Here is a 57,671-nt window from a genome sequence, read left to right as displayed (position 1 = left end):
GTCGTGCCGATGGCGATCATGACGATGAGCATCGGGGTGAACATCCGCCGGCCGTTCTCCCGCACGGTCAGCCGGGCACCGTCGTAGCTCCGGGAGATCGGCAGCGCCCGCCGGCTCCAGCGGACGAGGACGTTCTCGGTGAACTCCTCCTCGGTCGACTCACCGTGCCGGGCCAGGTTGATCGCGGTGTAGATCAGGAAGGCGCCGAAGAGGTAGAAGACCCAGGTGAACTGCGAGATCAACGCCGCGCCTGCGGCGATGAACCCGCCCCGCATGACGAGCGCGAGGACGATGCCGATGAGCAGCACCTTCTGCTGGTACTGCCGCGGCACCCCGAACCGGGCCATGATGATCACGAAGACGAAGAGGTTGTCCACGGAGAGGCTGTACTCGGTCAGCCAGCCGGTGTAGAACTGCCCCGCCACGCTCGCACCCGCGGTGAGCCCGAGCCCGCCGCCGAAGAGCAGCGCCAACCCGACGTAGAACGCGACCCAGAGACTCGACTCCCGCACGCTCGGCTCATGCGGCCGGCGGCCGATGATGAGCAGGTCCACCACGAGGACCGCGGTCAGGGCGACGAGGGTACCCGCCCACACCAGTCCGGACACGTTCACAGTCTCAATCCTCCGGCAGCCACCCAGCAACCGGCACACCGTACGCCCTTGCGCGCGCGCATGGTGACGTGCGGTGGGGCCGCCGCCGAGCCGCGCGACCGATGTGGCAGGCTGCCGGCATGGTGCTTGAGGTCGCGCTCATCGATGTGACTCCCGGCAGCGAGGATGCCTTCGCCGCCGCGTACGCCCAGGGACACGAGCTGCTCGCCGGTGCCCCCGGCTGCCGGTCGGTGCGCATGACCCGGGGCATCGAGTCCCCCTCCCGCTTCGTCCTGCTGGTCGAATGGGACTCGGTCGAGGCACACGAGCAGAACTTCCGGGCCACGGAACGCTTCGTCGGGTGGCGTGAGCTGATCGGCCCGCACTTCGCCGCCCCGCCACGGGTCGAGCACTTCGTCGACGTCCCCGCCTGACGGGCGTCGCGGCCCGGCGCCGCTCGACGGGCGTCGCGGCCCGGCGCCGCTCGACGGGCGTCGCGGCCCGACGCACCGACCGGAGAAACTGTCACACCATCGACCTATCCTGCGCCTCGCGTCGGCACCGGTCCCGACGGTAACGGGGGCGCCGGGCCCGGTGTCGGCGCGTGGGCGCTCACCCGTCGAGCCGACGGGTCAGCGCCCACACCGTCTCCTCCTCCGGCAGTGCCGCCTCCAGCAGGCAACCGGTCATCTGCTCGTACCGGTCGACATCGGTGGCGGTGGTCAGCCGCACATCCGTGGTCAGCGCCTCCAGCATCACCGTGCGCGGGTCCGCCGGGTCGGGAAAGGAGTAGCAGGAGAACGGGGTGAGCGGCAACGGGACCCGGGCCGCCGCGACCGGCAGCAGCCGGATCGTCACGTGCGGCAGGGCCGCCAGGTCGAGCAGGTGCCGCAGCTGCTCGCGCCAGACCTCCACCGGGTCGCCGGCCCGCTCGCAGGCCAACTCGGTGATCAGTGCCGTGTAGCGGGGCGGCTCGACGCGGCGCAGCACCGCGTGCCGGGCGGCCCGGGCCCGCAGGTCGGCCTCCACGTCCACCGTCGGGTCGATCAGCTGGCCGGCGACGATGCGCAGCCGGGCGTACGCCGAGGTCTGCAGCAGGCCGGGCACGATCGCCGGCTGGTACTCCACGATGCCCGCCGCGCCGGCTTCGAGTTCGGCGTACGTGCGCTGCCGCTCGCCCATCTCCCCCAGCGACTTCCACCAGCCCCGGCTGGTCGCGGCGTCCCGGGCGATGACGATCAGCGCGTCGCGCTGCAGCGCCGACACCTCGTAGACGTCGAGCAGGTCGAGCACGTCGGCCAGATCCGGACGGCTCTGCCCCAGCTCGATGCGGGACAGCTTGGAGGTGGAGGCCCACCCGAGCCGCTCACACACCTGTTCCAGCGTTAGCGCCTCCCGCCGGCGGAGCTGACGCAACTCGGCGCCCAGTCGCGCACGTCGAATGACCGGACTCGTTGGCAACGGCATCCCTGCCTCCCCACCGAGGGAGAGTACGCAGGGCGATCACTTAGCGCAATAGGATGCTCGCATTCCGCTATTCCCTGCGGTCGCACGTGGCCGCCGGCGGATGATTCCGGCCGCCCCGCCTCACGCCACGCCGGCCGCGTCCATCCCCCGTAGCTCCTTCTTCAGCTCGGCGACCTCGTCACGGATCCGGGCGGCCAGCTCGAACTGCAGTTCCCGCGCGGCCGCCAGCATCTGATCGTTGAGCTCCTGGATGAGCTGCGCCAACTCGGCGCGCGCCATCCCCTCCCGCGCCGGCGTGCCGGAACCGGCGCGGACCCGACTGCGCGTCTCCTTCACCGGCGCCTTGCCCCGGGACAACTGCCGCACCGCACCGCCGACCCGCGTCGCCTCGGTGTCCTCCGCCTCGCGGTAGATGTCGTCGAGGATGTCGTGGATCTTCTTGCGCAGCGGCTCGGGACTGACGCCGTGCGCCTCGTTGTGCGCGATCTGCTTGGCCCGCCGCCGGTTCGTCTCCTCGATCGCGTCCGCCATCGATGGCGTGATCTTGTCGGCGTACATGTGCACCTGACCGGAGACGTTACGGGCCGCCCGGCCGATGGTCTGGATCAGCGACCGGCCGCTGCGCAGGAAGCCCTCCTTGTCCGCGTCCAGGATCGCCACCAGCGACACCTCGGGCAGGTCGAGCCCCTCCCGCAGCAGGTTGATGCCGACCAGCACGTCGTAGTCGCCCCGGCGCAGCTCGCGGAGCAGCTCCACCCGGCGCAGCGTGTCGACCTCGGAGTGCAGATAGCGCACCCGGATGCCGTTCTCCAGGAGGTAGTCGGACAGATCCTCGGCCATCTTCTTGGTCAGCGTGGTGACCAGCACGCGCTCGTCGCGCTCGGTGCGCAGCTTGATCTCGTGCATCAGGTCGTCGATCTGGCCCTTGGTGGGCTTGACCACCACCTCCGGGTCGACCAGGCCGGTCGGGCGGATCACCTGCTCCACGAACTCGCCCTGGGCGTGCTCCATCTCCCACGAGCCGGGCGTCGCCGACAGGAAGACCATCTGGCCGACCCGCTCAAGGAACTCGTCGAACCGCAGCGGCCGGTTGTCGGCGGCGCTGGGCAGCCGGAACCCGTGGTCGATCAGCATCCGCTTGCGGGAGGCGTCGCCCTCGTACATGCCGCCGATCTGCGGGATGGTCACGTGCGACTCGTCGACCACGGTGAGGAAGTCGTCGGGGAAGTAGTCGAGCAGGCAGTGCGGCGGGCTGCCGGGGAGCCGGCCGTCGATGTGCATCGAGTAGTTCTCGATGCCGGAGCAGAAGCCGACCTGCCGCATCATCTCGATGTCGTACGTGGTGCGCATCCGCAGCCGCTGCGCCTCCAGCAGCTTGCCCTGCCGTTCCAGCTCGGCCAGCCGCTCGCCCAGCTCGGTCTCGATGTCGCGGACGGCCCGCTCCATCCGCTCCGGCCCGGCGGCGTAGTGCGTCGCGGGGAAGATCAGCAGGTGATCCACCTCGCGCACCACGTCCCCGGTCAACGGGTTGAGGTAGTAGAGCTTCTCCACCTCGTCGCCGAAGAGCTCGATGCGCACGGCGAGCTCTTCGTACGCCGGGATGATCTCCAGCGTGTCGCCGCGGACCCGGAAGGTGCCGCGCTGGAAGGCCATGTCGTTGCGGGTGTACTGGATGTCGACCAGCCGGCGCAGCAGCTGGTCGCGGTCCAGCTCCTGGCCGACGGCGACCCGCACCGCGCGGTCGAGGTATTCCTCCGGGGTGCCCAGGCCGTAGATCGCCGAGACGGTCGCGACGACCACCACGTCCCGGCGGGTGAGCAGCGACATGGTCGCCGAGTGCCGCAGCCGCTCGACCTCCTCGTTGATCGAGGAATCCTTCTCGATGTAGGTGTCGGTCTGCGGGATGTATGCCTCGGGCTGGTAGTAGTCGTAGTAGGAGACGAAGTATTCCACCGCGTTGTCCGGCAGCAGCTCGCTGAACTCCTTCGCCAGCTGCGCGCAGAGCGTCTTGTTCGGCGCCAGCACCAGCGTGGGGCGCTGGAGGCGCTCGACGAGCCAGGCGGTGGTGGCGCTCTTGCCCGTGCCGGTGGCACCGAGCAGCACCGTGTGCCGATCACCACGACGGACCCGCCGCTCCAGGTCGTCGATCGCCGCCGGCTGGTCGCCGGCCGGCTGGAAGTCGCTGACGACCTGGAAACGACCGTCGAGCCGGGGTATGTCGAGCGCCATGAGACCCACCGTACGCCGGGCCTCCGACACTCCGCGGCGACTACGTGCGGCATGCGATCGGCTTCGATATTCGCATTGTGTGGTTCTTCTCACCGGGCTACGCTTTTTCCGTAGGCCGCTCGCGGCGGCCGACCGGGCCGGTGGCGGGCCGCACAGGCCACGCCGCCCCCGGCACCGAGGGTCGCAGCACCCGGCATGCCTGGCGTGCGCACCCGACGTGGTCGCGCTGGAAGCGCAGACCGGCCGCCGCGAGCGCCGCTATTCGTCACCCCAGCGCGGTCCCGCCCGTTCATCCTCCGTGGAGGACACCTCACGACCGGCATCCGGCACGGACCCTTCGGCTCCGGGCGACCCGGCCCCCAGCGCCCGTGACACCGCCCGATCGGGCCGCCCGGCCAGCGCTGCCGCAAACCCGACGGGCTCGCCGGGGCCCCGGAGCGACGCGGCCGACGCTGCCCGCAGCAGGCCGCCCGGCCCGGCCGGGCGGAACACCCGCCGACACCGCGCGGTCCCCCGGCGTCACCGGGCCGGCATCGTACCGCCCGACGTGCTCGGCCTGGCCGCGGCCGAGTCGGCACCGCCGCGGCCGGGATCCCGGCCGGGCATCCGCCGGGCCGTGGTCCCCGGCGGCCTGCTCGACCTGGCCACCAGCGACCCCGCGGCAGACGAGGACCTCGCCGGGGCCGCCACGGAGGCCGACGGGGAGCGGCGCGGTGCCGCCCGCCGCCGGCGGCTCATCCTCACCGGGCTCGCCCTGACCGCCGCGGTCTCCGCGGTGATGCTGGTGGCGACGCTGGTCAACTGGGCGCCCCCCGGGCCCGCGCCACGGGAGATGACGGCGGCCGAGCGGGAACGGCTGGCCGCCATGCGGGTCACCAACTATCGCGACCTGCGGGCCGGACTGCACGTGACCGTCGGCGAGGGCGCGGCCCGCATCGACCTCCTCGGCTGGGTCGACTGGGCCCGCCGGCTGGTCTACGTGGACGTCGGTGGGCGCGGCGCGGGCCCGCTGCGAGGTCTCGCCCAGGCCACCCCCACCGTGCTGGTGGTACGGCCGGACCCGGCGGCGGTGCCGACGCCCGCCATGCCGCCGCTGGTGCCGCCGACCGACGGCTGGCGGCTGCCCGCCGACCGGGGCCTGGATCAGCTGCTTGGCCTGATCTTCGCGCTCGCCACCGACCGGTCCGAGCCGGTGGACGGATGGGCCGGCCGCTGGGTGGGCCGCGAGCAGGTCAACGGTGAGACGGTCGACATCCTGGCGGCCTCACCGCCGGGCACCGCCCCGCCGGCCAGCCGCGACCCCGCCGCCACCGCCGCAACGACCGGCGCGGACCCGGCCCGCTACTGGCTCGACCCGGCGGGCCGGCTGCACCGGATGCAGGCCAGCCTGCCCGGGGTCGGGCCGGTGACCGTGGCGCTGAACCGGGCCGACCGGCCCACCCTGCGGCCGGTCGAGGCGCTGGGCGGCCGGCCCGGACTGCCCCGCGCCCTGACCGCCGCCGAACGGGACCGCTGGCGCCGGCTGCCGGCCCGGTTGCGGGCCGCTGGCGGGGCCACCGTCACGGTGACCGGTCCCGTCTCGGCCGCCACCAACCTGCGCGGCAGCGGCTGGCTGAACTGGACGTCGGGTACCGCGTACCTCGGCGTCGCCGACCTCGACGCGGCCGGCCGGCAGACCCTGGTCCGCCAGCACGGTGGCAAGATCACTCGGATCGACGGCCACCCGGCGGGCGGCGCGACCGGTCGCCCGCCGCTGCCGCCGCCGGCCACCGGTTGGCGGGCCGGCCCGCACCGCGTCGAGGCCCTGGACCCGCTGGTGGACGCCGCGCTGCGGGCCGCGCAGCGGACCGGGCCCCAGGGCAGCGCCCGACGGGTACGCGGCGACAGCCTCGCCGGCACCACGGTCGACGTGGTGCAGGTCGCCACCGCCCGGGGGCCGGTGCGCTACTGGGTCGATCGGGCCGGGCTGCTGCGCCGACTGGAGTTGCGCACCCGGGCGGGCGCCTGGGCGCAGCTCGACCTCGACCCGGGCCGGGTACCCCGGCTCACCCCGCCGGCCACCACACGCTGACGCCCGCCCGATGCGGGCGGGCTCAGGGGCGCCAACCGGTGCGCGCGGCCCACTCCTCCGCCCGCAGGTGCTCCTCGTCGAACCACGGATCCTTCGCCGTGGCGTACGTGCCGATGTCCGGCGCCGACGCCGCCAGCTCCCGCTTGAGCATCAGGTACGCGGCCCGGCGGTCGGGGTCTGCCCGCAGGTGGTCGCGCATCAGCAGGGCGTACCGCCAGCCGGGCGAGCCGGTCACCCGCAGGTGCAGGTGAACCGGGCGGGCCGGGTCGGCGCTGCCGTGCAGCCGCTTCTCCCACCGGCCGCTGCCGGGCGGTCGCGGGCTGTCCCACCAGTCCCCCGGCAGGCGGGGGAAGCCGGCCTCGGCGAGCCGCTCGGCCAACGGCCCGTCGGCCTCGGCGAGGGACGGCACACTGAGCTGGATGTCGATCACGTCCTTGGCGGCCAACCCGGCCATCGCGGTCGAGCCGATGTGGTCGATCCGCAGGTCGACGGGGGCGAGCGCGTGCCGGATCCGGGCGGCCAGCCGGGCGTACTGTCGCGGCCAGGTCGGATCCGGCTCGGACAGCGTCACCCGATCCAGCCGGACCGCCCGCCGGTGTCGCAGGTTGGCCTCGAAGGGCACCAGCCGGTCGTGCCAGAGCGCGTCCACCGCCGCGTGCAGCTGGTCGAGGGTGCCGTCGTTGGCCAGCAGCACGTCCGCCGCCTCCGCGCGGCGGGCATCATCGGCCTGGGCGGCGATCCGCCGCTCGGCCTCCGCCCGGCTCATCCCCCGGTCGCGGGCCAGCCGCGCCAACCGGGTCGCGACCTCCGTGTGCACCACGACCACCAGGTGGTACGCGGGCGCCAGCCCCACCTCGACCAGCAGCGGTACGTCGTTGACCACCGCCGCGTCCGGCGGCGCGGCGGCGAACAGTTCGGCGGTACGGACTCGGACCCGGGCGTGCACGATCGCCTCCAGCCGGCGCCGGGCCGCCTCGTCGGCGAAGACGATCTCACCGAGGGCGGCCCGGTCGAGCGTGCCATCGGCGTCGAGCACCCGGTCGGAGAAGGCGGCGACGACCTCGGCCAGCCCGTCGGTGCCGGGGGCGACCACCTCCCGGGCGATCCGGTCGGCGTCGAGAAGCACCGCGCCCCGCTCGACCAGCCGCCGCGCCACGGCGCTCTTTCCCGACCCGATCCCGCCGGTCAACCCCACCCTCAGCACGGCCCCAGTCAACCCGATCACCGCGGCCCCGCCAAACAGGGCCCCGCCCGCTGCGTGAGGATCACGCTCGATCAGGGATCGAGCGGCCTCACGGCGAGGCGGGGGCGGAACGGCGAGGGCCCCGCCGCGACCCGGTGGTCCGGGTCGGGGCGGGGCCCGTCGTCGTCAGCCGAACAGCTCCACGTCGCGGCACGCCGTCAGGCGCGCCGAACCGGAGTCCGTCGCGGGGTCACTTGCCGCCGGCGAGCTTCTCCCGCAGCGCGGCGAGCGCCTCGTCGGTGGCCAGCGTGCCGGCCGGCTCCTCGGCCTGCCGAGTCGGCGCCGCGCTGGTCGAGGTGGTGGTGCCGGTGGCGGCGGGCTGCGGGTTGGCGGCAGCCTCGGCCTCGGCGGCCCGGGAGGTCTGCACCTGCTTCTGGTGCGCCTCCCAGCGCTGCCGCGCCTCGGCGTACTGGTTCTCCCAGGTCTCCCGCTGCTTGTCGTACCCCTCGAGCCACTCGCCCGTCTCCGGGTCGAAGCCCTCCGGGTAGATGTAGTTGCCCTCGGTGTCGTAGGTCGCGGCCATGCCGTAGAGGGTCGGGTCGAAGTGCTCCTCGCCCTCGACGAAGCCCTCGTTGGCCTGCTTGAGCGACAGCGAGATCCGGCGACGCTCCAGGTCGATGTCGATGACCTTGACCATGACCTCGGAGCCGACCTGGACGACCTGCTCGGGGATCTCCACGTGGCGCTCGGCCAGCTCGGAGATGTGGACCAGGCCCTCGATGCCGTCGTCCACCCGGACGAAGGCGCCGAACGGCACGAGCTTGGTGACCTTACCCGGCACGATCTGCTGGATCGCGTGGGTGCGGGCGAACTGACGCCACGGGTCCTCCTGGGTCGCCTTCAGCGACAGCGAGACCCGCTCGCGGTCCAGGTCGACGTCCAGGACCTCGACCTCGACCTCCTGGCCCACCTCGACGACCTCGGACGGGTGGTCGATGTGCTTCCAGGACAGCTCGGAGACGTGCACCAGGCCGTCCACGCCGCCCAGGTCGACGAAGGCGCCGAAGTTGACGATCGAGGAGACGACGCCCTTGCGGACCTGCCCCTTCTGGAGCTTGTTGAGGAACTCGGTGCGCACCTCGGACTGCGTCTGCTCCAGCCAGGCCCGGCGGGACAGCACCACGTTGTTGCGGTTCTTGTCCAGCTCGATGATCTTGGCTTCGAGCTCGCGGCCGACGTACGGCTGCAGGTCGCGCACCCGCCGCATCTCGACCAGGGAGGCGGGCAGGAAGCCGCGCAGCCCGATGTCGAGGATGAGGCCACCCTTGACCACCTCGATGACCGAACCGCGGACGACGCCGTCCTCGTCCTTGATCTTCTCGATCGTGCCCCAGGCCCGCTCGTACTGCGCCCGCTTCTTGGAGAGGATCAGCCGACCCTCCTTGTCCTCCTTCTGGAGGACGAGGGCCTCGATGTGGTCACCCACCGAGACGACCTCTGCCGGGTCCACGTCGTGCTTGATCGACAACTCACGAGAGGGGATGACACCCTCGGTCTTGTAGCCGATGTCGAGCAGGACCTCGTCCCGATCGACCTTGACGACGGTGCCTTCGACAATGTCGCCGTCGTTGAAGTACTTGATGGTCTCGTCGATCGCGGCGAGGAAAGCCTCCTCAGAGCCGAGGTCGTCGACGGTGACCTTGGTGGCGCTCGAGGGGGCCTCGATGCTGCTCGTCATGTGGGCGGTTGCTCCGGTCGGATGGTGTGTCACAGCAGGCTGGTGTCGCAGTGACCTGTGCGCGCCAACGGATCCGCCGGCGGGCCCACCCGGAAATCGCTGAACGAGATCTTGATGTGACTCCGTCGACCGCGCACCTGCTCCCTGCCGAGGCACACGATCCGCGAGCGCATCGTCTACCCTACCCGCTGCATTACCACAGCGTGCAAGCCCTCCCGTCTCCTCATCGGCGCACCAGCCGCGAAAGCGGAGATTTCGGCCAGACGACACCACGCACACCCGCCCCACCGCTGCTCCGACCGGCACCAACCCCTAGCGTGGGGCCGGTGGACGACGACAACCGGGTGACCCGGCGCCGGGTCGGCGACGCCGAGGCGCGCCGCGCCAACCGCCGCTGGTGGGACGCCGACGCCGACGCGTACCAGGCCGAGCACGGGGCCTTCCTGGGCGACGTGGACTTCGTCTGGTGCCCGGAGGGGCTGCGCGAGGCCGACGCCCGGCTGCTCGGCGACGTGACCGGGCGGCGGGTGCTGGAGGTCGGTTGCGGGGCCGCGTCCTGCTCCCGCTGGCTGGCCACCCAGGGTGCCTGGCCGGTCGCCCTGGACCTGGCCGCCGGGATGTTGCGGCACGCCGCCGAGGCCGCCGAGCGCTGCGGGGTACGCGTACCGCTGGTGCAGGCCGACGCGCTGGTGTTGCCCTTCGCGGACGAGAGCTTCGACATCGCCTGCACGGCGTTCGGCGCGGTGCCCTTCGTCGAGGACTCGGCGGCGCTGATGCGACAGGTGCACCGGGTGCTGCGCCCCGGCGCGCGCTGGGTCTTCTCGGTCACCCACCCGATCAAGTGGATATGATCTTACACGTTCAAGAATCCTTGATCACGATTGCGTTACCCCCGCGACAGGTTCCGTCGCTCTTCGCACCAGGGGGTCACACAGCGGCTGGACGACGGGCTACGAAAATGGCAGTACCAGGGAACAGTCGACCGCGAAGTGGGCTCCACTGGCCCCAGACTTCCTCGTGTCCCGGCGGCCACTCCGGTTCGACTACGTCACAAAGAAGGAAGCCGGCGGCCGCAAGTTCTCGGACGCGATCGCCGAAGGTGCGGTGCGCCTCGACGTAGGTGGGCACTCCTGCCGAGTCCTGTTCAACGTATGGACGGCGGTCGAAGTATGAGTGGACAGCCTTTAGGCCGGCCTCGCCGGGATCGTCTAGAAAAATCCAGCGCATCGGGTGAGTAACGGCAAAAATCCATGTCCCACCAGGGCGCAGCACCCGGAACACTTCGCGCATGAGCGCTTCGGAGTCTGCGACAAACGGGACAGCGCCAAACGCGGTATGCACGGTGTCGAACGTGCCTGCCCGGAACGGCATCACCAGAGCGTCAGCTTGCACGAGCGGGACGTGCACGCCCGAGCGTTCGGCGGCCAGCTTGGCGTGCCGCAACATGCCGGCGGACAGGTCCAGTGCCGTAACGTCGGCCCCTTGGCCGAGTAGCCAGCGTGACCCCGCAGCCGCGCCGCAGCCAATCTCCAGGACTCGTGTCCCCTTGACGTCGCCGAGCAGCCTGGCGTCTGCTTCGCGTAGGCCCTCGGGGCACCACACGAGGTCAACGTCTCCGAGGAAAGCGCCGTGCTCTTCCTGGTAGCTGTCAGCGTCCTCGTCCCACCAATGCCGGCTCGCCGTCCTGCCTTCTGCGTATGTAACAGTGCGGCGGGTGACACGGGCTTCGGAAGGGGCTGGAGGCTCGGTCATCCTGGCAACGTTACGCGATGGCAGTCGGCATGGCGGCCGGTGCCAAGATTAACCAGGGCGTGTCTTTCGAGCCGCCGCGTTCGGCTTCAAAGCAGGCTCCGCAGGAACTCCATCACCTCGTTGAACAGGCTCCTGTCGCCAATGTCGGTCACCACGACGGTTACGGAGGCAACCACCAGCGACACGAAGGCAACCCACAGCGCACGGCGACCGGTCTTGGCGGCATTTACTGAGGCACCCAGCGAGGCCACCGTCGAGAGGATGTCCCGGTAATCACGGTCAGCAGCGGTTAGTTCCTCGAATCGCTCTTTCTGACGCTTCCGCAGCTCGGTATTCATGTGAACCGGCTTGTCCTTTAGATCGGAGCTGGCTCGAATGCGTGGCGAGTAATCGATCGTGAACTCCGCCTCCTCCTCAAACCGGGGTCGGGATTTCCAGGACCTTTCCAAGTCGCGCTTAACGGTCGCTACGTCGATGCTGAGGGTCAGCAGTTGCTCGCGGAGGTCGTTGATGACTTTGGCCTTAAAGCGGCCATGCTGCGCACGAGCACGATCTCGAATCAGCGCATAGCTAGCCTCGACCGTTTCGAGCAAGTCAGATACGGCCAGCGTCACCAAGAAGCTCTCGATCGCGTCGCCATAGCGATGCGCTATAGCTCGGTTCGGATCGTCGCCGTAGCCAGTCAAGTGGGTGGCGCTGTCCACAACAGCCTGACGCTGGCCCCAAAGTGCCCACGTGCGGTCAGTGCTAATGCCTCGCGCCATTGACGGCGAAGTCGGGACCAAATGCATCTTGGGAATGTCAGCGGAGGTGTAGTAGTAGAGGTCCGTCTCCGTGATTCCGAGCGCTCGGAACACATCGAACTTGTCGCGGTCGCGGTCGTCGCTAACGTCAGTCGGGTCGTGCTGGTCCAAAATAAGCATATCGATCAGTGTCTGAGGACTGTTGAACTCACCAAAGACGCCATCGCAACTCTCATTCATCCACTTCCGTGCCAACTGGTGCAGCCGTTCTCGGGCCGTCTGCGTGACGTGGAATCCAGCCCACATACGATCAAGTGCATGAAGCCGCCCGTCTCGACGGGTTAACATCGGCTCGTGAGGCTGATGCCACACCTCATCGAGGTGTGTGGCACCCAACTTGGAGAGTTCGATGTGAGCAACAACAGCAGTTAGGCCGGATCCAACCTGCATGGCCTTCAACTCGATGTAGCCGAACTCAGGCGGCAACTGGGCGCGCACTCCGTCAGGCATCATGTACGTCCCATTGATGTCCTGAATCGAAGCCATTCGCCACCAGTTCCATCCCATGCGAGCACGAGACTTTAGCAGCATGTTGACGTTGGTTTCTTGGGCACCAGACATCCAACGGTTCCCATCCCAGCCATTCCTATCGATCGCCCGCTCCAGTCGGGCAAAAGCGCTCGGCGGGAACAATTCCACCACCCAGATGCCCGGCATGTTCACGTGTTCATCAGCGGGCACTTGGAAGTCGTGCAACCGGTCACTCGGGTCCCAGACTCTGTCTCGCTCAAGTTTGTTGAACTGGCTGAGATCGATGGACCAGCGGCGGAGAGCACGGAGTGCCGGTTGGGGAATGATCTTGCGCCGCCAGTTGGTCTGGAGGAACCACAGCAACTTGTAGGGAAGGTCGTACCAGCGGGTCCAGCGGTCGCCAATCGACGGCACCTTATCGTAAGCATCTGAGACCCTCCCGGAGATCAGGTCTCGTTGCGGGGATGGCACCACTCCTATTGCGGTGTCGCCCTCGGCCGCGGGTGTCTCGGGTTGGACCTCAAGCGGTTCGACCTGCTCCTCGGCGGTCACGGCTTACCCATGCCATTGAACTCGACCCACCGGGCGTGAGCGCACGGCATCCTGACTTCGAAATTGTACGCAGCCATCTGAACTCCCTCGGATCGGGACTGAGCTTGCTGGCCGATTCTCTCAGCAGCCTCCGACATCCTCTGAGGCCGTGCACCGAGTCAGAGTCGAATCAGGCCAAAGCCTTGGGATTAGAAGTTGAATTCCGATCGTGATTCGGGGTTACTGACAATCCATAGGGGTGTCTATCTGTCGAGGTAGATGCCCCTATGGATGCCATCGGATGCCTGCCCGTGATCTTCAATGTTGAGGCATCCGGGCTCACAACGGGCTCACCAACAACGGCAGTCCTTAGCTTGGACCGCGCGGCTCGATGGTCGCGGGCGCAGCAACCCTCCCGCATCTTGTCTACGGCCACCGAAAGCTACCCTGTTACTGGTGGAAGAACGACAGTCGATGAGCCCTCGGCTCGCAGTGCAGGCGTACCGCCATACACCCTGTCCATCAATTTGATAAGGTGACTCAGAGCCTGTTCGATTGTGGCCGGCCGCTCCCCCGGATAGTGGCGACTCATCCATGCACTTAGAGCGACAGCCGCGAAGGTGGAGAGTTGAGCTAGGAAACCGAGCGGATGATCTCCGATTCTGCCCGGCACAGAAGCTGCCGAAAACGATTCCGTTAGGCTTTGCATTACAGCAAATCGAGTCACGAAGCCTGGGTGCGTACTGGCAGAATCGGATTCCACCCACTCGCCAGTGACGTGCGCTAACGTTATGAGCGCAAGCGACGAGCCTGCGACGGCTCGGTATAGGTCAGCGAACGTTGGATCCCGTTCTATTGCCTGCGCGACAATTAGGTACGCGAGCAGGTCGGCCTGAAGCTCCTCGCGCTGAGAGTTGTTCAGTGCGGCCATAGCTGGGAATAGTCCGAGCCTCTCGACTGTCCGGTCGACGATTAGTTTGGCCCGTCGCTTGTCTCTTCTGCTGACTGTATGGCCAAGGAGGTGATGCGAGAGCTCGTGGGCTATCACGAAGGACTCCGCTGCGTCAACCATGTCCTCTTGTACGTCCTCACGCCCCATGGTCAGGCGAAGCCGAACGGGGTTGCCGGTGGCTACAAGGCGTCGATCTAGCCATGCCTCACGCGCATTTTCTAACTGATCCCAGGGCTCCTGGAAACGCTTGTTGATTGAAGCACTCAACTCCTCCGCCTTGATGGCGTCCCGCATAACATGAAGGGAAAAGTCTTTTAGGTGATGAAAGAATTCGTCATAGGCTGCGGCGTAAGCGCTCAATGTGAACGAGTATTGTACGTTGATCTCTAATATGCCCGCTTTGCGCTCGGTCCAAGCGGCTGCATTCACGTCCCCCTGAAGCACTCGACCTGCGAACAGATTTGCGGCTAACGCGCGCCATTCAGCAGGAACGGCGTCAATAAGGTCATCCAAGAGGAATGTCAAGCGGGGGCAGTTCGAGCGCTCGGGCTGCCACCCCTGGGCGCGCCGCACCAGTGCTGGATCTAGCTCCGCCTCTCGTCCGGCGTGGCGAAAAAAGTACAGCCAGAAGTTTAGATCTGGCGGCATCCTGTGAACGTGGAAGAACTTTCCTCTGGAATTCTTAAGCGTAGCCACCCCGGTCTACCTACTACTCGGCGCGCTTGGCGAAGTATGGCCCTAACATCTGCGTAGTCCATCCGGCTTGACGAATTCCACCTCTCGGGCCGAACTCCGAGAACCATGGCTTGATGTCCAGAATGGGGGTACCGTCCACCGCGTCTAATTCCTCGACGTAAAGATCAAGGCCGTCAACTTTGGCCAGGCGGCATCGAGATACACCCAACCAGTTGATGCGCCGCATGTTTCGATGACCGAAAATGCCCACCTCTGGCCACTGTGGGTTGTCTCTGGGACGACGCGCGCCTAGGTTGAGATCAGTCGGATCAGTGAGGTGGAACCGAAAGACAACCTCAAGATGGGAGAACTCTTCCAGCCCTCTGGTGGCTTCCGGCGTGAAACGCTCATCATCAATTCGGATAATTGCCTGACTTCCGCCCCAGTAATCGTCGGTCGGCTCGCTTCTCCCACCCACCACATGCGCAACGGGCTCCACTGTAAACTTCTCGGCTGCCACTCCGGCCTCCCACTATTGTGATCAGATGTCTCGTATTACGCGAAAGATGAGAGGTAATTCCTGGCCCGCATATCCACGTCTTGGACTACTCGAATGCTGCGGCGTTTATAGGGAGAAAGGAGGGCGCGCATTTCCGCTGCGACCTGACGCGTGCGGCCTGACCGTACTCCGTCCATCGCATCCAGGGAGCGCGACCATGTATCGCACGCCTCCTCGATGTCACCTTGCCTGGCTTGAATTGCCCCCATGTAGCCGAGTGTGACGGCATGGGTTCGGGTAAAGGATGATGCTTTGCGGGTCTTGACGCTCCGGCGGAATTGCTTCGCTGCGCCGGTCAGGTCGCCGGTGTCGCGCAGCGCACATGCTGTCTCGTGCGCCAGGCTAGCCTCCCCGAAGAAGAACACACGCCCGGGCTCATCGTCGCCATCTGAGGCGGCGGCAAGATCGTCCTCAGCTTGCAGAAGCGCGCGAGCAGCCTGTTGGGTCTCCCCGTTCACCCCGAGTGCGCGAGCGTAGACGACGCCGAGTAGTGCCCGCTCTCGTGGGGCTGCGGCCTTGTAGCGCTGGGTGTCCATCGACGCTGATGCGAGATTCAAAGAATGTTTGTGGTGCCCCAGATCGATCGCCTGGTGAGCCATTGCGCGCAGTACGTGGCCTGCCATCGCCGGATTCTCGGCCTCGGCAGCCAACTTTACTGACACGTTGAAATAGTGCTGAGCAACGTTGTGCTCACCGTTGTCGAAAGCCATCCAGCCGGCGAGGTAGGAAAGTTCGCTGGCGGCCGTAAACATGTCTCGCCTGAGTGCGTCGTCGGCGTAGCGTCCGCATAGGAAGCTCGCCACGTCAGAGGTGAGGTACTGCACCACCGCTAAGCGAGCGTGGCCACCGCCCCGGCGTTGGTCGACTCGGGAGAACAACGACGCCATGTCGCGCACGGCGTCGACGTCGCCTCGGCCGACCATCTTGCCGCCTGCTGCGCCGCGTGCTTGGCCGCGTTCGGCCATCTGTTCCCACCAGCGTCCGCCGGGCAGAGTCAGCGCGGCGAGCGAGTAAGCGGCAGTGCTGAGTACGCGTCTGCGTTCAGCGTCCACGTCGACTCTCCCGAGTTCGGTTAGCGCAGCCAGCGTATCGACCCGCCATCCGAGCATGTCTCTGGAGGACAGCAGCGGAGCTGGTAACCCGATCTCATCGAGCGTGACTACCCGGCCAAGCTTTCGTGACAGTGCCTCGCACAGCAGGCCGGGTGCTCGCCCGGAGGGCTTGGAGCCGGCGACCCAGTGCGACACGTGGGAGCGGCCGACTCCGCTGAACTCCTTTGCGTTCATTTCCTGCGCGACGCGAACGAACGCCCGTGCCACCTCGGCGTGTGACATGCCGGCCTCGGCTATCACGGCTGCGAGCTTGGCGTTGCTCGCTCCTATGTGCGGCACGGTTACCCCCGTCCGAAAGTTGATCTTTCACCACGTTCACCGCTTCGACGTGCGTCACAGCGTACCTACCGCCCGTGGTTTGCGGTTCGCTACAGGTAGCCGGGCCGGCGACCGATGCGGCGGAAGGAATCGCCTTATCTCACACCGGTCTCGCGTACGGAGAACTGTTGGCGGCTCCCCACTTCTACGAGCGGTGTGCGCCGTGGTGGTGGGTGATGGGCAGGGCCGCCGTGTGGAGGCGCACGCGTTCCTCCATGCGGCGTGCCCTGCCCCCTGTGGAGGTCGATCGCGTGGCGACTTATTCCGGCGGCGAACAGCTCGACGCCGCACAGGTCGCGTTGGAGCGGCATGCGGTGTCGAGTGCGGACGGCCGGTGTATCGGCTGCGGAACGCTGGGACCATGCGCGGAGCGGGAGCACGCCGTACGAGTGTTTCGCAGTTCGCTTCGTCTGCCTCGGCGGATTCCTGGGGCGACACGCCCTGAGCTAGTCAACGCGCGCCGCGTCGGTGGTCCGGGCCTCCTGGCTGCTCCGCGATCCGTTGCCGCTGACGATGCATGCACGTTGCCTGCCCGGCCTCCGGCGCGCGCCGCTGCGGAATACGCGCCGGGTCAGCCACGGGCTCGTCCCGGGCATCGGTCGGTGCGGCGTCGTGAGTGCTGATGTCGTCGGGCAGCCCTGGATCGGATGCCAGGCGCGCTGCGGCGGCAGTGCCGGCGGATCGTCCGACGCAGATCGATTGGGCTGGCGCGGCCGAGCTGGTGACCCGAGGCCACTCGGTCGCGCAAGGAATCGCATCGATCGGAAGGAGTGGACTCCCTAGCACGTCAGCTCGTGGCATCACCCTGTCAGCTCTACCGAAGGAGACACGGCACCATGACCGACACGATCACTGGTAACCCGACGATCGAGGCGTACACCGGTCCGATCGACCTGTCCCGTCCGTATTTCGTGGGCATCGGCGGTTGCGCGATGTCCGGCCTGGCGCGGCTGCTGGCCGAGTTGGGTCACGAGGTCAGCGGCAGCGATCTACGTGACTCGGCCACGCTGGCGGCGCTGCGTGCGGCCGGCGTGCGAGTGCAGGTCGGGCACGACCCGGCGCACATCGAGGGTGCGAGCTGCGTCGTCTACACCACCGTCGCGCAGAACGCGCCCGAGGTGCGTGCGGCCCGGGTGGCGGGCATTCCGGTGGTGCACCGGGCGCAGGTCCTCGACGAGTTGGCCGCCGCGCGGCGGCTGGTGGCGGTGTCCGGGTCGCACGGCAAGTCCACCACGGCGGGCATGCTCGCTCACATCCTGCGCACCCTTGGGCAGGACCCGACGTACCTGATCGGTGCCGACCTGACTGGGGCGGGCTCTGGCGCCCACCTCGGCGCGTCCCGGCTGCTGGTGGCGGAGGCGGACGAGTCGGATCGCTCGTTTCACTTCCTCACTCCGTCGATCGCGGTCGTCACGAATGTGACCGACGACCACCCGGAGAACTTCGTCAGCCACGCCGAGGTCCTGCGGGCCTACGTCGAGTTCGGCGGCCGGGTCGCGCCGTACGGCTTCCTGATCGTCAACGCGGATTGCGTTGGGGCGACGGTGACCGCCGATGTGATCGCCGACGAGCGTCCCGACCTGACGGTACTGCGGTACGGCCGGGATCGGACGGCGGACGTGCGGCTGTTGGACGTGCACGCCGAGGGCTGGAGTGCGTCCGCGACGGTGCGGATGCCGAACGGAACGGAGGTCCGGCTGACCCTGCCGACTCCGGCGGCGCATCACCTGAACAACGCGGCGGCGGCCATGGCGTGCGCGGCGGTACTGGGCTTGGACCCCGGCGACGTAGCCGGGGCGGCGTGCACCTTCGGCGGGGTGCGTAGGCGGTTCGAGCACATCGACACCCGGGGCGGGGTAATGGTGATCGACTCCTACGCCGATCACCCGAACGAGATCGCCGCCGACCTCGACGCCGCGCGGACGCTGGCGCGGGGACGCGTGTTCGTGGTGTTTCAGCCGTCCGGTCACGCCCGAGTCCTGGCCTTCGGAGACCGCATCGGCGGGCTCTTGGCGGACAAGGCCGATCACGTCTTGCTGCTCGACGTGCACGGCACTGTGCCGGCGGGGCGGCCGGTCGCGGACGGCACGGTCATCCGGACGCGGCTGCGCGAGGGTAGCTACTGCCTGCCGCTCGGCCCGGACCATGCGGCCCGGGTCATCGCGCGGATGGCCGGCCGCGGCGACGTGGTGGTGACGATGGGAACCGGAGACGTGACCGGTTACGGCGCGGCGATCCTGGACACCCTGAGGAACCGATCTGAGGTCGCGCTGTCCGCGTGATGGCTACGTCTCGGCGGTGACGGTGCCGGGCTCCTCGGTCAGCTTCTCCGCCAGTGCGAGGAGTCCGGCGCCGTTCGCGGCCTTCACCAACACGACATCGCCCGGCCGTAGCCCGTCGCGCAGCAGTTCCCATGCCTCGGTCACGTCCGCCGCTCGATCGACGGTGGTGCCGTTACCGGCGGCCCCGGCTGCGTACTGCTCGGCGTCGGCCCCGCCGATCGCCACCAGCCATCCAGCCCCGATCTCGATCACCTGCTGTCCAATCTCGCGATGCACCTGCGGAGCGTGGTCGCCCAACTCGGCCATCTCACCGAGCACCGCTACCGCCCGCCGGCCGTCCCCGGTCATCGCGTACAGCGCCCTCAACGCTGCTCGCATCGCGTCGGGCGCGGCGTTGTACGCGTCGTTGATGACCGTCACGCCATCTGAGCGGGTCGTGACCTGCATCCGTCCCGGTGACACCGCCTCCGCGTGCGACACCGCCTCGGCTACCGCCTCGATCGGATGACCCAGCCCAAGGGCCACGGTAGCGGCAGCGAGCGCGTTGGACGCCTGGTGCAACCCGTAGAGCCGCAACCGCACCTCGGCCGCCGGGCCGTCGTGCACCAGCTGGAACCGGGCGCGGCCCAACTCGTCCACGCTCACGCCCTCGGCGCGCACGTCGGCCGGCTGCTCGATGCCGTAACGGAGCACCCGGGCGGCCGTGCGGGACGCCATCGCGGCCACCAACGGATCGTCGCCGTTGAGCACGGCCAATCCTCCCTTGCCTGCGGAGGGAAGCGCTTCCACGATCTCACCTTTGGCCTGGGCGATGTTCTCCACCGACCCGAACTCGCCCAAGTGCGCGTGCCCGACCCGAGTGACGACGCTGACCGTGGGCGGGGCGATACCGGTCAGATAAGCCACATGCCCGATGCCCCGCGCTCCCATCTCCAACACCAGATAGCGGGTGTCCTCGGTGGCGCGGGTGACCGTGTACGGCAACCCAAGCTCGTTGTTGTTCGAACCCCGGTTAGCCACGGTCGGGCCGAACATGGGGAGCACCTGGGCGAGAATGTCTTTGGTCGAGGTCTTACCCACCGAGCCGGTCACCCCGATCACCGTGGTGCGTGGAAGCCGGTCCACCACTGCGCGGGCCAGCCGCCCGTACGCGGTGGGCACGTCCTCGACGACGACGGCCGGTACCCCGACCTGCCGCGACGCCAGCACCGCCGCCGCGCCCGCTTCGATGGCCTGGGCGGCGTAGTCGTGCCCGTCGACGCGTTCACCGGGTAGCGCCACGAACATCCCGCCGGGCTCCACGCGCCGACTGTCGAACACCACCGGGGCTGTCACTGTCACCGGGCCGGCGGCGTCCCGAACGCTCCCGCCGGCAACGGCCGTGATCTCTTGCAGAGTCATCGGTAGCACGGCATGAACCTACCGTGCCGGGATCATGTCGCGCCGGGTCCATTGGTCGGCATCACTCGCCGAGGGGCACGAGGGGATCTGGGGGCAGTGGAGCCCGCTGCGCGGGCGGCTCTTCCCCGGCACCGCCATCTTCGTCGCCGAGAAGCCGGGCGGGTGACCGGAAACAGCGAAGGCGCGGACAGCGCGTGCGACGCCCACGGCATCGGGCGAGGTTAGGCTGAACCGGTGAGCGCCGGGCCGATCGCGACACCGCCTGGCCGCTGGTCTCCGGACCCGATGCGGCAGCAGCGTGCCGACTACACGCTGGAGGATCTGCTCAACCTGCCGGAGGACGCCCCCCGCGTCGAACTCGTTGACGGAGTCATCCAGGTGACGCCCTCCCGCACCTACGTGCCGCTCAGGCGGTCGGCGTCGGGCTCAGCCACAACACCAGCCGACAACCGGACGTGCTGCTGTGCCGCGCCGGGCTGCCGTCCGACCGGTCCCGGCTACGGCCGGCGGACGTCGTCCTGGCCGTCGAGGTCGTCTCGCCGGGCACCCGCCGGGTCGACCGGTTCGCCAAGCCGGGTGAGTACGCCGCCGCCGGCATCCCCTTCTACTGGCGCATCGAACAGGACCCGGTGCACCTGTACGCGTACCGCCTCGGTGACCGGATCGGGCCGGGCGGGGAGCGGCAGTACGAACTCGTCGCGGACAGCGCGGAGCTGATCGAGTTGACCGAGCCCTTCGAGATCAAGCTGCCGATCGCCGACGTCACTCCCTAGGCTGGCGACGTCGTTTACCGCCGGCGGGTCCGGGTAACCCGGCGGCATGGCCGAGAAGGAGTTCCACCGAGGTGACCACGTCTCCTGGGCCAGCCACAGCGGTCGTGGGCGCGGCGTCGTCCAGGAGAAGCTGACCGAGCGCAAGCAGGTACGGGGACACACCGTGAACGCGTCGCCGGAGGCTCCGCAGTACCGCATCCGCAACGACCACTCAGGCCGGGACGTCGCCCACCGGCCGGAGGTGCTGCGCCGTGAGCCGGAGTGACGACGACCAGCAGACCTACCGGGAGTTCACCGAGGCGGTGAACATGAGGCCCGCCGAGCTGTCCACGTGGTTGGAGACCGAGGAGTCCAAGCACGTCGGCTGGCGCAAGGGTGGCAAGGGCGGCGAGTCGGTCGGCCACGCGTCCGGCCGCCGGATCGTCGACCTGTTGCGGCGCAAGCGCGACCAGCTCACCGAGGCCGACTACCGGCACATGCGCAAGGTCGTCGGGTACGTGCACCGGCACATGGCCCAACGCCCCTCGGGCGACGTGCGCGACACCCGCTGGCGCTGGTCGCTGATGAACTGGGGCCACGACCCGCTCAAGGGCTGAGCCGGGCCGATATCGCGTCAGTGGTCGGCGCTGTTCCAGTCGCGGCCGTCGCCGACGGAGACCTCCAGGGGCACGGAGAGCGGGTAGGCCCCGCCCATCTCGCGGCGCACCAGCTCCTCCAGCGCGGCCCGCTCCCCCGGCGCCACCTCGAAGACCAGCTCGTCGTGCACCTGCAGCAGCATCCGGGAGCCCAGCCCGGCGTCGCGCAGCGCGCTGTCGACGTGCAGCATGGCGACCTTGATGATGTCCGCCGCGGAGCCCTGGATCGGTGCGTTGAGCGCCATCCGCTCGGCCATCTCCCGCCGCTGCCGGTTGTCGCTGACCAGGTCGGGCAGGTAGCGCCGGCGGCCGAGGATGGTGGAGGTGTAGCCGTCCTGGCGGGCCCGGGCGACCACCTCGTGCAGGTAGTCGCGGACTCCGCCGAACCCGGCGAAGTAGTCCTCCATCAGCCCACGCGCCTCCTCGGCGGTGATGCCGAGCTGCTGGGACAGGCCGAAGGCGCTCAGCCCGTACGCCAGGCCGTAGTTCATCGCCTTGATCTTGCGGCGCTGGTCCGGGGTGACCTCGGCGAGCGGCACCGTGAAGACCGACGAGGCGGTCACCGCGTGGAAGTCGGCGCCGGAGTTGAACGCCTGGATCAGCGCGTCGTCGGCCGACAGGTGCGCCATGATCCGCATCTCGATCTGGCTGTAGTCGGCGGTGAGGAGGCATTCGTATCCCTGCCCCACCACGAAGGCCCGGCGGATCCGCCGCCCCTCCTGAGTGCGGATGGGGATGTTCTGCAGGTTGGGCTCGGTGGAGGAGAGCCGGCCGGTGGCGGCCACCGTCTGGTTGAAGGTGGTGTGGATGCGCCCGTCGTCGGAGACCGACTTGAGCAGCCCGTCCACCGTCGACTTGAGCTTGGCGACGTCCCGGTGGCGCAGCAGGTGGGCGAGCACCGGGTGCGGATTCTGCGCGTAGAGCCACTGCAACGCGTCGGCGTCGGTGGTGTAGCCCGTCTTGATCCGCTTGGTCTTGGGCAGGTTCAGCTCACCGAAGAGGATCTCCTGCAACTGCTTGGGCGAGCCGAGGTTGAACTCCCGACCCACCGCCTCGTACGCGCCCTGCGCGGCGGCCTTCACCTCGGCCGCGAAGTGCGCCTCCAACTCGGAGAGGTAGTCGGTGTCCGCCGCGATGCCGGTGCGTTCCATCTGCGCCAGCACCCGCATCAGCGGCAGCTCCACCCCGGCCATCAGCCGGGCCGACTGCTCCCCGTCGCGGGACAGCTCCGCGTCGATCGCGTCGGCCAGGTCGAGGGTGGCCCGGGCGTGGAGCATGAGGTTCTGCTCGGCGGCGCCGTCACCGCCGAGGCCATCCAGCGTCAACTGGCCGGTCTCCGGGGCGTCGACCCGCAGCTCGCGGTGCAGGTAACGCAGGGCCAGGTCGGTCAGGTCGTAGGAACGCTGGTCGGGGCGGGCCAGGTAGGCGGCGATCTGGGTGTCGCGGGCGATGCCGGCCAGCGACCAGCCGTGCGCGGCGAAGGCCAGCACCGCAGGCTTGCTGTCGTGCAGCACCTTGGGCCGGGTCTCGTCGGCCAGCCAGCCGGCGAGGGCCGCCTCGTCGGCCGCCTCGAGCCCGCTCGGGTCGAACCAGACCGCCGCGCCATCGGCGGTGGCCAGCGCCATCCCGGTGACGCCGGCGGTGTGCCGCCGGTTCGGGCCGGTGTCGAGCTTCACCGCGACGCCGACCGGCGTGTCGGCCGGCACGTGCGTCTCCAGCCAGCCGACCAGCGCACCCGACGCGGCGAGCACCTCACCGGCCAGGTCGAAGCCCGCCTCCGCCTCCGGCTCGACCGCGTCGAGGTATTGGTACAACCGGTCGCGCAGGATGCGGAACTGAAGGGTGTCGAAGACCTGGTGCACCGCCTCGCGGTCCCACCCCGGCCAGCGGGCGTCCTCGGGGCGCAACGGCAGCTCCAGATCGGCGACCAGACAGTTGATCTCGTAGTTACGGATCACGTCGGCGAGCCGCTCGCGGAGGCTGTCGCCGGCCTTGCCCTTGATCTCGTCGGCGCGGGCGATGACGCCCTCCACACCGCCGTACGTGTTGATCCACTTGGCCGCGGTCTTCGGACCGACGCCGGGGATTCCGGGCAGGTTGTCGCTGGTCTCGCCGACCAGCGCGGCCAGGTCCCGGTAACGGCCGGGGACGACGCCGTACTTCGCCTCGACCGCCGCCGGGTCCATCCGGGCCAGGTCGGAGACGCCCTTGCGCGGGTAGAGGACGGTGATCTGCTCGTCGACGAGTTGGAAGGCGTCCCGGTCGCCGGTGCAGATCAGCACCGGCATGCCCTGGTCACGGGCCTGGCAGGCGAGGGTGGCGATCACGTCGTCGGCCTCGTAGCCCGCCATCTCCACCACCGGGACGCGCAGCGCCGCCAGGACCTCCTTCACGAGGCTGACCTGCCCCTTGAAGTCGGTCGGGGTCTCGCTGCGGCCGGCCTTGTATTCCGCGTACTTCTCGGTGCGGAAGGAGCGGCGGGACACGTCGAAGGCGACGATGATGTGGGTCGGCTGCTCGTCGCGCAGCACGTTGATCAGCATCGAGGTGAAGCCGTAGACCGCGTTGGTCGGCTGCCCGGTCGTGGTGGAGAAGTTTTCCACCGGCAGGGCGAAGAAGGCCCGGTATGCCAGGGAGTGTCCGTCAACGAGCAGCAGGCGCGGGGTCGTAGCTGTCACGGCTGCGACTCTAGCCCGTACCGCCGACAAGCCTGGCGCGGCGGCACCGGCGGCGCCGGGCGAAAGCGCCGGCGGCCGCCCACCCGCGGAGGGATGGACGGCCGCCGACGGTACGACGTGCCTCAGGCCACGCCCAGGTACGCCTCCTTGATCGACGGGTCGTGCAGGAGTTCCTGGCCGGTGCCCTCCTTGACGATCCGCCCGGTCTCCAGGACGTAGGCCCGGTGCGCGCGGGAGAGCGCCTGCTGCGCGTTCTGCTCCACCAGCAGGACGGTGGTGCCCTGCTGGTTGATCTCCACGATGATGTCGAAGATCTGCTGGATGATCATCGGGGCCAGGCCCATCGACGGCTCGTCCAGCAGCAGCAGCTTCGGCCGGCTCATCAGCGCCCGACCGACGGCGAGCATCTGCTGCTCACCGCCGGAGAGGGTGCCACCGGCCTGCTTGCGCCGCTCGCGCAGCCGGGGGAACAGCTCCAGCACCCGCTCCAGATCGGCGGCGATGCCGGCGTGGTCCCGCCGGGTGTACGCCCCCATGTCCAGGTTCTCCAGGACGGTCATACCCGGGAAGATCTGCCGACCCTCGGGCGACTGGCACAGGCCCCGGACCACCCGCAGGTCGGCGCGGAGCTTGCTGATGTCCTCGCCGTTGAAGGTGATCCGGCCGCCCGCGAGCGACCGGATGCCGGAGATCGCCCGCATGGTGGTGGTCTTGCCGGCGCCGTTGGCGCCGATCAGGGCCACCACCTCGCCCTCGTTGACGCTGAGGCTGATGCCGTGCAACGCCTCGATCCGGCCGTACGTGACGCTGACGTTGTCCAACTCAAGCAGCATCGGCGGGCTCCCCCAGGTATGCCGCGATCACCCGCGGGTCTCGGCTGACCTCGACCGGACCGCCATCGGCGATCTTGCTGCCGAACTCCAGCACCACGATCCGGTCGGTGACACCCATCACCAGCCGCATGTCGTGCTCGATCAGCAGCACCGTCACGCCCTTGTCGCGGATCCGGCGGATCAGCCCCAGCAGATCCTCCTTCTCGGCCGGGTTGAACCCGGCCGCCGGCTCGTCCAGGCAGAGCAGCTTCGGCTCGGTGCCGAGCGCCCGGGCGATCTCCAGCCGCCGCTGGTAGCCGTACGGGAGGTTGCGCGCCGCGTCGTTGGCCCGGTCGGCGATGCCGACGAACCGCAGCAGTTCCATCGCCTTGTCCTCGGCCGCCCGCTCCTCCAGGATGTGCCGGGAGAGGCCGAAGGTCTTGGCGAAGCCCCGCCGCACCTGCTGCCAGGTGCGCACGATGCCGCCGGAGGCGGTCACCGCCGGCAGTTCCTCCGGCTTGGGCCGCACCCGGTAGAGCCGGAACAGCGCGCCGGGGACGCTCGTCTTGTGCCGGGAGTCCGTCCCGACCATGACGTTCTCCAGCGCGGACATCTCCGGGAAGAGCCGGATGTTCTGGAACGTCCGGGAGATGCCCAGCCGGCTGATCTGGTGTGGCTTGCGCCCGGTGACCCGCTCGCCGCGGAACCGGACCGCGCCCGACGTCGGCTTGTAGACCCCCGTCATCACGTTGAAGCAGGTGGTCTTGCCGGCGCCGTTGGGCCCGATCAGGCCGAGGATCTCGCCCTCGTAGATGTCGAAGCTGATCCCGTTGAGCGCCACGACGCCGCCGAAGCGGAGCGTGACGTCGTCGATCTCCAGCAGCGTCTTGCGCGGTCCCGGCTGGGCCGGGATCTTCGGCGCCGCCGGGGTGGTGGTCTCGTCAGACATGAGCGGGCGCCTCCTCTGCCTCCGCCGCGCGGTCCTTCAGCTCGCGGGCCCGTCGCCGGCTGGGAATCAGGCCCTGCGGCCGCAGGATCATCACCAGCACCATGGCCAGACCGAAGGCCAGCCAACGGTAGTCGGCGATCTCCCGGAACCGCTCCGGCAGGTACGCCAGCAGCACCGCGCCGACCGACACGCCGACCATGTTGCCGGACCCGCCGACCACCACCATCGCCACGAAGAGGATGGAGAGGTTGACGTTGAACTGGGTCGGGTCGATGAAGGCGTACCGGCTGGCGAACAGGAAGCCCGCGAAGCCGCCGAGCGCCGCGCCGATGGCGAAGGCCCAGAGCTTGAACTTGAACGGGTAGACGCCCATCACGGCCGCGGCGTCCTCGTCCTCCCGGATGGCCAGCCAGGACCGGCCGACCCGGCTGTGCTCCAGCCGGCGCACCGCGAAGACCATGATCAGCACCACGGTGATCGCCAACCAGTACCACGGCTTGACATCGACCAGGCCGAAGACCTGGTTGTCCGGCGACGGCGGGCCCTCCGGCCCGGGGATCGCCGCGATGCCCTGCGGACCACGGGTGACGCCCTCCGCGTTGCGGGCCACGATCCGGATGATCTCGCCGAAGCCGAGCGTCACGATGGCCAGGTAGTCACCGCGCAGCCGCAGCGTCGGCCAGCCCAATATCACCCCGGAGATCAGCGCCATCACCAGCGCGATGAAGGCACAGATGGCCCAGGTCACCGCCCAGGTCGGCGGCAGGTCGAACTCCGCCTGGAACCACTTGACCACCGGCGAGTTCACCGAGCCGAACAACGCCACGGCGTACGCGCCGACGGCGAAGAACCCGATGTAGCCGAGGTCGAGCAGACCGGCCAGGCCGATCACGACGTTGAGACCGATCGCCACCAGCACGTAGATGGCGCAGGTGAACAGCACGCCGGCCCAGTTGCTGCCGCCCGAGATCGAGTCGGTACGCAGCCAGGTCAGGCCCGGGATGCCGAGCAACGGCAGGTAGTAGAGGAAGACCACGAAGGCGACGAACGCCAGCCCCCGCTGCCACTTCGGCAGCGCCCGCCACCGGTCGGCGACCGAGTGCAGGGCGTTGACCCGGCTGCGGTCCAGCTCTCGGATCTTGTTGATCATGCCCGGGCCCTCCCCAGCGACTCGCCCAGAATGCCGGTGGGCCGGAACATCAGCACCACGACCAGCACCACGAAGGCGATGACGTCCTCCCAGTTGGACGCGAAGAGGGTGGCGCCGTAGACCTCGACGATGCCGAGGAACAGCCCGCCCAGCAGCGCGCCGCGCAGGTTACCGATGCCACCGAGCACCGCCGCGGTGAACGCCTTCAGACCGAGCACGAAGCCGATGCTGCTCTGCGTGAAGCCGAAGCGCATGCTCCACAACAGCGCCGCCGCGCCGGCCATGAGGCCGCCCAGCACGAAGATCAGCATGATCACGCGTTCCTGGTTGACGCCCATCAGCGCGGCCGTCTCCGGGTTCTGCGCCACCGCCCGCACACCCCGGCCGTACCGGGTGCGGTTGATGAACCAGTCCAGCACCGCCATCATCGCCACGGCGGCCACGAAGACGATCAGCTGGATGTTGGTGATCGACGTGCCGAGGACCGTGAAGAGCGTCTTCTGCTCGATGATCGTCGGCATGCCGAGGATGATCCGGGCCCGGCCGAACATCGAGGGCACCGCCTCGCCCAGCAGCTTCGGCAGCACCAGGCCGAAGATCTCCACCAGCACCAGCGACAGGCCGATGGCGGTGATCAGGAAGATCAGTGGCGGCGCGTTCTTGCGCCGCAGGGGGCGGTAGGCGATCCGTTCGATCGCCAGCGCGGTGCCGCCGGAGGCGAGCGCCGCGACTATCAGGCCGAGCACCAGAAACAGCACCGCCTGGCCGATCGGCGGGTTGTTCTCCACCCCGAAGGCGGTCCAGAGGCCGAGCACCGCGAAGGTGCCGACCATGAAGACCTCGGAGTGGGCAAAGTTGATCAGACGCAACACGCCGTACACCAGGGTGTAGCCCAGGGCGATCAGGGCATAGATCGCCCCCTTGGACAACCCGTCGACGGTGTGCTGGCCGAGGTGGCCGAAGAGTTCGTCGAAATTCACCAGGTCTCCTTGCATCGAGTGCGGCCGGGGTTACACCCCGGCCGCACCCCCAGTGCTGGTCGTCAGCTGAGCTTGAGCTCCTGCAGCGGCTCGAACGCCGTGCCCTTGATCTGGTACGACCAGATGACAACGCGGCTCGGGTCCACGTCGCCGTTCTCGGCGAACTTGATGTACTTCGACACGCCCTGCTTGTCGTACGCCTTCACGAACTCCAGGATCTCGGCGCGGCTCTTCTTGCCGTCCTTGAAGGCGTCCACGAAGATCTGCGCGGCGTCGAAGCCCTCAGCACCGTACGAACCCGGCAGCTGGCCGTACTCGGCCTGGTAGTCGGCGGTGAAGCTACCGCCAGCCTTGTCCGCCGGGAGGCACGGGCAGGTGATGATGGAATCCTCGGCACCGCCGGAGGCACCGGCCGGGAAGGCCGGGTCGTAGAGACCGTCCGGGCCGATGAACTTCGCCTGCACGCCGCCGGCACGCAGCTGGCGGACCAGCGGCGCGGCCTCGCGGGTGTAGCCGCCGTAGAAGATGAAGTCGGCGTTCGCCGACCTGACCTTGGAGATCGTGGCGTCGAACTGCGACTGCCGCTCCTGGATCTTGTCGCTGCCGGCGACCGTGGCGCCGAGGTTCTTGGTCAGCTCGGCGGTGATGCCGGCGCCGTAGGCGCTGGCGTCGTCGATGAGGAAGACCCGCTGGGCGTTCTCGCCCTTGAGGTAGGTGGCCACGGCACCGGCCTGGGTGCCGTCGTTGCCGACCACCCGGAAGAAGGACTTGTTGCCCTTCTGGGTCAGGTCGGTCCGGGTCGCCGACGGCGCGACCATCGCGAGGCCGGCGGCCTCGTAGACCGGCATGGTCGCGTCCGACTCGCCGGAGAAGTGACCACCGATGACACCGAGGAACGAGGTGTCACCCGCGACCTGGTTCGCAACCGGGGTGGCCTGTGCCGGGTCACCCTGCGTGTCGAACTCGACCAGCTCGACCTGGCAGTCGGCGTTCGCGTCGTTGTGCTGCTTGATCGCGAGCTTCGCGCCGTTCAGCGACGGCAACACCAGACCCGCGTTGTCACCGGTGAACGCACCGAAGATGGCGAGCTTGCCACCGCAGTCCCCGGACGCGGTGTTATCGCCATTGCTGCCGGTGTCCTGGCACCCCGCGGCGGCGACCAGCACCGCGGCGAGCGCGGCAGTACCCAGCGCCCTTGAATAGCTTCGCCTCACGGCTTCCTGACCTCCTCGAGAAGCAGGTGGGCACCTGGTCCGACCGGCGATGGCACGCTGTGGCGCGCCGCCTCCGGCCCAGCAAGGACAGCCCCCTGCGTTACGGCTCGTGATGGCGGAGCGTACCCACACTCATACGGTCTCGGAAGGGGCTGGGGCGGGGTCTGCGAAACCGTTACGAAGACGGCCCCGAACAATGCCGAGCCCGTAACAGGTCAATCCGCTGACCGGTCGTTAGGCGGATACCCGTCCGCCAGTCGAGACGCCATTCACCACCGTTACCAGCCCGTCCGGGCGACCCGACGAACTGCCGACTGGCGCCACCCCTCAGCCCGAGAGACTACGGAGCGTAGCCGGACGATTTCCCTATGCCGCCGGCTCGGCCCGGCCGATCCACAGCGACGTGCGGGTGCCGTCGTCCACCGCCAGCCACCACCGCCGACCGACCGCCGCCAGGCTCACGCCCCGGTCCGCACCGACCGGCGCCGCCACCGGCAGGTCGACCGCGCGCCACCCGTCGCCCCGGTCGACCGACAGCCACCCGCCGTACCGCCGACCGTCGGAGACCACGGCCATGACCCGTCCGGCCGACGCGGCCAGCGCCCCCACCGAGGGGATGCCGGCGTCGACCCGACCGAACCCGCCAGCGGCCACCCAGCCCGTGTCCCCCAGACGCCACGCGCCGAACGCCTGCCCCCGCAGCCCCACCCCCACCGGCGTCCCGTCGACCAGGGCGACCCGCTGCATCTCCTCGTACGCGTCGGTGCCCGGCAGCGTGCTCCGTCGCCAGCTGCGCCCGTCGGCGGAGGCCCAGGCGGCCGGATCCCGGTCGATGCGACCCGGGGCCAGCACGCCTCCCACCGCCAGCCAACCGGCCGGCCCGCCCACCGCGTCGAACACCCAGGTCACGCCCCGGCCGTCGGTGGACAGCTCCGGCGCGCCCTCGACCAGGGTGAACTCGGCCGCGTCGGGCGACACCCAGGCCGCCGCACCGCTGGCCCGGTTGCCGACGATCAGCCAGCCGGCGGGGCCGCCGGTGAGCCGGGAGACGTTGACCGCCTTCGGCCCGCCGTACGTCTCGAACGCCGCCGCCACCTCGACCAGCGTGCCGTCACCGCGCTGCCACCAGGTGCTCACCCGCGGGTTGCCGTGCGCCCCGCCGACCTTGCCACCGACGGCGGCGGCGACCCCGTCGCGGCAGGCGATCGAGAACAGCACGCTCTGCCGCCCGTAGTAGGAATCGGCCAGCACCGGCACCGACGCCCACGCCGCGCCGTCCACGCTGGACCAGACGGCCGGCCGGGTACCGCCGGCCTCGTCGGCCACCGCACCGGCGGCGTACCAGCGGCCGGCGCAGGCCGTCAGATCGCGCAGCACGATCCGCCCCGTCCCCTCCGGTGCCGGCAACTGGACCTGCTGCCAAACCAACCGCGTCGGCGCCGGCCCGGCAGGATCGCCAGCCGGTGCCGGGCAGCCGGCCAGCAGCACCGCGAGCAGGCCGCACGCGGCCAGGAACAGCCGGCGGCCACCGGGCCGCCGAGTCCGTCCGAGCCACCGAACGCCCATGCGGCGATGCTAGTGCCGAAGTGACGGCGGGGCCGGCCCGCCGGGCGGGCCGTCAGCCGGTGGGCTCGGCCACCTCACCACCGGTGGTCTCGGCGAGAATCCGCTCGGAGACCTCCTTCATGGTCAGCCGGTGATCCATCGCCGTGCGCTGGATCCACTTGAACGCCTGCGGCTCACTCATGTTGTAGGTGGTCATCAGCGCGCCCTTGGCCCGCTCGACGGTCTTGCGGACCTCCAGCCGGTCGTTCAGCCCGGCGACCTCGGCCTCCAGGGTGGCAATCTCCGAGTAGCGGGAGAGCGCGATCTCCACCGCCGGCACCAGGTCGCTCTTCTGGAACGGCTTGACGAGGTACGCCATCGCGCCGGCCGCCCGGGCCCGCTCCACCAGGTCACGCTGGCTGAACGCGGTCAAGATGATCACCGGGGCGATCCGGGAGCCGGCGATCCGCTCGGCGGCGGCCAGCCCATCCATGATCGGCATCTTGATGTCGAGGATGACCAGGTCGGGCTTGAGCTCCTCGGCCAGCCGGACGGCGGCCTCGCCGTCGCCGGCCTCGCCGACCACCTCGTAGCCCTCCTCGGCCAGCATCTCGGCCAGGTCCAGCCGGATCAGCGCCTCGTCCTCGGCGATCAGTACCCGCCTGCGCGCGGCATCCGTCTGCGTCTCGGCCACGAGCCACTCCCACCATCGTTCCCGGCACGGCTACCACCCATGCTCTCGCACGAGCGTAGTCGGGTACAGTAAGCGGCACTCGCCGGGATGGTGGAACGGCATACACGGAAGTCTCAAACACTTCTGCCCGAAAGGGCTTGCGGGTTCGAATCCCGCTCCCGGCACTTTGTCATACAGGTGTTCGATGATGCCGACGTGCATCCTCCCGAAATGCGGGCTCGTGTCCGTGCTCTGCGCGCCCAGGGCCACAACATCCGCTCGGTGGCGCGCATCCTCTCCCTCCCCTACACCACGGTCTGGCACTGGTGCGTCGACCGGCCCGAAGCCACCAAGTCCAGCAGCGCGGCCCGCTGCTTCCGCTGTCGACCCGACCAGAAGAATCCGGCCGACCCGGCGGCCTACGCGTACCTGCTGGGTCTGTATCTCGGCGACGGACACCTCGTCACGACCGACCGGGTGCCGGTGTTGCGCATCTACTGCACCGACACCTGGCCCCACCTCATCGACGCATGCGATGCCGCGATGAGAGCTGTGCTGGCCAACCGGGTTCAGCGAGTCCAGAAGCAGGGTTGCGTGGCGGTGCAGAGCACCGGCAGACATTGGCCGTGTCTCATCCCGCAACACGGTCCAGGCAAGAAGCACGAGCGTCCGATCGTCCTGGCCGGGTGGCAGTGGGAGATCCTGACGGCGCACGTCGGTCACTTTCTCCGCGGGCTCTTCCACTCCGACGGCTGCAGGGTCTCGAACCGGGTCACCGTCCGCACAAAGACATACGTCTACCCGCGATACATGTTCGTCAACGAGTCGGCCGACATCATGGAGTTGTGCCAGTGGGCGCTCGATCTGCTCGGCATCGCCTGGAAGATGAACCGGCCGAACAGCCTTTCGGTCGCCCGGCGGGAGGCGGTCGCCGCGCTCGACCGCCACGTCGGCCCGAAGTCCTGACATGTCGGCCCGAAGTCCTGACCGGGCACGGCTGCGCGTCGTGACCGCCGTCCGTCTCGGGCTCGGGGCGGCCGAGGTCAGCTCGCGGCGAGCGCCTGCGCCAGGTCGGCGCGCAGGTCCTCCGGGTCCTCCAGGCCGACCGAGAGGCGCAGCAGCCCGTCGCCGGGCTTCGCCTCCCCCTCGACCGGCCGGTGGGTCAGCGACGCGGGGTGCTGGATGAGCGTGTCGACCCCGCCGAGCGAGACGGCGTGGGTGATCAGCCGGCAGGCGCCGGCGACCGCCGCCGCGGCCGGCGCGCCGCCGCGTACCTCGAAGGCGAGCAGGCTGCCCGGGCCGGCCAGTTGCCGGCCGACGAGCCCGGCCGGGTCGCCGACGCCGGGATGGTGGACCCGCTCGACCGCCGGGTGGTCGGCGAGCCAGGCGGCGAGCTTCTCCGCACCGGTCTGCTGGGCGCGGACCCGCAGCGGCAGCGTCTGCAGGCCGCGGTGCAGCAGGTACGCACCGAGCGGGTGCAGGATCGCGCCGGTGAGCGCGCGGACCTGGCGCAGCCGCGCGGCCCATCCGGCGTCGCAGGCGATCACTCCGGCGAGGACGTCGCCGTGGCCGCCGATGCTCTTGGTGGCGCTGTGCAGCACCAGCCGGGCGCCGTGGCGGGCGGGCTGCTGGAGCACCGGAGTGGCGACCGTGTTGTCGATCAGCAGGGGCACCTCGCCGGCGGCGTCGGCCAGGGCGGCGATGTCGACCAGGTCGAGGGTGGGGTTGGCGGGGGTCTCGGCGATCACCAGGGCGGTGTCGGGGCGTACGGCGGCGGCGACCTCGTCGGGTCGGGCCCAGCTGACCTCGGTGCCGAGCAGGCCGGTGGCCAGCACGTGATCGGTGCCGCCGTAGAGGGGACGGACGGCGACCAGGTGCCGCCGGCCGTCTCGGGTCGCGGCGAGCAGGGCGGCGGTGAGGGCGGCCATGCCGCTGGCGAAGGCGACCGCCTCGGCGGTGCCCTCCAGCTCGGCGAGGGCGGTCTCGAAGCGGGCCACGGTGGGATTCCACAGCCGCTGGTAGACGGCGCTGGCGCCGGCCGGGAGGGTGCCGCCGGTGGCGAGGGCCTCGTACGCGTCGCCGCCGGCGTCGACCGACGGCAGGGGGTTGGTGGTCGAGAGGTCGATCGGCGGCACGTGGACGCCGAGGGCGGCGAGGTCGTCACGGCCGGCATGCACGGCTCGGGTGTCCACGGTCATCATGCCGGAGAGGATCGAACAACCAGCACATCAGGGGCAATAGTTCCGAAGACTATTCGCAATATTCCCTTTCTGGAGCGGTGTTGTTCGGGGAAGGATGGCGGCATGCCCCCCGTATCGAATGATGTGCGGCCGTTCGCGGCCCTCGACGACACCGACCGCGCGATCCTGACCCAGCTGGCCGGCGACGGGCGGCTGCCGAACAACGCCCTCGCCGAGCGGGTGGGGGTGGCGCCGTCGACCTGCCTGGCACGCACCCGGGCGTTGCGGGACTCCGGGGCGATCCGGGGGTTCCACGCCGAGGTGGATCCGGCGGCGTTGGGCCTGCCGCTGCAGGCGCTGGTCTCGGTACGCCTGACCGAGCACGCGCGGGCGGCGGTGGACGCGTTCCGGGCCCGCTCGGTGCGGTTGCCGGGGGTGGTGTCGGTGTTCCACGTGGCCGGCGCGGAGGACTACGTGCTGCATGTGCGGGCCGCCTCGGCGGAGGCGCTGCGCGACTTCGTGCTGGACCACCTGGCCGTGGATCCGGCGGTGCAGCACACCCAGACCAGCCTGATCTTCGAGCAGGCGCGGGGGTCGGGTTGATCACCCCGCCGGGTCCAGTGGGAACAGATACGGCATCCGACGGGTTGCCCAGCCGTGTGATCGATGTACCGCTGTCTGTCCTCGACCTCGCCCCCGTCGCCGTCGGCGCCTCCGCCGGCGAGGCGCTGCGGCACACCACCGAGCTGGCCCGGCGCACCGACGAGCTGGGCTACCACCGGTTCTGGGTGGCCGAGCACCACAACATGCCGGCCATCGCGTCGTCGGCACCCGCGGTGCTGATCGCGCACCTGGCCGCGCACACCACCGGCATCCGGCTCGGTTCGGGCGGGGTGATGCTGCCCAACCACGCGCCGCTGGTGGTCGCCGAGCAGTTCGGCACCCTGGAGGCGCTGCACCCCGGGCGCATCGACCTGGGTATCGGCCGGGCCCCGGGCACCGACCAGGTCACCGCGCTGGCGCTGCGGCGGACCATGGAGGGGCTGTCGGCCGAGGGATTCCCCCGGGAACTCGACGACCTGATGGGGTACTTCGACGATCGCGCGTCGGGGCGGATCACCGCCACCCCGGGGCGCGGGCAGCGGCCGGCGGTGTGGCTGCTGGGTTCCAGCGGGTTCAGCGCCCAGCTGGCCGGCGCGTTGGGTCTGCCGTTCTCGTTCGCGCACCACTTCAGCGCGCAGAACACGCTGCCGGCACTGACGCTGTACCGGCAGAGCTTCCGCCCGTCGCGCTGGCTGGACCGGCCGTACGCGATGGTGGCGGTGAACGCGGTCTGCGCGGAGACCGACGAGCGCGCCGAGTGGCTGGCCGGGCCGGCCGGGCTGTCGTTCCTGCGGCTGCGGTCCGGGCGGCCCGAACCGCTCGCCACACCCGAGGAGGCGGCGGCGTACCCGTACCAGGACATCGAGCGGGAGTTCCTGGCGCAACGCCGGCAGGGCCAGGCCACCGGCTCCCCGGAGACGGTACGCCGGCAGCTGGGTGAGCTGCTGGCCAGCACCGGCGCGGACGAGCTGATGCTCACCACGATGGTGTACGACATCGCCGACCGGGTGCGTTCGTTCGAGCTGGTCGCCACCGAGGTCGCCGGCGGCCTGCGCCGCTGACCTATCGGGGCCTCGCGCGCTGATCTGCTCGCGCCCGGCGCGCTGATCTGCCGGGGGCACGGGCATGGTGGGCCAGGTCACAGCGTTACGGGTCCGCGAAACACGATCTTCACGGCAGCGTCACCCTCGCGACGCGGAGGCCGCCTAACTTTATTACCGGTGGTGGTACGGCACTCCCCGGTCGGGACGGGTCGGGGGTGCCGCGGTGTGGGGCACCGGGTCGTAGTTGTGCGGATTCCGCGATTGCGGCCCGGTGCCTGTCCCCTTTCTTCTACCGCTTCCTCATCCCCGCGTCAACGCAGGTGGATGCCCGGGATGGTCGCGGGCCTTGCGTCCGGACCGACTTTCTTGATCGACTCGCGGGGTGGCAGCGCACATGACACCCGACGAGTTCCGCCAGGCCGGATACGCGGTGGTCGACTGGATCGCCGACTACTGGGCGACGCTCGACCAGCGTCCGGTGACCTCCCACGACCCGCCCGGCACGGTCGCCGCCGGCCTCCCCGCCGGACCACCGGCGCACGGCGAGCCGGTCGAGGCGGTGCTCGCCGACCTGGACTCGCTGATCGCACCCCGACTCACGCACTGGCAGCACCCCGGCTTCTTCGGCTACTTCCCGGCCAACACCTCCGGGCCAAGCGTGCTGGGCGACCTGGTCAGCGCCGGGCTGGGCGTGCAGGGCATGCTCTGGGCCACCGGCCCGGCCTGCACCGAGCTGGAGACGGTGCTGCTCGACTGGCTGGCCGAACTGCTGGACCTGCCGGCCCGGTTCCGGTCGACCGGCTCCGGCGGCGGGGTGATCCAGGACTCGGCCTCCTCGGCCACCCTGGTGGCCACCCTGATCGCCGTGCACCGGGCCGCCGCCGGCCGGTGGCGCGAGGTCGGCGTCGACCGCCGCTACCGGGTGTACGCCTCCACCGAGGCGCACTCGTCAGTCGAGAAGGCCGCCCGGATCGCCGGGCTGGGCGCCGACGGGGTACGCCTGATCGAGGTGGACCCGGTGAGCCGGGCCATGTCGCCGACGGCGCTGCGCGCGGCGATCGAGGCGGACCGGGCCGCCGGGGTGGTGCCGGCCCTGGTGGTGGCGACCGTGGGCACCACCTCCACCACCGCCGTGGACCCGTTGCCGCAGATCGGGCCGATCTGCGCCGAACAGGGCGTCTTCCTGCACGTCGACGCCGCGTACGCGGGCGCCGCGGCGGTCTGTCCGGAGCTGCGGTCCGGCCACGACGGCCTGGAGTACGCCGACTCGTACTGCTTCGATCCGCACAAGTGGCTGCTCACCGGGTTCGACTGTGACGCGTTCTGGGTGGCCGACGCCGGGGAACTGGTCGAGGCGCTGAGCGTGCTGCCCGAGTACCTGCGCAACGCGGCCACCGAGTCCGGCGCGGTGATCGACTACCGGGACTGGCAGGTGCCGCTGGGCCGGCGGTTCCGAGCTCTCAAACTGTGGTTCGTGCTGCGCTGGTACGGCGTCGAGGGCCTGCGCGAACACATCCGCCATGGGGTGACACTCGCCGCCCGCTTCGCCGACCGGATACGCGCCGACGATCGCTTCGAGCTGGTCGCTCCGCACCCGTACGCCCTGGTCTGTTTCCGGCTGCGCGGCCCGGACGGGCCGAACGCGCAGCTACTGGCAGCGGTGAACGCCTCCGGGCGGGTGTACCTGACCCACACCCGGGTCGCCGGCCGCCACACGTTGCGCCTCGCCGTCGGCTCCCCGCAGACCGCGCAGGCGCACGTCGACGAGGCATGGGAGCTGATCTCCCGCGCGGCGGCCGACCTGGCACCGGGCGACTGACCCCGGTCCGGGCCGGGCACCGACGCTCGCCCGTCACGGGCCCGTGATTGGTCAGCGACCCGTGGCAGGTCAACGCCCGTGGCAGGCCAACGGCTCGTGGCGGGTCGCGGGCCCATGGCGGGTCACGGGCCCTGGGCGGGTCAGCGGTCCACGCCGGAGAGGGCACGACCGGCACCGGCCGGTTCCGCTGCGACGCGCTCCGGCGCCTCGGCGGTGTGAGCCCGGCTGATGCCCTCGCCAGCCGGCTGTGCGTGCGCGTCGCCGGAGGCCGGTTCTGCGGACGCCTCGCCGCGTACCGGCGACGCGGACGCCTTGGCGGGGACAGGCAGCGCGGACGTCTCGGCGGGGACAGGGAGCGCGGACGCCTTGGCGGCGGCCTCGCCGAGCGCGCGCTGGCGACGGGTGCGCCGCAGCACCCGGATCGCCAGGGTCAGCGCCGCGACCCAGCCCAGGGCCAGCAGCAGGTAGACGACCACCGGCAGGGCGCCGCCCAGGTCTGCGGTGCGCATCAGGACGCGGGCGTTGGTCAGCACGATCACGCCGCCGACCGCCGCGCCGAGCAACTGGGCCGGGACGATGCGCACCAGCCACGCCGCGATCGGTGCGGCGATCAGGCCGCCGGCGAGCAGGGCGAGCACGATCGGCAGCAGGAAACCCTCGGTGCCCAGGCCGATCAGGAAGCCGAGGCTGGCGGCGGCAGCCACGACGAACTCGGAGGTGTCCACCGAGCCGATCACCTTGCGAGGCTCCATCCGCCCGCTGACCAGCAGGGCCGGCGTCGCCACCGGCCCCCAGCCCCCGCCGCCGGTGGCGTCGACGAAGCCGGCGACCAGGCCGAGCGGGCCGAGGAAACGCCCGCGTAGCCGGCCGGCGGCCGGGTTGCGCCGCAGCGGCCGGGAGAACCTGACGAGAAGGTACGCGCCGAGGGTGAACAGGATCGCGGCCATCCACGGGGCGGCCGATTCGGTGGAGAGTGCGCTGAGGAAGGTGGCACCGGCGAAGGCGCCGACCGCACCGGGCAGCGCGATGCGGCGTACCACCCGCCAGTCGACGTTGCCGAACCGCCAGTGTGCCGTGCCGGCGGCGAGGGTGGTGCCGATCTCGGCCAGGTGCACCGAGGCCGACGCCGCTGCCGGGGCGACCCCGACCAGGAGCAGCAGGGTCGAGGAGGTCAGGCCATAGGCCATGCCGAGCGCCCCGTCGACCAGCTGCGCGGCGAGTCCCACCAGCGCGATGACGAGCAGCTTGCGCACGGACGCCTCCCGACTTTTTGGCATCTCCTATCGACTTGGTCGACAATGCGGCACCCATGCCCTCCGGTCAACCCCCCGACCGCCCACTGAGACGAATAACCCCAGAGCGACCCTCTCCCGCCCCCCCACCTCCCTCTCCCGCCCCCCACCTCCCGCGCCCGGCGCCCTCCGGACAGACAGCCGGGCCCCCTCCGGGCAGGCAGCCCGGCGTCCTCCGGGCAGGCAGCAACTTCCCTGTTGTTGCTGCCTCAGGCCCCCGACGAGACAGCAACAACAGGGAAGTTGTGCACAGCGGCGGGCAAAGGGCCGCCGGGCGGAGCCGGGGCGGGCGGAGCCGGGGCGGGCGGAGCCGGGGCGGGCGGAGCCGGGGCGGGCGGAGCCCGGGGGGCGGCGGGCCGGGGCGGGGGCGGCGAGCGGGAGGGCCTCGCTGGGGAGCTGCGGTGGGGAGGGGTGAGCGGGGGTCAGGTCCAGGCGCGGGGGTCGGCCACCAGCTTGGTGACCGGCTCGGGCAGGGTTCCCTGCGCCACGTCGGCGACGGTGACCAGTTCGAGGATCTGCCGTTCACTGGCGCGCAGGGCGATCCAGACATCCTGCAACGCCCGGGCAGCGCCGTGGTAGCCGAGGTTCTCCGGCCGCTGGCCCCGGATGTGGGCCAGCGGCCCGTCGATCACCCGGATCACATCGGCCAGCGAGATCTCCTCGGCCGGACGGGCCAGCCAGTAGCCGCCCTCGGGACCTCGCTGGGCCTGTACGACGCCACCGCGACGCAGCTGCAGCAGGATGCTCTCCAGGAACTTCGGCGGGATCTGCTGGGCACGAGCGATCTGGTCAGCGGTCACCGGACGACCACGCCCAGCCCCGGTCACCGAGGCCAGCTCGGCGACCGCTCGAAGGGCATAGTCCACCCGGGCGGAGAGACGCATGCCGGACAGGTTAGCCGGCCCGCACCTGGCGGCTCACCGGCGGCCCACCGGACCACCCCCGCCGACCCACGCCACACACCCACCCGGCCATACACCCGCCTGGGCTACACCGACCGCTGCCACATCTACCCGAGCCACACCGACCTGGGCGACAATACCGACCCGCGCCACACCGACCCGAGCGACAACACCTACCGAGCCACACCGACTTGGGCGACAACACCCACCCGCGCCACACACCGACCCGAGCGACAACACCGACCCGAGCGACAACCACACCGGCCTGGGCCACACCGCCGGCCAGCGTTACGCGCCGACGCGGCGCAGCAGGCCCTCCTGCACGGCACTGGCGATCTGCCGGCCGTCGACGGTGAACATGCGGCCGGTGGCCAGCCCCCGTGCGCCGGAGGCGGACGGGCTCCAGCAGTCGTAGAGGAACCATTCGTCGGCGCGGAACTGCCGGTGGAACCAGAGTGCGTGATCCAGGCTCGCCCCGACCACCCCGCCCGGCCCCCACACCTCGCCGTGCACCGAGAGCACCGAGTCAAGCAGGGTCAGGTCGGAGGCGTAGGTCAGGGCGCAGGCGTGCAGCAGCGGGTCGTCGGGGAGCTTGCCGTCGATCCGCATCCACACCCGCTGGTGCGGGTCGGCCGGCCGGTCACCGGGGCGTACCCAGCCGGGCTCGCCGACGTAGCGTACGTCGATCGGCCGGGGGATCTTTCCCCAGATGCCCAGCCGCTCCGGATACCGGGAGAGCCGGTCGGTCATCGTCGGGACCGCCTCCGGCCCGGGTATGTCCGGCGGGAGGGGGGCGTGGTGGTCCAGCCCTTCCTCCGGCCGCTGGAACGAGGCCGACATGAAGAAGATCGTCTTGCCGTGTTGGAGCGCGACTGAGCGGCGCACCGAGAAGGAGCGGCCGTCGCGGATGTTCTCCACCTCGTACTCGATCGGCGCCGCCGGGTCTCCGGCCCGCACGAAGTAGCCGTGCAACGAGTGGACCACCCGCTCCGGGTCGACGGTGCGGCCGGCGGCGACCAGGGCCTGGCCGGCGACCTGCCCGCCGTAGACCCGCTGCGGGCCGACCGGCGGGCTCATCCCCCGAAACGACATGGCGCCGGTCGGCGCGAGGTCGAGGACCTCCAGCAGCTGGTCGACGGCGGCCTGGCCGACGAGTGAGGCGTCGGTCACTGCAGGGCCCGCGCCGACGCGGCGTCGACCAGCGACCCGAGCTGGTGCACCCGCAGGGTGTTGGTGGAGCCGGGGGTACCGGGCGGGCTGCCCGCCACGATCACCACGTAGTCGCCGGGGTTGCCCCGGTTCAGCCCGAGCAACGCCTGGTCGACCTGGCGGAACATGTCGTCGGTGTGCTCCACGAACGGCATCAGGAAGGTCTCCACGCCCCAGGAGAGGGAGAGCTGCTGGCGCACCTCGGGCACCGGCGTGAAGGCCAGCAGGGGCAGCTCGCAGTGCAGCCGGCTCAGCCGGCGCACGGTGTCGCCGGTCTGCGAGAACGCCACCAGCGCCTTGGCCCCGATGGCCCGGGCGATCGAGGAGGCGGCCACGGTGAGCGCGCCGCCGTGCGTACGGGGGTCGTGCTGGAGGCGGGGAACCGCGATCGACCCGGACTCGGTGGTGCTGACGATCTTGGACATGGTGCTGACGGTAAGCACCGGATACTTGCCGACGCTGGTCTCACCGGAGAGCATCACCGCGTCGGCGCCGTCGAGCACCGCGTTGGCCACGTCGGAGGCCTCGGCGCGGGTCGGCCGCGAGTTCTCGATCATGGAGTCGAGCATCTGGGTGGCCACGATGACCGGCTTGGCGTTCTCCCGGCACAGCTGCACCGCGCGCTTCTGCACCAGCGGCACCTCGTCCAGCGGCAACTCCACGCCGAGGTCCCCGCGGGCGACCATGACGCCGTCGAAGGCCAGCACGATCGCCTCGAGATGGTCGACCGCCTCCGGCTTCTCGACCTTGGCCAGCACCGGCCGGTGCACCCCGACCTCGCTCATGATCGCGTGGCACAGCTTGATGTCGTCGGCGGAGCGGACAAAGGAGAGCGCGACCAGGTCGACGCCGAGGCCGAGAGCGAAGCGCAGGTCGGCGGCGTCCTTCTCCGACAGGGCGGGCACGCTGACCGCCACGTTGGGCAGCGAGACGCCCTTGTTGTTGCTGACCGGGCCGCCCTCGGTGACCAGGACGCGGATGTCGTTACCGGTGACGTCGGTGACCTCGACGGCGACCCGGCCGTCGTCGATCAGCAGCCGGTCGCCGGGCTTGACCTCCTGCGGGAGCTTGCGGTACGTGCAGGAGACGCGATCCTTGCTGCCCAGCGCATCGTCGCCGGTGATCACCACGGAGTCGCCGGTGCGCCACTCGTGCGGCCCGTCGGCGAACCGGCCCAGCCGGATCTTCGGCCCCTGCAGGTCGGCCAGGATCGCCACCGGCTGGCCTGCCGCCTCGGCCGCCTCCCGGACGAGCCGGTAGACCGCCTCGTGGTCGGCGTGGCTGCCGTGGCTGAAGTTGAGCCTCGCCACGTTCATGCCGGCCTCGACGAGCCCACGGATGCGCTCGGGCGATGAGGTGGCGGGGCCAAGAGTGCAGACGATCTTCGCGCGGCGTGTCACGCCCATCAGGCTAGTTCTCCTCCAGGTCGGTCCGTGAGCCGACCCCTTGCGCAATGCGGAACAGTTGTCCAACGGTGCGCGCGGCTTCACGCGCGCAGTCGGCGGGCGTATGCCGCTCCGGACGTCGATGGCGGGCAACGGCGACCGCGCGCCGGAATGGTACGCCCCCGGCGCCAACGGGTGCCGAGGCGCTCCGCGCGATTGTCGGAAAGTAGCCAGTCGACCACGCGAGGTGGAGCGCCCTCTGGTCGACTCAGCTCTCCGTCTTGGCCAGCGGAAACTCCAGCGAGCCGGCCGGGCAGAGGAAGGTCATCACGTCCACCCGGTAGAGCCCGGCCTGCACCGCCGGGTCGGCCTCCATCACGCTGCGGACATCGTCCACCGAACCCGTCCTGGCCAGGCCGAACCCGAGCGGCGGGTCCGGCTCCCGGGCGTGGCCGTCCACCGCCCCGGCGACCAGGATGATCCCCCGCTCCTGCAACGCCTGCATGTGCCCGGCGTGCTCGGCCTGCAACCGCTGGATGGTCTCGGCGGGCAGCGCCCGCCCGGCCGCGCCGGGATACAGCACGATGCACTCGTACGTGTCGAGCGCGAAGTCGACGTGCGGCTCTGCTGACATGACTTCCCTTTCCGCGGCCCGCCGACGTGGGGCGGTGAACACACGCGGCGGCACCGTCCACCCTCCCACGGCCCACCCGCCCACACCCCCCGCTCCCCCAATCCCCCCACCCCCACCCCACCCCACTTGCCAGGTTGATCATGAGGTTAGCGGCGATGTTGATCTCTAAAAGTGCCGCTAACCTCATGATCAACAGGCCCGGGAGTCGGGGTGGGGGCCCGGGGGTGGGGGTTGGGGTGTCAGAGGGCGAGGCAGTCGGGGCGGATGGCGGCGTCGCGCAGGGCCTGGCGGATCACGGTGTACGTGGTGCCGTCGAGGACCAGGCCGAGGTGGCCGACGACGCGCAGCGGGCAACTGGACTGGATCAACACGTTGGTCGCCCCGTCGGCCAGCGTGGCGTTGTCGACCGGCCGGACCAGTTCGTCCTGCCAGGTGCGTACCGTGGTCCATCGCACCGGGCCCGGGGTGTCGTCGCCCGCGTTGAGCGCCGTGAGGAACGACGAACCGATCGTCATCTGCTGGCAGGCCACGACCCCGGCGCAGCTGCCCAGGCCGAGGAACGCCACGATGTTGGCGACGTACGTGCCGTACTGCGGGGTGCCCAGGCTGATGTAGCGCCCGACGGCGTCGCCGCCGCCGAGGTTCTTGATGTAGTAGCGACTGACCAGGCCGCCCTCCGAGTGGGCGACCAGGTCGACCTTGGCCCCGCCGGCGGCGGAACGAACCTGCCCGACGAAGCCGCGCAGCCCGCTGGCGGAGGCCGCGATGTCGCCGAGCCCGAGGTTCGGCAACTCGTACACCCAGACCCGGTATCCGTCGGCGCGCAGCCGGGCGGCGAGTGGCCCGTACACCGCGGCGAAGCCACTGAGCCCGCCGACGACGATGACCGGGTTGGCGTCGGCCAGGGCCCGCAGGCCGCTGTCGACGGTGGCCGTGCTGGTTCTTCCGGTGGCGCCGTCGGCGCCGGTGGTGGTGGTGTTGGTGGTGGTGATGGCCGGGGCCGGCGCGGCCGCGGCGGTTGCCGGGGCCGCCAGGACGGCGGCGATCGTGAGGGCGAGGACGGGGACAGCCTTTCGGAGCAGCATCGCTGCACCTCCCAAGGGGATCCCGGGGTTGCCGGGTGGAGGCGGTGGGATGTCCGATCGACCGTGCATCGATGATGCAGGTAACAATCCTGAAACGTCAATGAAAAGTTACGCGCGGGTAGCGCCTGCCCCACCAGGCATCCCGTGAACGGCCCCGATCTCACCGTCCACAGACGACGGACGCCGCACGCACCCGGCGAGGTGCGTGCGGCGTCGAGGTCCGCGTGGGTCAGCCGGCCGGCGTCGCCTCCGGCTCCGGCTCGGGCTCGGGCCGGGCGGGACCGTTCTTGACGTACGTCGGGTGCAGCTGCACCGGCTGCGCCTCCTGCTGGCGGCGCTGCCGCGCCCGGACCCGCAGGTTGAGGAACTCCACGAAGATCGAGAAGGCGATCGGCCCGTACACGTAGCCCTTCGGGATGTGCTGGTCGAAGCTCTCGGCGATCAGGCTCGCGCCGATGATCAGCAGGAACGACAGGGCCAGCATCTTGACCGTCGGATGGTCGTTGACGAACCTGCTGACCGCGCCGGCGGAGACCAGCATGATGATCATCGCGATGACCACGGCGGCCACCATGATGGCGAGTTCGTCGACCATCCCGACCGCGGTGATCACCGAGTCGAGCGAGAAGACCACGTCCAGCACCAGGATCTGCGCGATGACGTTACCGAACGAGGCGACCTTCTTGCTCGACCGACCGTGGTCGGAGCCCTCCAGATGCTCGTGGATCTCATATGTCGCCTTGCCCACCAGGAAGATCCCGCCGAGCAACAGGATCAGATCCCGCCCGGATATCTCCTGCCCGGCCACGGTGAACAGCGGCGCGGTCAGACCGATGATCCAGGACAACGACGCCAGCAGCAGCAGACGGGTGATCAGGGCGAGCGAGATGCCGATCGTCCGGGCCCGGGCCTGCTGATGCTCAGGCAGTCGGCCGGACAGGATCGAGATGAACACGACGTTGTCGATGCCCAGCACGATCTCCAGCAGGAGCAGGGTCGCGAAGGCGATCCACAGCTCGGGACTGGTCAGGAACTCCATTGGATCCTCGACTCTCACGACCGGCCGCCGGGTCGGCACCCGGACCATCGGCTGATCTACACACGATGGCGTACCGCCCCGGCCGCCCCGCCGCAACCCCGCCTCTGGGATCGGACGCGAGTTGCGGCGTGTCGGGCTATCCCGCCTCCCGCACCGCGAGGGCGACCGACACGAGCGCTTCGGCGTCGAGGTATTCCGGATCGACCAACACACTCACGGCGACGCCCGGGGCCGCCAGCCAGAAGGCATGCTCCGCACTCCGCAGCCCGGTGGTGGCGCCGTGCACGAACTCGGACAACGTCCATGTTTCGATGTCGTGCTCGTGGTAGTCGGCGAGAAAGGTGCGCAGCGCGTCGAGATCCGTCAGGCGCTCACTGCGCAGCACATGAACCCGCAGGTCGGCCCGGTAACCGTCGTCGGTCTGCCGCTCCCACACCCGCGAGGAAAAGTGGACATCCTCCCACTCGCTGGCGAAGTCCGACACCTCCTCGCCCACCTCGGCGGGCACATACCCGACGTGGAATCCGTCCAGCACACCGCCATCGCGGCTCACCTCACTCATCCCGCCGCCTCAATCGCCGCTTCCACCACCCGTGCTCAGTTTCCCAGCGCACGTACCCTGGTGATCGTCTCTTGGACCTGCTGCTTGGCCGGCTCATTGCCCTGGGCCGCCTGCGCCAGCGCCTGCCGATAGGAATCGATCATTCCGATCAACGGGCCGGCGGCGACGCCCTGCAAGGCACCCGCGACGAGCTGGCGCGCCTCGGCGGCGTCCTGGGCGGCCGCCGCCGTCTTCGCCTTCGCCTCGTCCAACTTCTGCGCGGCTGCCGCCAGCCTCGCGAGAATCTCCGCTGCGCTCACACGTCCCTCCCCGGATCACACGCACGAGTGTCCCCACTCCCGCACGAGCAGCGACCCACAGAGGAGAGTACGAGATCCACACACCCACCGCGACCGCCCGATCGTCGGCTGGTCACCACTGCCGCGTCACCTCTCCACCCACGGGTCGTGTTCACCCACGGGTCGTGCCTCACCCGGTCGACGGGGGCGCGAACGCGTCGTGGATGCCAGCGATACGCGCGAAGCGTCCGGCGAGCGCGAACTCGGTCCGCTCGATCACCTCGTCGGTGCCGAGCACTGCACCGGTGTCGGGGCGGACGATGGGGAACGTCGCCGTCGCCTCGGTGACGAAGGTGACCTCGTACCCCAGATCCGCGGCGACACGCGCGGTGGTCTCACAGCACTGCTCGGTCTGGATGCCTGCGATGACGACCTCCGACACCCCCACCGAGGTGAGCTGCTGCCCGAGGTTCGTCGTCGTGAACGCGTTGCGCGACGTCTTCGTCAGCACAGGTTCCCCGCGCTCGACGGCCAGGCCGTCCATGAGGCGGACGAACCCCGACTCGGGGTCGAACACCGAATCACTGCCGGGCTCGGCGTGCAACACCCAGAACACCCGGTGCCCTCCGGCGCGCGCCGCATCGACGAGCGTGGCCGTATCGTCGACGATCGCCGGATTCGACACCTGCGACCACGACGGCCGCTGGCGAAAGGACTCTTGCACATCGATCACGATCAGGGCAGTGGCCATGACGTCACCGTAAGCGCCGCACACCGGGTCGCGTGAGTCAAGATCGGGACACCTTCCGGAACGATCCGGTCAGCCGCGACGAGCACGGAAACCCTGGCTCCAACCGCGCGGCCCAGCCGCGCGCGGTGCCGGTCGTGGACCCTTCCAGGTCGTGCAACTGGCAACTCAGCAGCTTTGGGTGCATCTCTTGTCGCTGGAGCAGCAACAACTGCACCCAAACCCGCGCAACGCCCGGACGACGGCTCAGCGCAACGCCGGGAAGACGGCTCAGCGCAGCGTCCGGAAGAGCAGCAGGTAACCGCAGAAGGCGAGGGGGACGGCCAGGAAGCAGAGCAGGAAACCCAGCACGGCGTGGCGCGGCGGGGTGGCGGCACCGACGGGCGGTCGGCCCCACCGGCCGAGCACCAGCCAGCCCCCGATCAGCGCCGTTGCGGGCAGGCCGGCGAGCATCCAGGCGAGCAGGGTGCCCAACCCGACCACGCCGATGCTCCAGCCGATCGTCAGGACCAGCAACAGCAGCATCGCGATGCCGGCGGCACCGGAGTAGACCGCGACCGCACGGGCCCGTGACGACCAGGCCGGCAGCAGCGCCGGCCGCTGGGCGAGCAGTTCCGCCTGCTGCCCGTGCCGGTCGGCCTCGTCGGCCCAGCGCCGCGCCAGTTCCAGCTCCGCTGCCGGATCGACCTCACCGACCCGCTGGGCCGGCACGCCCGCCGCCGTCGCACTCACCGCCACCGGTAACGCCCGGCCCGTCTCCCCCACACCCGTCTGGGGGTACGCCCCGACGCCCGGCCGCCCCGGCGCGGCGGCTGCGCCGCCGTCCGACCCCGTCCCCGGTCCCGGGCCGCCGCCCGGGTGCCCGGGCAGGACCGGCGGACCGGACACCGGCGACATCCCAGGCGGAGCCGAGGACCCAGGCGGCCCAAGCGGAGCCGGCGGGGCCGACGCCCCAGGCGAAGCCGGCGGGCCGGACACCGGCGGAGCCAAAGAGCCGAGCGGAACCGGCGGGCCGGACACGGGCGGAGCCGGTGGGGCCGACGCCCCGGGCGGAGCCGGGGGGCCGGGTGGCGGGGCGGTGCCGCCCGGTGCGGCGCCGATGGTGCGGCCGAGGTGGTCGAGGCGCTGGCCCTGGGCCTGCAGTCGCCGGTCGAGATAATCCACGGCGGAGCCGAGATCCCGCCGCCGTTCGGCCTCGGCGGCGGCGCCCTGTTCACCGGCGCGCTGCTGGACGGCGAGGTGACGGGCCAGGGCAGCGTACTCGTCGAAGGTGGCCATGCCTCACTCCTGCCCGTCGGAAGAGTGCCCGTCACGGGCGAACGGCACGATCAACCGGACCCGCTGGTCGTGCCGGTCCACCAGCAGCGCCCGGTCCGCCCGGGGCGTGTACGCCAGGTCGTGCACGCCCAGATGCAGCCCGAGATCCGCGCCGGGCACGTTCAGGGCGACCAGGCAGGCCACGTCGTCGCGGTTCTGCGTACCGCCGAGGTCGTCGGTGAGTCGGCGCAGGCCGCGCCACCAGCCGAGCAGGTGCACGCCGTGGCCGGGCCCCTGGCGCAGCAGGATGCGCAGGTCGTCGTGGCCGGAGCGGAACGTGGTGGGGTCGTTCTCGCCGAGCAGGCCCGCGGCGGCGTCCATCCCGAACACCACCAGGTACGCCCGCCCCGGTGGCCCGTCACCCGTCCCGGCGGTGAGGGTGCCGATCCGCTCGCGCAACGCGGCGGCGTCGAGCCGCTCGACGCGGTGCCCGGCGGCGGCCAGCGTCGCGGCGGTGTCATCGGCCGCCGGATCGGCGGCGGCGACCAGCGGGGCGAGCAGGAACGCCGCCTCACCCGGCGCGTGCTGCCGGGCCAGGCTCAGGGTCGCCGCCCGCAGCACCTCCGCACCGGCGGAGGAGGTGCCCACCACGGCCAGGTGCCGACCGGGGGCGGTGTCCATGATGAACAGCGCGGTGGTGCCGTCCACGTCGACCGTCCGGCCCACCAGGGCCAGGGGGCGCCGGCCACCGGGACGCAACCCGGTGAAGGTGACGTCGTCCTCCACCCGGGCGGTGTCGTAGCCCCGGAACACCGACGGTGGGCGGGCGCCCGCCGGACGGGCCTGCCACAGCTCGTGGCGCAGCCGGGTCAGCTCGCCGGCCGCGCCGTGCGCGTCGGGGAACCGGACCACGGTGTTCGCCCCGGCGGCACCGGCGGCCGTGTTGACCACCGCCGAGCCGACCGGCAGCGTCGCCGCGGCGTCGTTGAGCTGGTCGAGCACGCCACCGCCGCCGGGCAGCGCCACCCGCAGGGCGAACTGCCCGAAGACCGCCTCGGCGCGGCCGTAGAGCGCCTCGATCCCCGTCGTGCTCTGGCTGGCCAGCACCAGGTGTACGCCGTACGAGCGGCCCTTGCGGGCCAGCTCCTCCAGCAGGTCCACCGACTCGCGGGCGAGCGGATCGTTGCCGGCGAGCAGCACGTGGAACTCGTCGACCACGGCGACGATCCGGGGCATCGGGGTGTCGGCGGGCAGGTCGGCGAGCTTGGTGACGCCGTGCCGCTTGAGCGCGGTGGCCCGCCGGTGCAGTTCGCGGCGCAGTTCGCGTAGGACGGCGACGCCGTACTCCCGGTCGCTCTCGATGCCGACGGCGCGGGCGTGCGGCAGCCACGACGGGTCGCGGTCGGTGGGGACGAACTCGGTGAAGCTCACCCCCTCCTTGAAGTCGAGGAGGTAGAGCTGCAACTCGGCCGGGGAGTAGCGGGTGGCCAGTCCGTAGAGGACGTCGAGCAGGAAGACGGTCTTGCCGCCGCCGGTGCGCCCGCCGACCAGCCAGTGCGGGGTGGCGTCGTCGAACGCCATGCCGAACGGGTCACGGCCGGCCCGGCCCACCACCGTACGCAGGCCCGCCCGGGCCGAGGTGGCCCACCGCTGCCCCGGCAGCAGGTCGGCGAAGTCGACCGTCTCACCGCGCCGGGCCGATTCGCCCAGATGGGTGGCGAGCGCGGCGACCGAGGCCGGTGGTGGGTCACCGTCGAGAACCACCGGTGCGGCCAGGCCGCTGCCGTCGGCGCTGAACGGCGCGCCGGGCGGGTCACCGACGCGGACGTACCCCTCGGTCGACCGCAGCATGGTGGTGGCGCCCAGCGGCGGGGCCGGCTCACCGGGACCGGCCGGCGGCCACCCGCCGAGCAGCACACAGACCGCGGCGGCCGGTCCGGCGTGGGTGAGCGCGGCGAGCCGGGCCGCGTCCCGGGGGGACGGGACGGACGCGGCGACGACCACCAGCAGTTCCTGGTCCGGCCGGTCGGCCTGGCGGGCGGCGCGGGCGTGCCGTTCGGCGATGTCGAGCAGCGCGGTCACCTCCGCCTCGGTGGTGGCCGGTGCGTCGATGACACCCGCGTCGAGCAGCGGTCGCAGCGGACCGAAGGTCGCGCCGAGGGCGGCGGTGTCCAGCGCGGCGACCCGGACACCACCGGGGGCGGCGGTGGCCAGCAGCCGCAGCACGAGGGCGCGCAGCAGCCCGGCCACCGCCGGGTCACGGGCGTCGCCGTCGATCGCCAGATGGTGCCCGGCGCCCAGCGGGAGCAGGACCGGGAACCGGCCGCCGGCGGTGACCGCCTCACCGACCCGGACCGGGACGGGCTGACGGGCCAGTGGCGTGCCCGGGGTCGGGGTGGCCAGCGCGGTGCCGACCCGGGCCAGCCGGGCCAGCAGGTCGGCGTCGACCACCGGGGCGGGCGGCGCGGCGATGCCCAGCGCGGCACGGGCGGATTCGAGGTGGGCGCGGGCGGCCCGGTGGGCGGCGACCGCCTGCCCGTACGCCGACGCGAGCCTGCCCAACCTCTGCCCCTCCGCCGCCGGCCGCCTGGTCCGCTGAAACCCTAACGGACGGCGGCGGGGAGCACACGGTCACGAGCCGGACGTGTCGCAGGCGGGTTCGGCCGGCTGGTCGGCGTTGCCACAGTGGAACACCTCCACCGCCTCGGTGGCCACGTCGGACACCCGCTCGACCCGCATCAGGGAGATCCGCTTGTGCACCGGCTCGCCCGAGTCCGGGACGTACCGGATCAGCCCGGCGACGCCGGGGTAGCCGTTGCCCGCGTTCTGCCGCAGCACCTCGGCGTGCACGGCCATCGGGTTGATCGTCGTGGGCTCCCAGGGGCGTCGCGGGCCGGCGTGGTGCAGTCGGGTCGCCAGGCCCTCCACCGCGCGCACCATCATCATCGAGGCGTCGTAGGCGAGGCTGACCCGCTCGCCGACCGGATGCGGGTCATCCGGTCGGCAGCGCGGCGGGTCGAGCAGGTCGCCGGCCTGCACGAGTCTCAGGAAGCTGGCGCGGGCGTCGTCGCGGCGCTGTTCGGCGGCGCGCAACGCGGCGCAGGTGGCCAGGGCGGCCTTGGAGACGTAGGTGACCGGGATGTTGCCGGGGGCGGCGGCGCGCAGGCTCGGGTTGGCCATGTAGCGGTTGACCGAGTCGTCGGCGACCAGGTGCCGGGGCGGATTGTCCCCGCAGTCGCGCAGCGAGCGGATGAACCCGTTGAACTCCGACCAGCGGCCGGCGTAGAAGAGCATCCCGCCGAAGCCGCACTCGGCGGTCATCCGGGTGCTGGTACGCCACTCCTCCCGGCGGGTGATCCGGGTGCCGAACAGCTGCCGCAACCCCTCGTCGAGGGTCTTGACGTAGAGGTCGTCGTCGAGGGAGCTGTTCTCGCCGGTGGTGTAGTAGACATGCACCTCGTCCACCTTGAGCACCTGCCGGGCGTACGCCTCGACCATCCGCGCCTGGTCGGCGTTGGGCGCGGAGACCTGGAGGTAGAGCCGGGAGTTGGTGTCGATCCGGTCGGCGGACAGGGTCGGGGCGAGCACCGGCAGCCCGGCCTGGTTGAGATGGCGCAGGGCATTCGCCGTGTTCGTGCGGCTCTCCACCATGCCCACCACGCCGAGCACCGTCGGGTCCTTCCGCGCCAGGTCGGCGAGCATCGCCACGGCCGACTCGGCGTGCCGCATCTGCCGGCCGCCGTTGGCCACCACGATCCGCAGCAACGCCGCGTCATCCGCCCCGGCCGACTCCAGCAACAGGGCGCGCTGGGCGGTCGCCATGCCCTCCAGTTCCTCGCGCTCGGAGACGTACGACTCCTCGTCGGCACGGGTCCGGTTGCCGGTCAGCGTGCCCAGGTAGACCAGGGTGAGGTACGGCTTGCGCCGCTCGCTGTCCGCCCACACCTGCTCGGCGTACCGGTTCTGCGCGAAGATCCGTCGCTGGACCGCCCGCAGCCGCTCCTGGCCACGGTCGTCGTTGAACACCTGGGCGGCGCTGTCGCTGTAGCCGACGCACTCCCCCTCGATCACGCGTACCGCCACCCGGTCGGTGAGCGACGGGCGGCAGTCGGGCGCCCAGCGGGTGCCCGCCCACAGACCACCGGCGGCGACCAGCACCAGGCAGAGCCCCGCGGGCAGGAAGCGCCGCGACCACCAGGGTGGCTCCGGTGCGGCGAAGGCGCGGACCCCGCCGCGCGGCGGCGGGCCGGTCTCGGTGGGGTCCGGGCGGAGCACCATCAGCCAGGCGGCGGGCCGGCGCAGCCGCCGCATCTCCGGCAGCGCCTCCGACCACTCGGTGAACGCCTCGTCGGCGTCGGTCAGCGGGTGCGGCTCGGGCAACTCGGGCGGCGGCTGGTCGGCGGCCGCGACGACCAGCAGCGGGTCGTTGCGGCCGGTCTCGTTGCGCACGTCGTTGAGCAGCCGGACCAGCGTGTGGCCGACTGTGCCGGGTTCGACGTGGTCGAGCAGCAGCATCGGGTACGCGGTCCGCCGCCAGTCCGCCGGCCGCCACAGCCGACGCCGGTACGCCTGCCGCAGGTCCTCCAGGAAGGCGTGCAGCAGCAGCTTGTTGACCTGGTCGGGTTGCTCGCCGTCGCGCCACCCGGCGGTGAGCCGTTCGGCGAAGCCGAGGAAGGTGACCGACTGCCGGGGGGCGAGATACTGCTGGCGCATGAACCAGCGGTACTGCCGGCCGACGACCGGCACCCGCCCGGAGACCGCCATCCGGAACACCGCACCGGGCACCACCCGGCGGACCAGCCAGAGCAGCACCTGGGTGACGAGGCTGACCGCGTCCGAGCCGGTGGGTACCTCCTCCCCGGCGGCACCCTGGCCGCGACGGTCGCGTAGGCGGCCGACCAGGGTGGCGCGGCTGTCGTCGGCGTCGACGCCGAAGCTGAGGCTCTGGTGCATCAGCCAGTCGGCGAGCGGGTAGTGCCGGAAGCGCAGCCGGGCCATCCCGAACGCCTCCAGGGACAGTTGCCGGTGCAGGTCCCGCAACACCATCGGGATGTCGACGCCGGACGCCTGCCCGGCGACGTCCAGCACGGCGTGGGGCACCCGCCGCCGGGGGCCCTGGCCGAGGAAGCGCCGCAGCATCACCATCGGGTCGATGGTCCCGGTGGTGCGGACCAGCCAGAGCACCGGCAGCCGATGGTCGCCCCGACGCGGCCGCCGCAGCAGCCGGGCGAGCAGGCCGAGGAACTCGACTCCCCCGGCGGGCAGCCGCTCCCGGACGGCCTGGACCGATGACTGACCGGTCGCCTCGCGCATGACCACCCCCGGGGACGATGACGGGACGTACCCGTCGATCCACTCAGTGTGACCAGGGTGGGCAACCAGCGCGAGGACCGGTGCGGTGTCGGCCCCGCCGCACCTCCGTCAGCGGGCGGCGAGGGGTTGGGCGGCGGGGTGCACGGGGGCCGGGAGGGTGCCGGTGCCGTCGAGGTAGCCGTGGATCGCGGCGGCGGCGGCCCGGCCCTCGGCGATCGCCCAGACGATCAGCGAGGCGCCCCGGTGCATGTCGCCGGCCACGAACACCCCGTCGGCCCCGGTCTGCCAGTCCTCCCGGGAGTCGACCGCGCCCCGCGCGTTGCGGGTCACCCCGAACTGCGCCAGCAGCGGCTGCTCCTCGGTGCCCTCGAAGCCGATCGCCAGCAGCACCAGGTCGGCGGGCAGCTCCCGCTCGGTGCCCGGCACCGTGGTGACGATCCGCCGGCCGTCGTGCTTCTCGACGGTCACCTCGGCGATCCGCACGGCCCGGACGGCGCCGGTGCCGTCGTCGACGAACTCCTGCACCGCCACGGCGAAGACCCGCTCGCCGCCCTCCTCGTGGGCCGGGTACTCCCGCAGGATCCACGGCCAGGTCGGCCACGGGTCGCGGGCCTCGTCGCGGGCCCGCGGCGGATGCGGGTAGAGGTCCAGCTGGTGTACGCCGGCCGCGCCCTGCCGATGCGCCACCCCGAGGCAGTCCGCCGCGGTGTCGCCGCCGCCGATGATGACCACGTGCCTGCCGGCCGCGTCGATCGGCGTACCGTCCGGCAGGGTGGCCAGCGCGGGTCGGCCCTCGCCGGCCGCCGCGACCACCCGGTTGGCGGCCACCAGGTGCGCCATCGCCTGGTGTACGCCGCGCAGCTGCCGGCCCGGGGTGTCGGTGTCCCGGCCCTGCAACGCGCCGCAGGCCAGCAGCACCGCGTCGTGCCGGTCGCGCAGCTGTTCGGCGGTGACGTCGACGCCCACGTTCACCCCGGTGCGGAACACGACCCCCTCGGCGTCGAGCTGGGCCAGCCGGGCGTCGATGTGCCGCTTCTCCAGCTTGAAGTCGGGGATGCCGTAGCGCAGCAGGCCGCCGATGGCGTCGTCGCGTTCGTACACGGTGACGGCGTGACCGGCGCGGGCCAGCTGCTGCGCGGCGGCGAGCCCGGCCGGCCCGGAGCCGACCACGGCGACCGACCGGCCCGACGGCACCGGCGCGGGACGCGGGGTCAGCCCCCGGGCCGCCGCCGCGTTGGCGATCTCCACCTCGACCTGCTTGATGGTGACCGGCTCGCCCCCGCCGATGCCGAGCACACAGGCGGCCTCGCAGGGCGCCGGGCAGAGCCGGCCGGTGAACTCGGGGAAGTTGTTGGTGGCGTGCAACGACTCCACGGCCGCGCCCCAGTTGCCGGTGCGGACCAGGTCGTTCCAGTCCGGGATCCGGTTCGCCAGTGGGCAGCCGGCCGTGTCGCTGTGGCAGAACGGGATGCCGCAGTCCATGCACCGGGTGGCCTGCTCGCGGATCAGCTCCGCACCGGCCGGCGGGTAGACCTCGCGCCAGTCGCTGATCCGCACCGGCACCGGCCGGCGGGCCGGCATCCGGCGCGGGTAACGCAGGAAACCGTTGGGGTCAGGCACGAGCCACCTCCTGGGCGACCGCCCGCGGGGCGGGCGGGACCGGCGCGGACGCGTCGGCGGGAGCCGGCCGCGGGGCCGGTGCCGCCAGTGCGCTCATCACCGCGTCGTCGACGTCCTGGCCGGCGGCTTCGGCGGCCCTCATGATCTCCATGACCCGGCGGTAGTCGCGGGGCACCACGGCGGTGAACTCCTCCACCGCCTCCGGCCAGCGCTTGAGCAGTTGCTCGGCGATGGCCGAGTCGGTCTCGGCAAAGTGCCGCTGCACCAGCTCGTGCAGCAGCGCCCGCTCCTGCTCCCCGGGTGGGGCGAGGTCGACCAGCTCGGTGTTGACCCGGCGACGGTCGAGGTTCCAGACGAACGCGGTGCCGCCGGACATGCCGGCGGCGAAGTTGCGCCCGGTCGCGCCCAGCACCACCACCGTGCCGCCGGTCATGTACTCGCATCCGTGGTCGCCGACCCCCTCGACCACCGCCACCGCGCCGGAGTTGCGCACCGCGAACCGCTCCCCCACCCGGCCGCGCAGGAAGACCTCGCCCTCCGTGGCGCCGTAGAGGATGGTGTTGCCGGCGATGATCTGGTCCTCCGCCCGGTGGCCCGACTCGGCGTCGGCGCCGACGAACGGCGCCGACGCGGCCGGCCGGACGACGAGCCGGCCACCGGACAACCCCTTGCCGACGTAGTCGTTGGCGTCGCCGTAGAGGCGCAGGGTGACCCCGCGCGGCAGGAACGCGCCGAAGGACTGCCCGGCGGTGCCGCGCAGGGTGAACTCGATGGTGTCGGCGGGCAGCCCGGCGCCGCCGTACCGGCGGGTCACCTCGCCGCCGAGCATCGCGCCGACGCTGCGGTGCTCGTTGCGGATGGCCACCTCGGCGCGCACCGGAGCCACCCGCGTCTCGGCGTCGGCCGCCCGGAGTGCCACGTCGCGCAGCACCGGCTCGGCCAGGGCGATGAGTTCGTTGTCCAGCGCCAGCTCCAGGCCGTGGTCCTGGGGGCGTACGCCCCGGCGGGCCGCCCCGGCGGGCAGCTCCGGCAGGTGCAGCACCCGGCCGAGGTCGAGCCCGCCGGCCTTCCAGTGCGCGACCGCCGGTGCGACGTCGAGCAGCTCGGTACGCCCGATCGCCTCGTCGATGCTGCGCAGGCCCAGCTCGGCCAGGTAGCCGCGGATCTCCTCGGCGAGGAAGAGGAAGAAGTTCTCCACGAACTCCGGCTTGCCGGTGTAGCGCTCGCGCAGCACCGGGTTCTGGGTGGCGATGCCCACCGGGCAGGTGTCCAGGTGGCAGACGCGCATCATGATGCAGCCCGACACGATCAGCGGGGCGGTCGCGAAGCCGAACTCCTCGGCGCCGAGCAGGGCCGCGACGATCACGTCCCGGCCGGTCTTGAGCTGGCCGTCGACCTGCACGGTGACCCGGTCGCGCAGCTTGTTCAGCAGCAGCGTCTGCTGCGCCTCGGCCAGGCCCAGCTCCCACGGGGTGCCGGCGTGCTTGAGCGAGTTCAGCGGGGAGGCGCCGGTGCCGCCGTCGTGACCCGAGATCAGGATGACGTCGGCCTTGAGCTTGGCCACCCCGGCGGCGACCGTGCCGACGCCGACCTCGCTGACCAGCTTGACGTGCACCCGGGCGGCCGGGTTGACGCACTTCAGGTCGTGCACCAACTGGGCGAGGTCCTCGATGGAGTAGATGTCGTGGTGCGGCGGCGGCGAGATCAGGCCGACGCCGGGGGTGGCGTGGCGGGTCCGGGCGATCCACGGCCACACCTTGTTGCCGGGCAGCTGCCCACCCTCGCCCGGCTTGGCCCCCTGGGCCATCTTGATCTGGAGGTCGTCGGCGTTGACCAGGTATTCGCTGGTGACGCCGAACCGGCCGCTGGCGATCTGCTTGACCGCGGAACGGCGGGCCGGGTCGTGCAGGCGCGCGACGTCCTCGCCGCCCTCACCGGTGTTGGACTTGCCGCCGAGCCGGTTCATCGCGATGGCGAGCGTCTCGTGCGACTCGGCCGAGATCGACCCGTACGACATCGCGCCGGTGGCGAACCGCTTGACGATCTCGCTGGCCGGCTCGACCTCGTCGATCGGCACCGGCGGCAGCACGCCGCTGCGCAGCCGGAACAGCCCGCGCAGTGAGCCCGCCCGCGCGGCCAGTTCGTCGACCTTCGCGGTGTAGTCGCGGAAGACGTCGTACTGCCGGCTGCGGGTGGCGTGCTGGAGGAGAAAGACCGTCTCCGGGTTGAACAGGTGCAACTCGCCCTCGCGGCGCCACTGGTACTCGCCGCCGACGGGCAGCCGGTCGGCGGCCGCGGCACCGGGCGCCGGCCAGGCCAGGGCGTGCCGGGCGGCCACCTCGGCGTGGATGCCGTCGAGCCCGACCCCGCTGATGGTGCTGGGTGTGCCCCGGAAGTAGCGCTCCACCAGGCGGGTGTGCAGCCCGACCGCCTCGAAGACCTGCGCACCGCAGTACGACGACACGGTCGAGATGCCCATCTTCGACATGATCTTCAGGACGCCCTTGCCGAGCGCCTTGACGTAGTTGCGGACCGCGGCGCGCGGCTCGACGCCGGCCAGCAGCCCGGTGGAGATCATGTCCTCGACCGACTCGAAGGCGAGGTACGGGTTGACCGCGGCGGCGCCGTAGCCGATCAGCACGGCGGCGTGGTGCACCTCGCGGCAGTCGCCGGACTCGACGATCAGCGCGACCTGGGTCCGGGTCTGCTCGCGGACCAGGTGCTGGTGCACCGCCGCGGTGAGCAGCAGCGACGGGATCGGGGCGAGGTCGGCGTTGGAGTCGCGGTCGGAGAGGACCAGGATCCGTACGCCGTCCTCGATCGCCTCGGAGACGTGCCGGCAGATCTCGGTCAGCCGGGCCTTGATGCCGGCGCCGCCGTCGCGGATGCGGTAGAGCCCGGAGACCCGCACCGCCTTGAAGCCGGGCAGGTCACCGTCCTCGTCGATCGAGAGGATCTTGGCCAGCTCGTCGTTGTCGATCACCGGGTAGGGCAGCACGATCTGCCGACAGCTCGCCGGGCCGGGGTCGAGCAGGTTGCCCTCCGGGCCGATGGTCGAGGCCAGGCTGGTCACCAGCTCCTCCCGGATGGCGTCCAGCGGCGGATTGGTGACCTGGGCGAACAGCTGGTGGAAGTAGTCGTAGAGCAGCCGCGGCC

Annotated in this window: 44 protein-coding genes, 1 tRNA gene and 3 pseudogenes (2 of these 48 only partly in view); 13 read left to right on the top strand and 35 right to left on the bottom strand. The window is 70.9% G+C overall.

All coding sequences use genetic code 11. The features are described from left to right. Positions 1-614: the 5' portion of a TerC family protein gene (locus tag O7615_RS22655; RefSeq protein ID WP_278179804.1), read on the bottom strand. It extends 385 nt beyond the left edge of the window; only the first 614 of its 999 coding nucleotides appear in the window; the start codon lies at positions 612-614; its stop codon lies off the left edge, out of view. Between the two features lie 119 nt (positions 615-733). On the opposite strand from O7615_RS22655, the gene O7615_RS22650 reads away from it, so the two are divergent. After that, the gene (locus O7615_RS22650) at positions 734-1,027 is read left to right on the top strand and encodes an antibiotic biosynthesis monooxygenase family protein (protein WP_278179803.1); all 294 of its coding nucleotides are present in this window, start codon (positions 734-736) and stop codon (positions 1,025-1,027) included. Between the two features lie 178 nt (positions 1,028-1,205). On the opposite strand, the gene O7615_RS22645 is transcribed toward O7615_RS22650, so the two are convergent. Next, positions 1,206-2,060, bottom strand: coding sequence for a helix-turn-helix transcriptional regulator (locus O7615_RS22645; protein ID WP_278179802.1), 855 nt, complete (start codon positions 2,058-2,060; stop codon positions 1,206-1,208). Positions 2,061-2,180: 120 nt separating this feature from the next. Beyond that, positions 2,181-4,289 (bottom strand): excinuclease ABC subunit UvrB, encoded by a 2,109-nt coding sequence (uvrB, locus tag O7615_RS22640; RefSeq protein WP_278179801.1) that lies wholly within the window; start codon positions 4,287-4,289, stop codon positions 2,181-2,183. A gap of 547 nt (positions 4,290-4,836) precedes the next feature. Here uvrB and O7615_RS22635 point away from each other — a divergent pair. Further along, positions 4,837-6,360 (top strand): hypothetical protein, encoded by a 1,524-nt coding sequence (locus O7615_RS22635; RefSeq protein ID WP_278179800.1) that lies wholly within the window; start codon positions 4,837-4,839, stop codon positions 6,358-6,360. A 22-nt stretch (positions 6,361-6,382) separates the two neighbouring features. Here O7615_RS22635 and coaE read toward each other — a convergent pair whose 3' ends face one another. Continuing rightward, the gene (gene coaE, locus O7615_RS22630) at positions 6,383-7,564 is read right to left on the bottom strand and encodes a dephospho-CoA kinase (RefSeq protein WP_278179799.1); all 1,182 of its coding nucleotides are present in this window, start codon (positions 7,562-7,564) and stop codon (positions 6,383-6,385) included. A 229-nt stretch (positions 7,565-7,793) separates the two neighbouring features. After that, entirely contained in the window at positions 7,794-9,281 is a 1,488-nt protein-coding gene (gene rpsA, locus O7615_RS22625; protein ID WP_278179798.1) for a 30S ribosomal protein S1, read from the bottom strand. 326 nt (positions 9,282-9,607) lie between these two features. On the opposite strand from rpsA, the pseudogene O7615_RS22620 reads away from it, so the two are divergent. Continuing rightward, positions 9,608-10,129 (top strand): annotated as a pseudogene (locus tag O7615_RS22620) (class I SAM-dependent methyltransferase); the annotation flags it as partial. 79 nt (positions 10,130-10,208) lie between these two features. Here O7615_RS22620 and O7615_RS22615 read toward each other — a convergent pair. From O7615_RS22615 to O7615_RS22595, 5 genes are all read right to left on the bottom strand, one after another. Further along, complete coding sequence (locus O7615_RS22615; protein WP_278179797.1) at positions 10,209-11,033, bottom strand: class I SAM-dependent methyltransferase; 825 nt, start codon at positions 11,031-11,033, stop codon at positions 10,209-10,211. An 86-nt stretch (positions 11,034-11,119) separates the two neighbouring features. Beyond that, entirely contained in the window at positions 11,120-12,859 is a 1,740-nt protein-coding gene (locus O7615_RS22610) for a hypothetical protein (protein WP_278179796.1), read from the bottom strand. Positions 12,860-13,280: 421 nt separating this feature from the next. Continuing rightward, positions 13,281-14,438, bottom strand: a complete 1,158-nt coding sequence (locus O7615_RS22605; RefSeq protein ID WP_278179795.1) for a hypothetical protein — start codon at positions 14,436-14,438, stop codon at positions 13,281-13,283. Positions 14,439-14,499: 61 nt separating this feature from the next. Further along, complete coding sequence (locus O7615_RS22600; RefSeq protein WP_278179794.1) at positions 14,500-14,985, bottom strand: SAM-dependent methyltransferase; 486 nt, start codon at positions 14,983-14,985, stop codon at positions 14,500-14,502. A gap of 35 nt (positions 14,986-15,020) precedes the next feature. Next, positions 15,021-16,376 carry a Tat pathway signal protein gene (locus O7615_RS22595; RefSeq protein WP_278179793.1) on the bottom strand — a complete coding sequence of 452 codons (1,356 nt, stop codon included), beginning with the start codon at positions 16,374-16,376 and terminating at the stop codon, positions 15,021-15,023. 914 nt (positions 16,377-17,290) lie between these two features. Between O7615_RS22595 and murC the strand changes: the two genes are divergently transcribed. Then, positions 17,291-18,736 (top strand): UDP-N-acetylmuramate--L-alanine ligase, encoded by a 1,446-nt coding sequence (gene murC / locus O7615_RS22590; RefSeq protein ID WP_278179792.1) that lies wholly within the window; start codon positions 17,291-17,293, stop codon positions 18,734-18,736. A gap of 3 nt (positions 18,737-18,739) precedes the next feature. On the opposite strand, the gene murF is transcribed toward murC, so the two are convergent. Beyond that, positions 18,740-20,137 carry a UDP-N-acetylmuramoyl-tripeptide--D-alanyl-D-alanine ligase gene (murF, locus tag O7615_RS22585; RefSeq protein WP_278179791.1) on the bottom strand — a complete coding sequence of 466 codons (1,398 nt, stop codon included), beginning with the start codon at positions 20,135-20,137 and terminating at the stop codon, positions 18,740-18,742. 73 nt (positions 20,138-20,210) lie between these two features. Between murF and O7615_RS22580 the strand changes: the two are divergent. From O7615_RS22580 to O7615_RS22565, 4 genes and pseudogenes are all read left to right on the top strand, one after another. Further along, positions 20,211-20,303, top strand: a pseudogene (locus O7615_RS22580) (SAM-dependent methyltransferase); the annotation flags it as partial. 289 nt (positions 20,304-20,592) lie between these two features. Then, positions 20,593-20,910 carry a Uma2 family endonuclease gene (locus O7615_RS22575; protein WP_278179790.1) on the top strand — a complete coding sequence of 106 codons (318 nt, stop codon included), beginning with the start codon at positions 20,593-20,595 and terminating at the stop codon, positions 20,908-20,910. 46 nt (positions 20,911-20,956) lie between these two features. After that, entirely contained in the window at positions 20,957-21,175 is a 219-nt protein-coding gene (locus O7615_RS22570) for a DUF2945 domain-containing protein (protein ID WP_278179789.1), read from the top strand. Next, positions 21,162-21,503 (top strand): annotated as a pseudogene (locus tag O7615_RS22565) (DUF3140 domain-containing protein); the annotation flags it as partial. The gene O7615_RS22570 and the pseudogene O7615_RS22565, both read left to right, overlap by 14 nt. 20 nt (positions 21,504-21,523) lie before the next feature. On the opposite strand, the gene polA reads toward O7615_RS22565, so the two are convergent. From polA to O7615_RS22525, 8 genes are all read right to left on the bottom strand, one after another. Beyond that, positions 21,524-24,223, bottom strand: coding sequence for a DNA polymerase I (gene polA / locus O7615_RS22560; RefSeq protein WP_278179788.1), 2,700 nt, complete (start codon positions 24,221-24,223; stop codon positions 21,524-21,526). Positions 24,224-24,345: 122 nt separating this feature from the next. Next, positions 24,346-25,056, bottom strand: a complete 711-nt coding sequence (locus tag O7615_RS22555; RefSeq protein WP_278179787.1) for an ABC transporter ATP-binding protein — start codon at positions 25,054-25,056, stop codon at positions 24,346-24,348. Further along, positions 25,046-25,984 (bottom strand): ABC transporter ATP-binding protein, encoded by a 939-nt coding sequence (locus O7615_RS22550; protein WP_278179786.1) that lies wholly within the window; start codon positions 25,982-25,984, stop codon positions 25,046-25,048. The genes O7615_RS22555 and O7615_RS22550 overlap by 11 nt, the downstream gene beginning before the upstream one ends. Next, entirely contained in the window at positions 25,977-27,134 is a 1,158-nt protein-coding gene (locus O7615_RS22545; protein ID WP_278179785.1) for a branched-chain amino acid ABC transporter permease, read from the bottom strand. The genes O7615_RS22550 and O7615_RS22545 overlap by 8 nt, the downstream gene beginning before the upstream one ends. Continuing rightward, the gene (locus O7615_RS22540; protein WP_278179784.1) at positions 27,131-28,114 is read right to left on the bottom strand and encodes a branched-chain amino acid ABC transporter permease; all 984 of its coding nucleotides are present in this window, start codon (positions 28,112-28,114) and stop codon (positions 27,131-27,133) included. The genes O7615_RS22545 and O7615_RS22540 overlap by 4 nt, the downstream gene beginning before the upstream one ends. A 62-nt stretch (positions 28,115-28,176) precedes the next feature. Beyond that, complete coding sequence (locus O7615_RS22535) at positions 28,177-29,328, bottom strand: branched-chain amino acid ABC transporter substrate-binding protein (protein ID WP_278179783.1); 1,152 nt, start codon at positions 29,326-29,328, stop codon at positions 28,177-28,179. Between the two features lie 366 nt (positions 29,329-29,694). After that, entirely contained in the window at positions 29,695-30,894 is a 1,200-nt protein-coding gene (locus O7615_RS22530; RefSeq protein WP_278179782.1) for a hypothetical protein, read from the bottom strand. Between the two features lie 52 nt (positions 30,895-30,946). Continuing rightward, the gene (locus tag O7615_RS22525) at positions 30,947-31,567 is read right to left on the bottom strand and encodes a response regulator (protein ID WP_278179781.1); all 621 of its coding nucleotides are present in this window, start codon (positions 31,565-31,567) and stop codon (positions 30,947-30,949) included. Between the two features lie 81 nt (positions 31,568-31,648). Between O7615_RS22525 and O7615_RS22520 the strand changes: the two genes are divergently transcribed. Together O7615_RS22520 and O7615_RS22515 are read left to right on the top strand one after the other, a co-directional pair. Beyond that, positions 31,649-31,731, top strand: a tRNA-Leu gene (locus O7615_RS22520). 46 nt (positions 31,732-31,777) lie between these two features. Next, on the top strand, positions 31,778-32,512 hold the full coding sequence (locus tag O7615_RS22515) for a transcriptional regulator (protein WP_278179780.1): 735 nt from the start codon (positions 31,778-31,780) through the stop codon (positions 32,510-32,512). Positions 32,513-32,589: 77 nt separating this feature from the next. Here the strand turns inward: O7615_RS22515 and O7615_RS22510 are convergent, their stop codons facing one another. Next, positions 32,590-33,747 carry a PLP-dependent transferase gene (locus O7615_RS22510; protein WP_278179779.1) on the bottom strand — a complete coding sequence of 386 codons (1,158 nt, stop codon included), beginning with the start codon at positions 33,745-33,747 and terminating at the stop codon, positions 32,590-32,592. 102 nt (positions 33,748-33,849) lie between these two features. Between O7615_RS22510 and O7615_RS22505 the strand changes: the two genes are divergently transcribed. From O7615_RS22505 to O7615_RS22495, 3 genes are all read left to right on the top strand, one after another. After that, the gene (locus O7615_RS22505; RefSeq protein ID WP_278179778.1) at positions 33,850-34,329 is read left to right on the top strand and encodes an Lrp/AsnC family transcriptional regulator; all 480 of its coding nucleotides are present in this window, start codon (positions 33,850-33,852) and stop codon (positions 34,327-34,329) included. A 56-nt stretch (positions 34,330-34,385) separates the two neighbouring features. Next, complete coding sequence (locus tag O7615_RS22500) at positions 34,386-35,390, top strand: LLM class flavin-dependent oxidoreductase (RefSeq protein ID WP_278179777.1); 1,005 nt, start codon at positions 34,386-34,388, stop codon at positions 35,388-35,390. Between the two features lie 376 nt (positions 35,391-35,766). Then, the gene (locus O7615_RS22495; RefSeq protein WP_278179776.1) at positions 35,767-37,191 is read left to right on the top strand and encodes a pyridoxal-dependent decarboxylase; all 1,425 of its coding nucleotides are present in this window, start codon (positions 35,767-35,769) and stop codon (positions 37,189-37,191) included. A 140-nt stretch (positions 37,192-37,331) separates the two neighbouring features. Here O7615_RS22495 and O7615_RS22490 read toward each other — a convergent pair whose 3' ends face one another. The 15 genes from O7615_RS22490 to gltB form a co-directional block, all read right to left on the bottom strand. Continuing rightward, positions 37,332-38,444 (bottom strand): TSUP family transporter, encoded by a 1,113-nt coding sequence (locus O7615_RS22490; RefSeq protein ID WP_278179775.1) that lies wholly within the window; start codon positions 38,442-38,444, stop codon positions 37,332-37,334. 461 nt (positions 38,445-38,905) lie between these two features. Then, positions 38,906-39,367 carry an Rrf2 family transcriptional regulator gene (locus O7615_RS22485; RefSeq protein WP_278179774.1) on the bottom strand — a complete coding sequence of 154 codons (462 nt, stop codon included), beginning with the start codon at positions 39,365-39,367 and terminating at the stop codon, positions 38,906-38,908. Between the two features lie 306 nt (positions 39,368-39,673). Beyond that, entirely contained in the window at positions 39,674-40,555 is an 882-nt protein-coding gene (locus O7615_RS22480; protein WP_278179773.1) for an acyl-CoA thioesterase II, read from the bottom strand. Then, the gene (gene pyk / locus O7615_RS22475) at positions 40,552-42,000 is read right to left on the bottom strand and encodes a pyruvate kinase (RefSeq protein WP_278179772.1); all 1,449 of its coding nucleotides are present in this window, start codon (positions 41,998-42,000) and stop codon (positions 40,552-40,554) included. Before pyk ends, O7615_RS22480 begins: the two co-directional genes overlap by 4 nt. A gap of 247 nt (positions 42,001-42,247) precedes the next feature. Further along, positions 42,248-42,613, bottom strand: a complete 366-nt coding sequence (locus tag O7615_RS22470) for a YciI family protein (protein WP_278179771.1) — start codon at positions 42,611-42,613, stop codon at positions 42,248-42,250. 239 nt (positions 42,614-42,852) lie between these two features. Then, positions 42,853-43,698 carry an alpha/beta fold hydrolase gene (locus O7615_RS22465; RefSeq protein ID WP_278179770.1) on the bottom strand — a complete coding sequence of 282 codons (846 nt, stop codon included), beginning with the start codon at positions 43,696-43,698 and terminating at the stop codon, positions 42,853-42,855. Between the two features lie 229 nt (positions 43,699-43,927). Beyond that, positions 43,928-44,737, bottom strand: coding sequence for a TerC family protein (locus O7615_RS22460; protein ID WP_278179769.1), 810 nt, complete (start codon positions 44,735-44,737; stop codon positions 43,928-43,930). Positions 44,738-44,873: 136 nt separating this feature from the next. Then, on the bottom strand, positions 44,874-45,299 hold the full coding sequence (locus O7615_RS22455) for a hypothetical protein (protein ID WP_278179768.1): 426 nt from the start codon (positions 45,297-45,299) through the stop codon (positions 44,874-44,876). A gap of 35 nt (positions 45,300-45,334) precedes the next feature. Further along, a complete protein-coding gene (locus tag O7615_RS22450; RefSeq protein ID WP_278179767.1) occupies positions 45,335-45,598 on the bottom strand; it encodes a DUF6244 family protein in 264 nt (87 codons plus the stop codon). A gap of 169 nt (positions 45,599-45,767) precedes the next feature. Then, positions 45,768-46,328, bottom strand: a complete 561-nt coding sequence (locus tag O7615_RS22445; protein WP_278179766.1) for an isochorismatase family protein — start codon at positions 46,326-46,328, stop codon at positions 45,768-45,770. 267 nt (positions 46,329-46,595) lie between these two features. Next, positions 46,596-47,603 carry a hypothetical protein gene (locus O7615_RS22440; RefSeq protein WP_278179765.1) on the bottom strand — a complete coding sequence of 336 codons (1,008 nt, stop codon included), beginning with the start codon at positions 47,601-47,603 and terminating at the stop codon, positions 46,596-46,598. Between the two features lie 3 nt (positions 47,604-47,606). Beyond that, on the bottom strand, positions 47,607-50,144 hold the full coding sequence (locus O7615_RS22435; protein ID WP_278179764.1) for an FtsK/SpoIIIE domain-containing protein: 2,538 nt from the start codon (positions 50,142-50,144) through the stop codon (positions 47,607-47,609). Between the two features lie 69 nt (positions 50,145-50,213). Further along, positions 50,214-52,895, bottom strand: coding sequence for a hypothetical protein (locus O7615_RS22430; RefSeq protein ID WP_278179763.1), 2,682 nt, complete (start codon positions 52,893-52,895; stop codon positions 50,214-50,216). A gap of 108 nt (positions 52,896-53,003) precedes the next feature. Then, a complete protein-coding gene (locus tag O7615_RS22425) occupies positions 53,004-54,515 on the bottom strand; it encodes a glutamate synthase subunit beta (RefSeq protein ID WP_278179762.1) in 1,512 nt (503 codons plus the stop codon). Next, a protein-coding gene (gltB, locus tag O7615_RS22420) for a glutamate synthase large subunit (protein ID WP_278179761.1) crosses the window boundary here: on the bottom strand, positions 54,508-57,671 show its 3' portion. 1,579 nt of this gene lie beyond the right edge of the window; the window shows 3,164 of its 4,743 coding nt (coding positions 1,580-4,743); the start codon falls outside the window, past its right edge; the stop codon is at positions 54,508-54,510. The genes O7615_RS22425 and gltB overlap by 8 nt, the downstream gene beginning before the upstream one ends.

The sequence above is a fragment of the Micromonospora sp. WMMD1082 genome (assembly GCF_029626175.1).
Lineage (GTDB): Bacteria > Actinomycetota > Actinomycetes > Mycobacteriales > Micromonosporaceae > Micromonospora.
Note: the sequence above shows the minus strand (reverse complement) of the source record. Positions and strands in the feature narration are given on the sequence as shown.

Excerpts from the sequence above, each read along its gene's own strand:
- O7615_RS22650 (WP_278179803.1), top strand. The coding sequence starts at position 734 with ATGGTGCTTGAGGTCGCGCTCATCGATGTGACTCCCGGCAGCGAGGAT.
- O7615_RS22645 (WP_278179802.1), bottom strand. The coding sequence starts at position 2,060 with ATGCCGTTGCCAACGAGTCCGGTCATTCGACGTGCGCGACTGGGCGCC.
- uvrB (WP_278179801.1), bottom strand. The coding sequence starts at position 4,289 with ATGGCGCTCGACATACCCCGGCTCGACGGTCGTTTCCAGGTCGTCAGC.
- rpsA (WP_278179798.1), bottom strand. The coding sequence starts at position 9,281 with ATGACGAGCAGCATCGAGGCCCCCTCGAGCGCCACCAAGGTCACCGTC.
- O7615_RS22615 (WP_278179797.1), bottom strand. The coding sequence starts at position 11,033 with ATGACCGAGCCTCCAGCCCCTTCCGAAGCCCGTGTCACCCGCCGCACT.
- O7615_RS22605 (WP_278179795.1), bottom strand. The coding sequence starts at position 14,438 with ATGCCGCCAGATCTAAACTTCTGGCTGTACTTTTTTCGCCACGCCGGA.
- murC (WP_278179792.1), top strand. The coding sequence starts at position 17,291 with ATGACCGACACGATCACTGGTAACCCGACGATCGAGGCGTACACCGGT.
- murF (WP_278179791.1), bottom strand. The coding sequence starts at position 20,137 with ATGACTCTGCAAGAGATCACGGCCGTTGCCGGCGGGAGCGTTCGGGAC.
- O7615_RS22570 (WP_278179789.1), top strand. The coding sequence starts at position 20,957 with ATGGCCGAGAAGGAGTTCCACCGAGGTGACCACGTCTCCTGGGCCAGC.
- O7615_RS22555 (WP_278179787.1), bottom strand. The coding sequence starts at position 25,056 with ATGCTGCTTGAGTTGGACAACGTCAGCGTCACGTACGGCCGGATCGAG.
- O7615_RS22550 (WP_278179786.1), bottom strand. The coding sequence starts at position 25,984 with ATGTCTGACGAGACCACCACCCCGGCGGCGCCGAAGATCCCGGCCCAG.
- O7615_RS22545 (WP_278179785.1), bottom strand. The coding sequence starts at position 27,134 with ATGATCAACAAGATCCGAGAGCTGGACCGCAGCCGGGTCAACGCCCTG.
- O7615_RS22530 (WP_278179782.1), bottom strand. The coding sequence starts at position 30,894 with ATGGGCGTTCGGTGGCTCGGACGGACTCGGCGGCCCGGTGGCCGCCGG.
- O7615_RS22515 (WP_278179780.1), top strand. The coding sequence starts at position 31,778 with ATGCGGGCTCGTGTCCGTGCTCTGCGCGCCCAGGGCCACAACATCCGC.
- O7615_RS22510 (WP_278179779.1), bottom strand. The coding sequence starts at position 33,747 with ATGATGACCGTGGACACCCGAGCCGTGCATGCCGGCCGTGACGACCTC.
- O7615_RS22505 (WP_278179778.1), top strand. The coding sequence starts at position 33,850 with ATGCCCCCCGTATCGAATGATGTGCGGCCGTTCGCGGCCCTCGACGAC.
- O7615_RS22495 (WP_278179776.1), top strand. The coding sequence starts at position 35,767 with ATGACACCCGACGAGTTCCGCCAGGCCGGATACGCGGTGGTCGACTGG.
- O7615_RS22485 (WP_278179774.1), bottom strand. The coding sequence starts at position 39,367 with ATGCGTCTCTCCGCCCGGGTGGACTATGCCCTTCGAGCGGTCGCCGAG.
- pyk (WP_278179772.1), bottom strand. The coding sequence starts at position 42,000 with ATGGGCGTGACACGCCGCGCGAAGATCGTCTGCACTCTTGGCCCCGCC.
- O7615_RS22470 (WP_278179771.1), bottom strand. The coding sequence starts at position 42,613 with ATGTCAGCAGAGCCGCACGTCGACTTCGCGCTCGACACGTACGAGTGC.
- O7615_RS22465 (WP_278179770.1), bottom strand. The coding sequence starts at position 43,698 with ATGCTGCTCCGAAAGGCTGTCCCCGTCCTCGCCCTCACGATCGCCGCC.
- O7615_RS22460 (WP_278179769.1), bottom strand. The coding sequence starts at position 44,737 with ATGGAGTTCCTGACCAGTCCCGAGCTGTGGATCGCCTTCGCGACCCTG.
- O7615_RS22455 (WP_278179768.1), bottom strand. The coding sequence starts at position 45,299 with ATGAGTGAGGTGAGCCGCGATGGCGGTGTGCTGGACGGATTCCACGTC.
- O7615_RS22445 (WP_278179766.1), bottom strand. The coding sequence starts at position 46,328 with ATGGCCACTGCCCTGATCGTGATCGATGTGCAAGAGTCCTTTCGCCAG.
- O7615_RS22440 (WP_278179765.1), bottom strand. The coding sequence starts at position 47,603 with ATGGCCACCTTCGACGAGTACGCTGCCCTGGCCCGTCACCTCGCCGTC.
- O7615_RS22430 (WP_278179763.1), bottom strand. The coding sequence starts at position 52,895 with ATGCGCGAGGCGACCGGTCAGTCATCGGTCCAGGCCGTCCGGGAGCGG.